The sequence below is a fragment of the Agrobacterium sp. 22-214-1 genome, from assembly GCF_053522465.1.
This window is the reverse complement of record NZ_JBNWCK010000008.1, coordinates 115,343-170,862: the sequence shown is the minus strand read 5'-3', so window position 1 is coordinate 170,862 and position 55,520 is coordinate 115,343. Positions and strand designations below refer to the sequence as shown.

Genomic DNA, 55,520 nt, shown 5'->3' with positions numbered 1-55,520 from the left:
GAAAGGCCGGGTGCACCAGCCGGCGGCAGCGACGGAACGGTGAGCAATTGCACGAAAAGTGCGATGACACCGAGCGCACCCGCAACGACAAAGGCCGAGCGCCAGCCAAGCGTCGCGCCGATCCACGCGCCCACCGGCGCTGCACAGACGGTGGCAACCGAAACCCCTGTCAGGATGATGGCCATGGCGCGCGGCATCTTCTCAAGCGGCACGAGCCTTAGCGCCAGCGCCGCCGACATGGCCCAGAAACCGCCAAGGCCGATGCCGAGCAGGACGCGCGAGGCGAACAGCATGAAAAGACCGTTGGCGAAGGCGGCCAGCGTGCTGGAAATGATCAGCAGCGTGGTCAGCCCAAGCAATGTCCAGCGGCGGTCGATGCTGCGTGTGCCGATGACGACGCCGGGGCCGGCCACCGCCGCGACCAGCGCCGTAACGGTGATGGATTGACCGGCGATGCCGGAGCTGACGGCGAGATCGGCCGAAAGCGGCGTGAGAAGGCTGACCGGCAGGAATTCCGCCGTCACCAGCCCGAAAACGCCGAGCGAAAGCGAAACCACGGCCGCCCATTTCGCATCCGGCTCTGTCTTGCGCGGCACATATTCAAGCTCGTTTATGGTCCGGTTGTTCATGAAAATCTCCTGATGCGCATTCCCGGAATGCGTCCTGAAACGGAAAGGCGAAATGGTGAAACCGGTGGGAGTCCGGTTCGACAACCGCAAATCGATGCACATAAGCTATGCGTGACATCCCGGCGTTTCCATGCTAGAAAATCCATATTCCTTAACCAAACATCCGAATTTGCGAGAGAGCCATGAATGATGCCCTGACCGAAATGTTGCGTGGCCTGCGGCTCGATGGTGTCGAATACGGCCGGTGCCGCATGGCCACACCCTGGGCGACGGCCTTTCCCGAACAGGAAGCCGCGCGGTTTCATTTCATCGGCGTCGGTCAGGCGAAATTGCAGAAACCTTCCGGGGAATGGCTGACGCTGACCTGCGGTGACGCCGTGCTTCTGCCGCGAGGGCACGCCCATGTGCTGGGCAGCGGCGAGGATGTGAAGCCCACCCTTTTCGACCGCTTCGGCAAGAAGGAAGTCTGCCAGGGCATCTTCGACATGGAATGTGCGAGCGCCGGCGGCGATACCGTCGCCTTTACCGCCTCGATGCGTTTCAACATGGACAATCTGCACCCGCTGCTGCAGCTGATGCCGGATGTGATGCTGACCAGCGATCTGGCCAAAAGCGACCCGGCTATCCCCCATCTGCTTGAAGCCATGACGCGCGAGGTGGAACTGAACCGCGTCGGCGCGGGCGGCATTCTGGCACGGCTTGCCGATGTGCTGACCGCGACCTTGATCCGCACATGGGTGGAATATGGCTGCGGCGATTCCAGCGGCTGGCTGGCCGCCGTGCGCAATCCCGAACTCGGGCGGGTGCTGGCCGCCATCCACCTCAACCCCGAAAAGGACTGGAGCGTGGAGGAGCTTGCCTCACTGATGGGCGCATCCCGCTCCAGTTTCGCGGAACGCTTCACCCGCGTGGTGGGCGAAAGCCCGGCCCGTTATGTGGTGCGCGTGCGCATGCATCAGGCGCGGCTGTGGCTGCGCGAAGGCATGCGCGTAACGCTGGCGGCCGAAAAGCTCGGTTACGATTCCGAAGCCTCCTTCAGCCGCGCCTTCAAACGCGTGCTCGGCGCGCCGCCCAGCCAGTTCCGCAGGAAGGACACGGCGGGGCTTGAGGATGCGGCTTAAAAGCTTCAAATAAAACAGATATGAATATCGGGTGAAATCAGATCCGCTCGACGCGAAAGCGTGGGGTTCGGGGAGCATCCACCATGAGCATTGCCGACGACGCCCGTTTCTGGAACCGGTCTGCCCGGAAATATGCCGGGGGCAAGATTTCGGATGAAGCCGGATATGCGCGCACGCTGGAACGGACCCTCGCCCTGCTGAAACCGGATGACAGGGTATTGGAATTGGGCTGCGGCACCGGGACAACGGCAATCCGGCTGGCAGGCGGCGTCAAAAACTATCTTGCGACGGATATTTCCACCGACATGATTGCGATTGCCGAGGAAAGAAAACACGCCGCCGGCTCTCTCACCAACCTCGTTTTCAGCATTGCGACCGTGGAAACGCTTGTGCCCGACCCCGCACAGATTAACGCGGTTCTGGGTTTCAATTACCTTCATCTGGTCCGCGATCTGCCCGGCACATTGCGGCGCATCCATTCCCTGCTCACCACGCAGGGGCTTCTCATTACCAAGACACCCTGCGTCGGCGATATGAACCCACTTATCCGCCTTGTGTTGCCGGCCATGCGCGCAATCGGCAAGGCGCCCTATGCCGGCATCTTCACCGCCACCGAGTTGAGCCGACATATAACAGCCGGAGGCTTCGACATTCTGGCCACGGAATTCCACGCGACAAAGGGCAATGACAAGCGGCCTTATATCGTGGCGCGAAAAAGATAATCTGAACCGCCTTTTCAATGGAAATTGCGGGAAATGACCTTTATCCGCTCCACCTCATCTTCATCATCGACCGTAGCCGGCGGGCGTTTCCTAATAGTGCGATGATCCTCCGGCGGCATGCCGTGGTGGAACTCATCGCCACGCCCATGCGGCAGGGGAAAGGCGCGGTTGCGTTCGCCCACACTTGCCAGCGCTTCCGACAAATCGGTCAGCCGGTGGGCGACCAGATGCACCACCTCGCCTTCCCGCTGGATCTTGCCGTAAATGCCTACCATGCCGGCAGACAGCACCACACGCCGGTATTTTTCGAAGGTCTTGACCCACAGCACCGCATTGGCGATGCCCGTCTCGTCCTCCAGCGTCATGAAAATCACGCCCTTGGCCGAGCCGGGGCGCTGGCGCACCAGCACCAGACCCGCCGTTTCCAGCCATGTGCCATCCCGCACACGCACCGCCTCCGCGCAGGTGACGATGCGGCGGCGGGAAAGATCGCGCCGCAGGAAGGTCATGGGATGTTCGCGCAGGGTGAGCCCCACATGACCGTAATCCTGCACAACCTCGCCGCCATCCGTCATGGGCCTGAGCGCGACGGCAGGTTCCTGAAGTTCGTCCACGACAGTATTTTCCCGGCTGGCGGCGGCGGCAAAAAGCGGCAGCGGCTCATCCCGCAAAGCCTTGATGGCCCAGAGCGCTTCGCGTCTGGCAAGCGAAAGCGACGGCAAAAAGGCATCGGCTTCGGCCAGACAGACGAGGGCAGCGGCAGGAACGCCCGCCCTTCGCCAGAGATCATCCACCGAGGCAAACGCCCGGTCCTGCCGGCCAGCGACGATATCGGCAGCATGATTGTTGGAAAGCCCCTTCACCAGACGCATGCCGAGCCGCACGGCATAACGCTCTTTGCCATTGACATCTCGCTTTCCCGTCGGTTCCAGCGTGCAATCGAAACGGCTGTTATTGACGCAGACCGGGCGCACCTCCACGCCATGATCGCGCGCATCGCGCACGATCTGCGCCGGGGCGTAAAACCCCATGGGCTGCGAATTGAGAAGCGCCGTACAGAAAATATCGGGATAATGGCACTTCAGCCATGAAGAGGCATAGGCAATCAATGCGAAGGAGGCCGCATGGCTTTCGGGAAAACCATAACTGCCGAAACCTTCGAGCTGCTTGAAGATGCGTTCGGCGAAGTCCTGCTCATAACCGCGCTCCACCATGCCATCGATCAGATCCTGCCTGAATTTGGAGATAGTGCCGACATTCTTGAAGGTTGCCATGGCACGGCGCAACTGATCCGCCTTGCCGGGGGAGAAACCCGCGCATTCGATGGCGACGCGCATGGCCTGCTCCTGAAACAGCGGAACGCCCAGCGTCTTGCCCAGCACACCTCTCAGTTCCTCTTTCGGATAGTGCTCCTCCTCTTTTTTGTCACGGCGGCGCAGATAGGGGTGCACCATATCTCCCTGGATGGGGCCGGGGCGGACAATGGCCACTTGAATGACGAGGTCGTAGAATTTTGCGGGCTTCAGGCGTGGCAGCATCGACATCTGCGCCCGGCTTTCGATCTGGAAGGTGCCAAGCGTATCGGCCTTCTGGATCATTTTGAAGGTTGCGGGATCATCATCGGGCATGGAAGTCAGATCGTGCTTCTTGCCTGTCCGCTCCTCCAGAATATCGAAGCCGCGCTTCATGCAAGAGAGCATGCCGAGCGCCAGACAGTCCATCTTCATGAACTTCATGATATCGATATCGTCCTTGTCCCATTCGATGATCTGCCGCTTATCCATGGCAGCGGGTTCGATCGGGACCAGTTCGTCCAGCCGGTCATGGGTCAAAACAAAGCCGCCCGGATGCTGGCTGTGATGGCGTGGCGTGCCGACAAGCTGGTTGGCAAGCTCGAAAGCGAGCTTCAGGCGGCGATCCTCCATATTGAGGTTCAGCTCCTTCACCTGCTTTTCATCCACACCCTCGCTCCAGCGCCAGACCTGCGAGGACAGAAGTTTGGTCAAATCTTCCGGCAGGCCGAGAACCTTGCCAACATCGCGTAGCGCCCCGCGCCCGCGATAACGGGTGACGACAGAACACAGCGCGGCTTTGTCATGGCCATAGGTTTTATAAACCCACTGGATGACCTCCTCGCGCCGCTGATGTTCGAAATCCACGTCGATGTCAGGCGGTTCGCGCCGTTCTTCCGAAACGAAACGCTCGAACAGGAGATCGACCTTGAGAGGATCAATGGCGGTTATACCGAGCACGTAACACACCACCGAATTGGCCGCAGAACCGCGACCCTGACACAAAATATCTTCCCCGCGCGCAAATTGGACGATGGCATTCACCGTCAGGAAATACGGCGCATATTCCAGCCTGCCGATCAGGTCCAATTCGTGATGCAGCGCCTTTTCCACCTTTTCCGGCACGCCATCCGAATAACGCTCCGATACCGCATCCCAGACGAGCTTTTCCAGCGCCTGCTGCGCTGTCAGCCCCGGCAGCGTGCGCTCCTCGGGATATTGATAGACCAGTTCCTTCAGCGAAAAGGTGCAGCGCTTCGCGATTTCGAGACTGCGGGCCAGCGCCTCGGGGTAACGGGCAAACAGCCGGTGCATTTCCTCCGGCGGCTTCATATAGCGGTCGGCATGGCGTTCGCGGCGGAAACCGGCCTCATCGATGGTGCAATTGTGCCGGATACAGGTGACGACATCCTGCAGCATGCGCCGCTCGGGCACATGAAACAGCACGTCATTGGTCACCACCGTCGGTACACCTGCGGCTAGCGCCATGTTCGACAGTTCGAAAAGACGCATCTGGTCATTGGGACGTCTTCTGAGGCTGAGCGCCATATAAGCCCGGTCCGCAAAGGCGGCCCTCAGCCGCCGCAGGCGAAGGGCGCAGAGATCGTCGGCCAGATCGGCGAGCAGCACCACGATCAGGCCTTCGCCATAGGCAACGAGGTCATCCCATGTCAGCCGGCACTTGCCCTTGCCGCCTCTTTTCTTGCCGACGGAAAGCAGCCGGCAGAGCCGGCCGTAAGCCGGGCGATCCATGGGGTAGACAAGCACGGAGATATCATCATCCAGATCGAGCCGGCAGCCGATGACGAGGCGGATGCCATGATTATTGGCGGCTTCATAAGCGCGGGGAATGCCCGCAAGGCTATTGCGATCCACGATGCCAAGCGTCTCGATGCCGAGATTTTTAGCCTGTTCGAACAGCTCCTCACAGGAGCTTGCACCGCGCAGGAAGGAGAAATGCGTGGTCACCTGCAGTTCGGCATAAAGCGGCGTATTCATGCGAAAACCCCGTGGATGAACCAACCCTGCGAGCCGGTCTCGGCATGTTCGCCGTCACCGGAACGGAAAATCCAGAAGCGCTCGCCGCTTTCATTTTCCACCGTGAAATAATCGCGCACGGCGGCCTTTTCCCGGTCGCGTTTCCACCATTCGCCGAACACCCGTTCCGGCCCGTCGGCGCGCCGCACATTGTGGCGCACGCCTTTCCAGAGGAAATAACGCGGCGGATGGTCCGGCAGCAGCGCCAGCGTTTCGATGGGTTCCGGCCTTGAAAAAAGCCTGACCGGACGCGGCCAGTGGCCGGGCCAGCCGAGCGTATCCTCAGGCGCAAGCGCAGCAACTCGGGCAAGGGAGCGTTCCGGCACATCGCTTGCCACCGCCGCATAACGATAGACCCGGTGGCCGCGATTGAGGATGACATCGACCGTATCAGCGATGTCCGCACGGCCTTCCTCCAGAAGCGAGGAACGGGCCTGCGCGGCGACAAGCGGCTCGGCATGGGTGGCGGTCAGCACCATCATCTCGATGCCGAAACCGGGATCGATGGTGTCGATACGGTCGGTCAGAAGCCGGACAAGCTGTTTGACATCGCGCACCGGTCTGGAGGTGCCGGCCCGCACCGCCTGCAGGCCGCTATCCACCCGGTGCAGCACCAGATCGACACGGCGGGCGCCAAGGCCGCGCTTTTCCAGCGCGACACAAAGCTCCGCAACCAGTTTTTGCGTATAACGGGCAATCGTCTCCGCCGCTGCAATGGGTTCGGGAAAGGCGCGCCGCACCTCCACCAGCTCGGCCATCCGCACCGGTTCTATGGGTTCGCCGATCTCTCCGGAAGCCTGGGAAAGACGGCGGACGAGTTCGGGGCCGAAACGCAGGGTCAGCGGCGCGCGCGGGGCATCGGCCAGCTCGCCGATGCTGCGGAAACCGAGCACCTTCAGCCCGGAAATAATACGCTCTTCCAGCCTGAGCGCGGCCAATGGCAAGCCGCTAACCGCCACCCGCTGCCCGCCCGGTGGCACGATGCTGATTTCCTCACGGCCGAAACGGGCCAGCGCATGGGCCGCCCCCCAGCTATCGGCAATGGCGGCGCGGGCGGCGAAGCCTGCGGCATGCAGGCGGTTGACCATGCCGCTCAGCATCAGCGCCTCATTGCCGTGCAGATGGTCCGCCCCCGCCGTGTCCAGCACCAGTCCGTCCGGCGGGTCGGCGGCGACGATCGGGGCATAGATGCGCAGGAAATGAAAAGCCAGTTGCTGCAGGGCGCGGGCATCACCAGCCGTATCCATATCTTCCACGATAAGGCCCGGCACCAGCGCCTGCGCCTTGCTGACCGGCGTGCTGGGCCGGATGCCCGCCGCCTTTGCCGCCTTGTCGAGCGCCAGCACCAGCCGGCGGCTGCCCTGGCGACCGATCATGACCAGCGGCTTTTCAACCGGCGGCGCGTCCTTGCCCGAAAGACGCCGGAAACGATCCGTCGGCCATGTCGGCAGGTAGAGCGAGACGACCCTTTGCATCACAGGCTTCCACTTCAAATTCGGCACTTTCGCCGCCGCGACATCGCAAAAGTTCCAGGAACCAGCGCGGCCTGCCCACCCCCGGCACCGGCAAGGGGGATGAGGGCCGGACAGAGATGCACCAGCGGGTCACCGCCGCCGTCGGCTCTCCGAACAGCGCCGCATCGGCGGCGCGACGGAAGCGACGGATGGCAATGCCGGTAACACCGGAGGTTTCCGCTGCCAGTTGCAGCCGCCGCGAGGCGTTCATCGGCAGTTTCGTCACTTCGCCCATCACCGCGCCGAAGCCGTTGCAGCGAAGGCCTTCCTCGAAACAGTCGAGCACGCCTTTTTCATCACGGCATTCAACGATGATGACCCGGTTCTGCGACAGGCCTGCCTGCGTCAGCCCCGGCATGAACAGATCCCGGCGGGTGACACACCATAAAACCTTGCCGGAAAGCCTTGCTGCCACACCGGCCGCAAAAAGGGCGGCCGCCGCGCCATCGGCAGCGCCATTGCCGCCGCCGCTCACCTCATGCAGGCAACCGAGCTTCAGCCCGCCTCCCGGCAGGTGGTGGTCGATGGCATCCACGCCGAAAGGCAAGGTCTCGTGCAGGCGCGGAGCGCCGTTACCGATCCTTTCCAGCCTTTCACGCAGCTCTTCGACAACGAGCAACTGATCCGCGCGCTTTTGCATGGCATGACAGGTTTCAATTCCGGTTATTCATCTTTATTGTTCTTGTTTTGTTCCTATTTCAGCAAAGAGTCAAGCAATAGGCTGCCGGTCTTCAACAGTTTGCACGGGAAGAGAGGATTCTGGCCTTGCGGCCCTCTGCCCTGCCGTTAAAACGAAATTGTCCGCTCGCTACCTGTTTTACCCTGACAGCCGCCGGCAACGGACATCATGGTTTGGAGGAAACCGCCGATGATCGCCAGCATTCTGATTGCCGTGGTTGCGGCCATCCATATTTACATCGTCATTCTGGAAATGCTGCTGTGGGAAAAACCAGCCGGCCGCAGGGCCTTCGGTCTTTCGGCGGATTTTGCCCGGCAGACAAAGGTGCTTGCCGCCAATCAGGGGCTTTATAACGGTTTTCTCGCAGCGGGGCTGATCTATGGGCTGATGCAGGGCGATGAAGGGCTGAGCTTCAAGGTTTTCTTCCTCGCCTGCGTTCTGGTGGCCGGTATTTTCGGCGCCATCACCGCCAATATGAAGATCCTGTTCATTCAGGCTTTGCCGGCATTGTTGGCGCTCGGCTTCCTCTGGATCGGAGCATGAACCGATGAGCGCATGGAACGATCACAGCGCAAAAGACGCTCTCAACCGGATTTTCATGGCGGCAGTCGCAAGCGCCGATCCGGCAAAGGTGCTGCAACACCACCTTCCCTCCCCGCCCAAAGGCCGCTGCGTGGTGGTGGGCGCCGGCAAGGCTTCCGCCGCCATGGCTGCCGCGCTCGAAGCGGTATGGCCGCATGTCGATCTTTCCGGCGTGGTGGTGACGCGTTACGGCCATGCCGTCCCAACCACACGTATCGAGATCATCGAGGCCTCGCACCCCGTGCCCGACGATAAAAGCGCGGAAGCGGCAAAACGCATTCTCGCCGCCGTTGAAGGCCTGACCGCCGACGACATGGTCATCGCACTGATTTCCGGCGGCGGTTCGGCGCTGATGGTCGCGCCGGCCGAAGGCATGGCACTTGCCGACAAGATGGCCGTCAATCGTGCCCTTTTGGCCAGCGGCGCGACGATTTCCGAAATGAACGCCGTGCGCAAACATCTCTCCCGCATCAAGGGCGGGCGGCTGGCGCTGGCTGCCAAACCGGCCAGGGTCGTTTCGCTGCTGATTTCCGATGTGCCGGGAGACGATCCCTCCGAAATCGCCTCCGGCCCGACGGTTGCAGATCCGAGCGATATTGAAACCGTGCGGGAAATCGTCTCCCGTTATGCGCTCGATCTTCCCGAAAACGTGCGCAAGGTGCTGGAAAAAGGCGAGGAAACCCCGAAGGCGGGCGATATCGAGGAAGATATCCGGCTCATCGCCGCCCCCTCGCTCGCCCTGCAGGCCGCGGCGGATGAGGCGGTGAAACTCGGGCTTACGCCGCTCATCCTCGGAGATTCGCTGGAAGGCGAATCCAGGGATGTCGGCGCTGTCATGGCCGGCATCGCTCTTTCCGCCAGCCGCAAGGGTCTGCCGGTCAAAGGTCCGGCCGTACTGCTTTCCGGCGGCGAAACCACAGTGACGATCGGCAAGGGGCCGGCCGGCAAGGGCGGACGCAATACGGAATTCCTGCTGAGCCTTGCGCTGACGCTCAAAGGTGCGGACGGCATCTGGGCCATTGCCGGCGATAGCGACGGCATAGACGGCGTGGAGGATGCGGCGGGTGCGGTGGTGACACCGGACACGCTTGCCCGCATGCGCGACGCCGGTGTCGATCCGCGTCAATCACTCGTGGGCCACGACAGCTACACCGCTTTCAGGGCAGCAGGAGATCTTGTCGTGACGGGGCCGACGCTGACGAATGTGAATGATATCCGCGCGATTTTGATCGGGTGATAGCGGAGAAGTTTGCAGCGACTACGGGCTTTCCCGCGCGTGGATCGCGGAGGGAAGACGTTTTGACTATGCCCTCGGACAGGAGTAATCTGGCGGGATATCCTTTGGAGCCTCAGCCATGCGTCCTGGAGTGCTCATACTTGGCCTGATCATGGCCCTTATTCCGACTTTGGCGGATGCCCACAATTGCAAATGCCGAAATCGCGGCGTCATGTTCCAGCTCGGCCAGACATCCTGCCTGAAGGTCGACGGCGGCTCTTATCTCGCGCGCTGCGAGATGAAGCTCAACGTTTCGTCCTGGACCAAGCTTCAGGACGGTTGCCCCATAACGGAACGTGTGCAGACGCAGTCAAGCCGCGTCAATTGATCCCATCGGCAGATGACGCCAAGGGCATCTTCTCCCCGGCGGGGAGAAGAAATATGCCGCGCGCAATCTTACAGCTTCACCCAGCCGCCATTCTTCTTGCCGGACTCGATGCATGCCGTGACGAAAGCGACACCTTTAACCCCGTCATCCACGGTCGGGTAAATCACCGCCTTATCGAGCGCCGAGCCGGTGCGGCGGGCTTCGATGGCATGCGCCGCCTCGGTGTAGATGGTGGCGAAGGCTTCGAGATAACCTTCCGGGTGGCCGGAGGGAATGCGGGTGACGCGCGCTGCGGCAGCCCCTGCCCCGGCGCCGCCACGGGTGATCAACTGCTTGGGTTCGCCAAGCCTCGTGAACCAGAGATAGTTCGGGTCCGCCTGTGTCCACTCGATGCCGGCCTTGTCGCCATAAACACGAACCTTCAGCCCGTTTTCGTGGCCGACCGCAACCTGGCTGCACCAGAGCAGCCCCTTGGCCGCCTGCTTGCCGCCCTTTTGCTTGAAGCGCAGCATCACATGCGCATTGTCGTCCAGCCGGCGGCCTTCGACAAAGGTGTGCACATCGGCCGCCAGCTCATCCGCTTCCAGACCGGAAATGAAGCAGCCGAGATTATAGGCATGGGTGCCGATATCGCCGGTGGAGCCGCCGACGCCCGATTGCGCCGGATCGGTACGCCAGACAGCCTGTTTCGCACCGGTCTGTTCCACCGCTTCCGTCAGCCAGTCCTGCGGATATTCCATCTGCACCAGACGGATCGTGCCGAGCGCGCCTGACTCCACCAGTTCCCGCGCATGCCGCACCATCGGATAGCCGGTGTAGTTGTGCGTGAGGATGAACAGTGCATCGGCCTTGTCGGCCACCTGCTTCAGCTTTTTGGCGTCTTCCAGATTGGAGGTCAGCGGCTTGTCGCAGATGACATGGATGCCGCGCTCCAGAAACGCCTTCGCTGCCGGATAATGCACATGGTTGGGGGTAACGATCGCCACCGCCTCGATGCCATCCTCGCGCAGCGCTTCCTTTTCGGCCATTTCCTCGAACGAACCATAGCAACGCTCGGGATCGAGCCCCAGCTCGTGGCCGGAAGCGAGGGATTTTTCCGGCGTCGAGGACAGGGCCCCCGCCACGAGATCGAAACGATTGTCGAGCCGCGCCGCCATGCGGTGAACGCCGCCGATAAATGCGCCCGAACCACCACCGACCATGCCAAGGCGAATCCGCCTGTTCGCCTTGTCCGTTGTCTTTCCTTCAATAGCCATAATATCTCCCCTGAAATGCTCTCAAAGCCCAAGCATACGGCGGTTGGCCGCATCGTCCGTGCCGCTCGATGCGAAATCGTCAAAGGCTTTTTCCGTGACGCGGATGATATGCGCCTTGACGAATTCGGCTCCTTCCCGAGCACCGTCTTCAGGGTGCTTCAGCGCGCATTCCCATTCGACCACGGCCCAGCCATCGAAATCATTTGCCGCCATCTTGGAGAAGACCGCACCGAAATCCACCTGCCCGTCGCCCAGCGAACGGAACCGGCCCGCGCGGTTGACCCAGCCCTGATAACCGCCATAAACGCCCTGCCGCCCGGTCGGATTGAACTCCGCATCCTTGACGTGGAACATCTTGATGCGGTCCTTGTAGATGTCGATATTGTCGAGATAATCGAGGCATTGCAGAATGTAATGCGACGGATCGTAGAGCATGTTGGCGCGCTTGTGGTTCTTCACCCGCTCCAGGAACATCTCGAACGTCACGCCATCATGCAGGTCTTCGCCGGGATGGATTTCGTAGCAAACATCCACACCCTGCTCATCGGCGTAATCGAGGATCGGCGTCCAGCGTTTCGCCAGTTCGTCGAAGGCCGTTTCCACCAAACCGGCCGGGCGCTGCGGCCACGGGTAGACGAAGGGCCAGGCAAGCGCACCGGAGAAGGTCGCATGCGCCTTGATGCCGAGATTTTTCGACGCTTTCAGCGCCAGCTTCACCTGCTCCACCGCCCATTGCTGACGCGCCTTGGGGTTGCCGCGCACTTCAGGTGCTGCAAAACCGTCGAAAGCCTCGTCATAAGCGGGATGAACGGCAACCAGCTGGCCCTGCAAATGGGTGGAAAGCTCGGTCACCTCGACACCGTTCTGGCGCGCGACCCCGGCAAATTCGTCGCAATAATCCTTCGATTCCGCCGCTTTTTTGAGATCGATCAGCTGTCCGGCCCATGTCGGCACCTGCACACCGGCATAGCCCTTTTCCGCCGCCCATTTGGTAATGCCGTCCCAGCTGTTGAAAGGTGCGGCATCGCCGGCAAACTGGCCGAGAAAAAGACCCGGTCCCTTGATCGTTCTCATAAAAATCTCCTCCTGCATCGATACAGTTTCGCGGTAATCCGCTTTTTTCCCAAGCGCCAAGCTAACCGCTCGTGATTTTCAAACAAGCCCCAAAAGCGGAGGGACGAGAGAATTTCCGCATTTCGTTGAAAATGCGGAAGGCGCTTAAAGCGCCAGTCCGCTCGCCCTGTCGAAGACGTGCACACGCTCATGGTGCACGGTGGCGGCAAAGGGAGTGTTGACCTTGACCGGCTGCTCGCCATCCACCACCGCCGTCACCTGATCGCCCGCCAGTTCGAAGATCACATGGGTCTGCGCACCTGTCGGCTCCACCAGCAGTGTCCGGCCGGAGAGCGACACATCACCGCCGATGGCCGAGCCGATATGTTCCGGCCTCAAGCCAATCGTCACCGGCTGGCCGCGCTTGACCTTTCGCGAGGCGGCAATGCGGATCGCGGTTCCGTCCTTCAGCCGGGCCGCCGGCTGGTCTCCCTCACCATCGACCACGCATTCGATGAGGTTCATAGCCGGCGAGCCGATGAAGGCGGCGACGAAGAGATTGGCGGGCGTCTTGTAGAGCTCGAGCGGCGTGCCCTGCTGTTCGATGCGACCGTGATTGAGCACCACGACCCGATCCGCAAGTGTCATCGCCTCGATCTGGTCATGGGTGACATAGATTGAGGTGGTGCCGACCTTCTGGTGCAGAGCCTTGATTTCGCTGCGCATCTGCACGCGAAGCTTGGCGTCCAGGTTGGACAGCGGCTCATCGAACAGGAAGACGGCCGGATTGCGCACCACGGCGCGGCCCATGGCGACACGCTGGCGCTGGCCGCCGGAAAGCTGCGAGGGCTTGCGGTCGAGAAGCTTGCCGAGATCGAGCATGCGGGCGGCTTCCGCAACGCGCTCTTCAATGACGTTTTTCGGCTGGCCGGCGAGCTTCAGATTGAAGCCCATGTTTTCGGCCACCGTCATATGCGGATAAAGCGCATAGGACTGGAACACCATGGCGATATTGCGCTCGCGCGGGGTCATGCCATTGACCACCCTGTCGCCGATGAGAATATCCCCATCGGTGATCTCCTCCAGCCCGGCGATCATGCGCAGAAGGGTGGATTTGCCGCAACCGGAAGGACCGACCAGCGCGATGAATTCGCCATCCGTAATATCAAGCGAGATGCCGTGAATGACATCGAGCGCGGCATAGGACTTGGCGATATCCCTGAGTTCGACGGAAGCCATGTTTTGCTCCTTTCAAGTCACGATTTGACGGCACCGGCCGTCAGGCCCGCGATGATGTGTTTCTGTGCGAGGAAGAAGACGATGACGGTCGGCAGGATCGTCAAAGTGATGAAGGCGAGAACGAGCTGCCATTCCGTGCCGAATTCACCGCGATAAACCATGATGCCGAGTGGCCATGGATATTTCGATTCCGAATTCAGCATGATCAGCGGCAGGATGTAGCTGTTCCAGCTGCCGACGAAGGAAACGATGCCGACGGTCGCCACGATAGGCCGCGAAAGCGGCACGGAAATATGCCAGAAGAAGCGCAGGTATCCACAGCCATCTACAAAGGCCGCCTGAAACAACTCCTCCGGCAGATTGCGGAAATAATTGCGGAACAGGAGAATGCTCATGCCCAGCCCAAAGGCCACCTGCGGCAGCACCACACCCCAATAGGTGTCGAGCAGGCCGAGATCACGGATCCGGATGAACAGTGGCAGGATGGCCGTGGCCGCCGGGAACATCAGCCCCAGCAGGAAATAATTCAGCAGGAAAGACGAGCCGAAGAACTTGACATGCGCGAAGGTGAAGGCGGCCATGGCCGAGACGGTGAGCGTCAGGAACACCGTCAATAGAGCAATCACCAGCGAATTGAAGATTTGCAGCCAGTAGCGCTTGCCGAAGAGGATATCGCCGTAATTGGCCCATTGCCATTCGGCCGGAATGCCGAACGGGTTAACGCGCAGGTCTCCCAGCGTCTTGAAGCCGCCAAGTGCGGTGGTGAGCAACGGGATGAGCACGATGGCCGCAATCAGGCTCAGCGATATATAGAGATAAAGCTTGGTTTGCAGCGGCATGCGGACGGAGGTGGATGTGTCAGTCATGGCGCATGAAAATCCTTTTGTAACCGAAGGCGAGCGTCACGCAGATGACGAAAAGAACGACGCCGACCGCACTGCCAAGCCCCACCTGCATGCGCATGACGCCGTAGGTGTAGAGGAAGGTGACCATGGTTTGTGTGGAGTTGGACGGGCCGCCGCCGGTGAGCGGCATGATCATGTCGAAGAGCTGCAGCGAGCCGATGACCGCAAAGAAGACGGAAAGGCGCACCGTGGAGCCGAGCATCGGCAGCGTGACATAACGGAACTTTTGCCAGCCGGACGCGCCGTCGATTTCGGCGGCTTCCAGCACATTCTTGTCGACGGACTGAAGGCCGGCGATGAACAGCATCATATGGAAACCGAAATATTTCCAGACGATGACACCGAGCACGGCATAGATCGCCACATCCTTGTCGGCCAGCACGTAAGGATTGGCGAAGCCGAAGAAATTGGAGATGGCGGCAAACAGGCCGTAATCGCCGTCATAAACGAAACGCCAGATCAGACCGGCCGCGACATCCGCCAGCACATAGGGCAGGAAGAAAACCAGCCGGAAGGCGACGACGCCGGGAATGCGGTGCGCCAGCATCATCGCAAGCCAGATCGCCAGCGGGATCTGGATCAATACGGAAATCAGGATGATCAGGCCGTTATTGAGCAGGGCCTGCGAGAAGGCGGCATTGCCGAACAGGACCTGAAAATTCCGCAGGCCGACGAAATCGGTCGGCGTGCCGTAACCGTTCCAGCGGTAAAGGCTGTACCACGCCGCCTCGCCCATGGGCAGGATGACAAACAGGGTAAAGAGCAGCAGTGCGGGCGGCAGGAAGACCAGAAGGGTCAGCGCCCGGTCATGCGCGACCGAGCTTTGCTTGCGCTTTGTCTTCGCCGCGCCGCGCGCCGGTATCGACGCAGAAGTCATGGAAATATCCGTCATCTCTATCCGCTTTCATGGAGGCAGATAAGCAGCGCCGCACATTCGCGGCGCCGCCATGGAAACCAGATCAGCGCAGTTCGAATGCGTCCTGAATTTGCTGGGCACCCTCTTCGGAGGTCATCTGGCCGGAAACGATCTCGACTGAAATATCGTTGACGACACGACCGACGGCAGCGCCGAGCGTCTGGTCGAAGAAGTTCTGGTGCCAGGTGGAAGCAGCCAGCTGCTTGGCGGAATCCGCCAGCAGCGGGTTCTTCACCGCACCGGCAGCCCCTGTGGCAACCGGCAGGATCATACCGGCGGTCGCCATTTTCTCTTCGCTTTCCTTGCTGGTAAGGAAGGTGGCGAAATGGATCGCTTCCTTGGACGCGTTTTTCGTGACAGCCCAGCCGTTCAGGCCGCCCAGCGTATCTGTGGCCTTGCCCGCACCGCCCTCGACGACCGGGAAGGCGAAGCGGCCGATATTGTCTGCGGCCAGCCCCTTGCCGTCACCGGCATTCTTGCGCTGGTTGGCTTCCGTATTGTCGAAACCGAGAATAATCGCCGCCTTGCCATCGCCGAAGACACCGAGCGCCTGTGGCCAGGTGGAGCCGAGATAACCGGGCTGGAAGGGTTCGAGCTTGCCGAACTCGGCCAGCTGTTCACCCGCCTTGATGATCGCCGGATCCATGAAACCTTCGCCTTCGCCCTTGCGGGCGGCATCGAACACGGCCTGCCCGCCATTGCGCATGACGAGATAGCTCCAGTAGAAATGGATCGGCCATTTTTCACCGCCGCCACCGGCAATCGGGACGATGCCCGCTTCCTTGATCTTCTTGACCGTGGCGCTGAAATCGTCCCAGGTCTTGATGTCCTCGGCCTTCACGCCGGCCTTGGCAAACAGCTCCTTGTTGTAAAAGAAGCTGACGAGGCTGACACGGTAAGGCACGGCCCAGACCTTACCGTCGAAAGACAGGCCGTCGATTGCGGATGCATTATAGGCCTGCCGCAGCTTGCCACCATTGGCGTCGAAAACCTCGGTCAGATCCTTCAGCGCACCGGTCTTGGACTGTTCCTCAAGGACGCCGCCACCCCAGCTATAGAAGAAATCCGGCACGTCGTTGGATTGCAGCAGCGTCGGCAATTTCGCCTTGAAAGCCTCGTTTTCAAGGAACTGCAGCTGAATATCGACATCGGGGTGCTTGGCCTCGTATTCCTTGGCAATCTCCTCCCAGACAGCCACGGATTTCGGGTCCAATTCCACATGCATCCATTTAACGACGGTCGCCGCCGAGACGCTGGCCGCGCCGAGCATCAGGGCTATGCTTGTCGTTGCGGCAAAGGCGATCCGCCTGCCGCTCAGGCTTACGCCTGCGTGCCAATAGGTCATGTTCGTGATCCTCCCTGGGGTTCCTCACCATTTATTCCCCAATGCGGATTAATTCACCCCACACCCTGCCCAATGTCAAGGCGGGTTGCTGATTTTTTACCCTGATGGCTTGACACACCCCTCCCGGCAGACGTTATTTAATCCGCAATCCGATATAAATTCGTTTTAGATCGAACCCGATCGCAGCAGGACCCCATGAAGACCGCAGACCCCGAATTAATGCGCGCGATCAACAGGCTGAGCGTGCTGGACAGCATCCGCCGCCATGGGCCGATCTCGCGGGTGGAAATCAGCGAAAGAACGCAGCTCTCCACCACCACCGTTTCGGCGATCACCGCCTCGCTGCTCGATGACGGACTTATCCTCACCCGCCATATCGGCGATATCCGCACTGAAGGCGCACGCGGCAGGCCGCGCGTGATGCTGGAACTGAACCCGGATGCCGCCCGCGTGGTGGGCGCCAAGATCGCCGCAAGCCGCATGGTCTTCGTCGTCACCGATTTCTGCGGCAACGTGCTTTCAACGCTTGCCCTGCCGATCCGTGTCGACCGCCAGCCCATCGGCGTCATCGCCGATCTGGTGGAGGACGGGGTGCGGCGCTGCGTCGTCGATGCCGGTCTTTCGCTTGAAGATGTGGATATGGTCTGCCTCGGCCTGCCCGGCGTCATCGAACATCGCACCGGGAAAATTCGCAGCAGCCCCATATTGCGGGAAGTGAACGTCAATTTCGCCGAGGAAATGACCGCACGGCTGAATTCGCCGACCATCATCGAAAGCGACGCCCACGCCATCACGCTCGCCCATCACTGGTTCGGGCATGCCCGCGATCTGGAAGACATGGTGCTGATTTCGCTCGAACAGACGCTCGGTCTTGGCGTGCTGCACCAGAACCAGCTTTTTCGTGGTGCGGGCGGTCTCAGCCACAATCTCGGGGACCTCGTCATCGGCCTTGCCAATGAGGGCACGGTGCGGCTGGCGAGCCAGGCGGGCGAAAACGCCATTCTTGGCTCTCGCCCGGCGGATGGACGTTTTGCCGAGGCGATTCGGCTCGGCCGCGGCATGCAGCATGCCCATGCATTGATTGCGGCGGAAGACCACGATCTCATCGCGGCCGCTTTGCGCGCCGGTGCAGCGCTCGGCCTGACGCTAGCCAATATCGTCACGCTGTTTGCGCCGCCACGTGTCATCATCACCGGCTCCAGCCTCGAACTCGGAGAACCCTTCATCGCCAGCATCCGCGACAGCTACAACGCCGCCGTGCCGCCTTCGCTGGCCGGCGTCGCGGAGCTGGTTTTCGACATTGCGAGCGACGAATTATGGGCGCAGGGGGCGGCGGCCGTCGCGCTTTACGAACTTTACGAATCGCCATGGAACACCACGGGACCGGCGCTTTAACCCACGGGTTGAGCACGGGCTTCGGCATTTCTGATTTACGGGAGGAAATCACATGAACAGGGTCGGTATCGGCATCATCGGCTGCGGCAACATCTCCAGCGCCTATCTCAAGGCTATGGCGTCGTTTCCCATTCTCGACATTCGCGGTCTTGCGGATATGAACGAGGAGGCGGCGAAAGCCCGTGCCGATGAATTCGGCCTTCAGGCAACCAGCATCGACGCGCTTCTCTCCGATCCTTCCGTAGAGATCATCGTCAACCTCACCATTCCCAAGGCGCATGTGGAGGTGGGGCTGCGCGCGCTTGACGCCGGCAAACACGCCTATTCCGAAAAACCGCTCGGCATCAATTTCACTGAAGGCAAACGGCTTGCGGATGCGGCAAAGGCAAAGGGCCTTCGCATCGGTTCGGCCCCGGATACCTTCCTCGGCGGCGGGCACCAGACCGCACGCCGGCTGATCGATGAGGGCGTGCTCGGCCAGCCGGTCGGCGGAACCGCCACCTTCATGTGCCCCGGCCACGAGCGCTGGCACCCAAACCCGGCCTTTTATTACGAGGTCGGCGGCGGGCCGATGCTGGATATGGGCCCCTATTACATTACGGATCTCGTCAACCTGTTCGGCCCGGTCTCCAGGGTTGCGGGTTTCGCCATCGCGCCGCGTAATGAACGCCTCATTACCAGCGAGCCGAAGAACGGCGAAAAAATTCCCGTTCATGTCGCCACACATGTGTCCGGCGTGCTGGCTTTTGAGAATGGTGCCGTAGTGCAGGTGGGCATGAGCTTCGATGTGGCGGGCCACAAACATGTGCCGCTGGAACTCTACGGCACGGAAGGCACGCTGATCGTGCCCGATCCAAACCATTTCGGCGGCGAAGTGCAATTGCTGAAGAAGGGCGGCCAGTTCGAGCCACAGGCGCTTTCATCCCCCTATGCCGATGGTAATTACCGCTCGATAGGCGTAGCGGATATGGCCCACGCGATCCGCGAAAACCGCCCGCATCGCGCCAATGGCGATCTTGCCCTGCATGTGTTGGAAGTCATGGAAGCCTTCCAGACGGCATCCGACAGCGGCACGACCATTTCCATCACCACCAAGGCGGAGCGCCCTGCTCCACTCGAAACATCGCTGGTCGACGGCCAGCTCGGCAAATAATCCGGAGGAGAAAATAAATGCGCGAAGCACTCATCGTCTGGGGCGGCTGGAGCGGCCACGAACCGCAGGAATGCGCCACCATCGTCAAGGACATGCTGGAGGAGGACGGTTTCAAGGTCTATGTGGAACATTCAACCGAGGCCTTCGCCGATCCTTCAGTGCATGATCTTAGCCTCGTCGTACCCATCGTCACCATGTCGAAGATCGAGAAGGAAGAGATCAAGAATCTCACCGCCGCCGTGGAAAACGGCGTCGGCATTGCCGGTTTCCACGGTGGCGCGGGCGATAGTTTCCGCGAATGCGTCGAATATCAGTTCATGATCGGCGGCCAATGGGTTGCCCATCCCGGCAATATCATCGACTACCACGTCAACATCACCCGCCCCGACGACCCGCTGATGGAGGGGATTTCCGATTTCCTCTATACGTCGGAGCAATATTACATGCATGTCGACCCCTCCAACGAGGTTCTCGCGACGACGAAGTTTACAGGCGACCACGCATGGTGGATCGACGGCGTGGTGATGCCGGTTGTCTGGAAACGCAAATACGGCAAGGGCCGGGTCTTCTATTCGGCGCTCGGCCATCAGGCCAAGGAGTTTTTCGTGCCGCAGATGAAAACCATGTTCCGCCGTGGCGCGAATTGGGCGGCGCGTTAAGACGATAGGTCGAGACGGCCCAATACTCTCTCCGTCATGCCGGACTTGACCCGGCATCCAGCCACGGCGCATCTGCGCCGTGAGAACGAGTCTTTTGCGATCAAGGACTTGATCGCACTGGACCCCTGTGACAAGCACAGGGATGAGGGCGTGCGGAGTTCGTGAGCAGGCAAGCCATTCGCCTCACCGAGGGGTGTTGGTCAGGGCTTGCCAACAGGCCTCACCCCTTGACCGGCGTTTCCGGCACCGGCGTCAGCACTTTGCCATCCCTGAACCAGCCGAGAATATTGTCGGCCACCAGATCGGCCATGGCGTTGCGCGTCGGGATCGAGGCGGAGGCGACATGCGGCAGCAGGGAGACATTCGGCAGCGACAGGAAGGCTTCCGGCACCTTCGGCTCGGCATAAAACACATCGAGACCGGCAGCCCCCACAGCACCGCTCTTAAGCGCCTGCAAAAGCGCATCCTCATCGACGCTGGAACCGCGCCCGACATTGATGAACACGCCCTGAGCCCCGAGCGCCGTCAGGATTTCGGCGTTGATCGCCTTGTGCGTTTCTGGCGTGCCGGGCACGATGCAGATCAATATATCGACCGCTTCCGCCATCTCCTTCAGCGAGCCGTAGTAGGTGTAAGAGAGGCCATCCCGCTTGCTGCGGGTGTGGTATCCGATCTCCACCTTGAAAGGCTCCAGCCGCTTGGCGATTTCCTGCCCGATACGGCCCATGCCAAAGAGACCCACCTTGCGGCCGCGCAGCGAAAACGGCGATAGCGCGAACGGCCCTTCACCAACCCATTTTCCGTCACGCAGCCAGGTCTCGGCCTGATAAAGACGGCGCACGGTGTTGATCAAAAGCGCAATCGTCGTATCCGCCACCTCGTCGTTCAGCACGTCAGGCGTATTCGTCACCACGATGTTGCGCGTGGCGGCATGTTTGGCATCGACGCCATCATAACCCACGCCGAAATTGGCGATGATCTCGAGCTTCGGCAGCGCATCGATCCATTTGGCGTTGACGACGCCGGAAACGGCAATGGCGTTAACGCGCTCGGCCGCGCCCGCCGGCAGAACCGGCTCGGCACCGGCAGGCACAGTCACGATCTCGACCTTGCCTTCGAGGCGTTCGAGAACGCGCGGGTTTATCTTGCCGGGAACGAGAACGACGGCCTTTTTGTCAGACATGAGCGGATATTCCTCCTGATAACATTCCGATAGCCGGAGCAGGTTTCAGGCGAACCTTTCGCCATCCCACTCCTCTGGGCGGCGATCTTTTCAAACAAAGACGGCCGTGAAAAGGGCAATAAGGGGATGCTATGGGGGCAGACGGAAGTTTCATGCCGATTTTTTTAAGCGCCCTCACCGTCATGCCGGACTGGATCCGGCATCCAGCCAGCCCAAGTCTTTGGGCTGAGAAGGTCTTTTTCACCGCGTGGACACGCGGTGGCTGGCAACTGTATTGATGCATTTTGTTTCAAGCTGCTTCGAATGTGGTTTTATCCCTGAGCATGGCGTTTGCGATGACGAGCAGTTTGCGGGCGATGGCAATGATCATGACCTTGAACGGGTTTGCCTTTGGCCTGCAAGCGCCGCCATGCCGCCGGGCGAACTGCCGCTCAGTTCCGGCATGTCGGCCATCAGGGTGAACGCCGTGATCTGGCCGATGCCGGGGATCGAGCGAAGTCTGATGCTTTGCTCGTTCAGCGTCACATTTGTCCGCACATGCAACTGGCACTGTTGTTCGATCGCGGCGATTTCCGTATCGAGCCAGCCGAGGTGGCGCGCGAGGCTGTCGCGCTCCGACGGATCGGCTGTATGAAGGCGCAGCCGTTCCTGCTGACGCATGGCAACAAGCTGATCACGCCTTGTATGCAGGCTTTCCAGCTGCTGACGGGCCGGGTCGGGTGGTGTCGTGACGGGTAGTGAAAGTGTTTCGCCCATGCGCGAAAGCAGTCGCGCATCGATGGTATCGGTTTTGGCAAGCTGGCCGGTGGCTCTTGCAAAGTCCCGGGCTCTCGCCGGATTGACCCGGCAATAGGGCCGCCGCCATCTCTCGAGCGCCGAGCACAACAGCCGGTCATAACGTCCGGTCGCCTCCAGCCCGACGACCACCGGTCCAAGCGCCTGAAGACGCTCAATGAGAGCCGCGATCTGTGCGGGTGAACTGCCTGTATTCCACTCCTTGCCTGCGGGATGGGCAAAGACATCGAAACGGGCTTTGGAAATGTCGATGCCGACGAAGGTCTGTTCCTGTATCATGGCCTTGCTCCCAGTCTTGTGGTGCGGGCGAAAGCCCGTTCAACCGTTCGGGGTCAAAGGGAGCAGGCAGGGCCTTGCTTGAGCTCGGCTGTTTCAACCAGTCCGGAAATACGGCCACCTGCCTGCATCGGCCGGGATGCGCATCCCGGCCGATGCTACAAGTAAACCACAAGGCGTCCACACAAGGCCGGAATGACGGGAGAATTAATCGTCTTGAGTTTGTTCAGCGGTCAACACAAGACGATACTCCAACACCCTACTTCGGCGGCGGCGCGATGCTGCCCCTTAACACCAGCCGACAACCGAGTTCCAGCCGGTGCGCCGGGCGGGTGGGATCGGCCGCCACAAGCCGCTGCTCCAGCAGCGCAAGCGCCGCGCCGCCCAGCCTGTCGGCGGGCAACTGGATGGTGCTGAGCGGCGGCGCACTGAAGGCCGCCGGCATGATATCGTCAAACCCCAAGACCGAAACATCGTCCGGCACCCGGATTCCGGCTTCTGTCAGGGCCTTCAGACAACCGAGCGCCAGATTATCGGCGGCGCAGAAAATCGCCGTGGCGTTTCTGAGCGGCCGCTGTTCGGCCAGCAGGCGACGGATGGCGGCCTCGCCCAATTCCGGCTCGTAGCTCTCCACCTCGATGACCATATCGGCGGGAACAGTGAGGCCCGCCGCGAGATACGCGTCGCTATAACCGTCATATCGGCGGCGGATCGTCGTGCGCCCTTTCCAGGTGATATGCAGAATATTGCGATGCCCGAGAGACAGCAGATGTTCGATACCGAGCCGCGCGCCAAAACGGTTCTCGGCCGTCACCGTATCGACGATCATGGCCGGATCCTCGCCATTGATCAGCACCACCGGCCGCGCAAGCGCAGACAGCGCCTCGACCAGTTGCGGCCTGTCATCGTTCAGGATCACGATACCGTCGACATTGTCGGCATCCGCCGCCGCCGCCACCGCAACCGGGTCGAGCCGGCTCGTTGTGCTGACATAGGGAACGATGCGAATGCCGCGCCGCTCGCATTCGCGCCGGAAGCCGTTCAGCATGGTCCAGCTGACCATGTTGAGATCGCTCTGGGGGGCTGCGTCATTGGTCATGGCCAGAAGCACGACACGCAAAGTGGCGATCGTCGCCTTCTGTCGCCGGTTTTCGAGATAACCGAGCGTGCGTGCCGCCTCCAGCACCCGCTCGCGCACCTGCGTGGTCAAGGGTGCGGTGCCGTTGATGGCGTGCGAAGCCGTGCTCAGCGAAACATTCGCCTCCCGCGCCACGTCCTTAAGCGTCGTTTTCCTGTCTATTTTCATAAAGGGGAAATTCAACCACTCTACTTCGGACGGTGCGGGCAGAAAGCCTGCCTCACGCAGTCGATCTGAAGAATACCCGTGCCTGTTTGCTGCTCTCTCGTGGCCGGAAGACTACAGCATCATCCGTAAATGCGGAATTGATTTCTCTGGGTTTTTAATCCCCCGCAAGAAACGCCGCCCGCAGCGAACCGCGGGCGGCGAGGCGGTCAGAGCGCCTGGGAGATATGGTCGATGCTGCTCTTTACGGCAGCGGCCGGATCCTTCAGCTCGTGCACTTCCGTCGCGAAGGGTTCGAAGCTGTAAGGTCCATTGTAACCGGCCGCCTCGAGCGTCCTGATCTGGGCGATATTCTCCAGCCGGTCGCCGCCATCCACCAGAACGCGGTGGGCGTCGAGCATGTCGGCTACGGAGACGGCAGGATCGATCACGCCGGAAATGTGGACCAGCCCTGTTCGCTCCGGGAAGAACTCCGTCTCGCCAGCGAGATGGTGGTGGAAGGTGTCGTGCACCAGCCTGTAGACATCGCCGCCACCGGCCGCATCGATGGCCTTGATCGCTTCGGCCTTGGTGCGCAGCGACGAGACCGGGAAACCGAGCGGCTCGACGAAACCGATCAGGCCGCGTTCCTTGAGGATCGGCTTCATGGCCTTCAGCGCCGTGACGAGATCGTCAAAGGACACCGGCGTACCGTCGTTGAGCGGGCACATGACCAGCGCTTTCGCGCCGCTGGCCGCCGCATAATCGGCCATCGCGACGGCCCGCGCAGGCAGGTCGCCCGACCAGACGTTGAAGGGATAAAGCGCATTGATCGAGATGATCGTCACGCCGGCCTTTTCGGCCGCCGCCTTCACGGCCGCCGGCTCAACCGTGCCGACGATATCAGGCAGGTCGTTGCGGATTTCGACTTCGGTCAGGCCGAGTTCGCGGGCCGTCGCGAAGAACGCCTCAAGGGAAAGCTTCGGGGCGGTGATGTGGTTGATGGCAAAACGCATGAAAGACCTCACTGATAAAGGGCGGGACGGGTGGGAAGCTCAATTGCGACGGCTGCCCCGTCCGTTTCCTGCGCGGCCACGCAGGCGTCGGAGGTGATGGCGGCGACGTAGCCGTCCCACGCGTTGGGTCCCGATGCCGTGCCCTTCGCCGCCGCATGGATGAAGTCCTGCAATTCCACATCGTAGCTGGCGATGAAGCGGTCTTTCCAGTCGGTGAGGATGTCGTTCTGCAGCTTGGCGCCGAGGCGGGTCTGCACCGACATCGGCTCCGGCAGGCTGGCAATGCCATCCTCGCCCACAACCTGGCACTGGATATCGTAGCCATAATGGCAATTGACGAAGATTTCGACGTCGATGATCGTGCCCTTCGCCGTCTCCAGAATGACGATCTGCGGGTCCTTCAGCCGCGCATGGCTTCTGGCCGCCGAACGGGGAAAGAGAACGCGCGCCGAAACATAGTCATCGTCGAGTAGCCAGCGCAGCACGTCGATCTCATGGATCATCGTGTCATGGATCGCCATCGGGGTGACATATTGCTCCGGAACCGCCGGGTTGCGGTGGGCGGCGTGCACCATGATCGGCGCGCCGATCCTGCTATCGACGGCCTGTTTCAGCGCCACGTAACCGGCGTCATATCGGCGCATGAAGCCCACCTGAACCAGCCGCCTGCCATGCGCCACCTCGGCGTCGACGATGCGTCTTGCGCCTTCCGCCGTTGTTGCGAGCGGTTTTTCGCAAAAGCATGGCTTGCCAGCTTCGATTGCTGCCAGCACATATTGCTCATGGGTTGCACCCCATGAGGTGACGAGCACGGCATCCACATCCGGCGATGCGATCAGCTCTTCACCGGTGGCGAAAACGACGGCATCCGGGGCGATGTCGTTTTTGACCGCCTCGGCGGAGGCGCGGTTGACGTCGCTGAGCGCAACGATCTTCGCGCCGCCCAGAACCTTGTTGATACGGCGGGCATGATCACGCCCGATTGCGCCGGTGCCGACGACACCAATTCTGACAGTCATTTGAAAAACCTCATTTCCAGTACTTGGCGACGTATCGCCGGGTTTCGCTGAGCATGAACCGCGCGCTTTCATCGACACGATCTTCCCAGGCAAACACGCAGTTCGAGAGCACGCCGTCGAACTTCATGTCGGCGAGCGTCGCAAAGAAGGTCTCCCAATCGATCTCGCCCTGACCGAAATCGGTGTGTTGGTGCACCCTGACCTTGGAACCGGGGGGATTGACGATGTAGCGCAGCTGCGACGACTTGTTGTGGTCATAGGTATCGGCAAGGCGCACATGCACCAGATGGCCCTCGGTCGCACGCAGGTTAGCCACCATGTCCGGCCCGTAAAAGAACGTGTGCGGCGCGATGAAGGAGGCCTTTACCGCCTTGGAATTGATGGTCTTGATGATGTCGATGGCCGGCGCGATCTCCTCGATCCAGTCTTCGGGATGGGCCTCCAGCGACAGCACCAGACCCTCCCGTTCGAGGATCGGCACCAGAATATCCATGGCGCGGAAGAACTGCGCTTCGCAGGTTTCCGGGCGATGCAGGCCGGAACGGTCGTTAAGGCTGCGATCCGGCGAGCCGCCACGGCCGAATTCCGAAACGAACATCGGGCATTCCATCTCGACGGCAATCTCGATGGCGCGTTTCCAGTTGTCGATCGCCACCTCCCATTCGTCCGGATAGGGGCTTGCCCAGCGATACATGGGCTGCAGCGTCGCAAGGCCGACACCATGGTCCTTCAGCGCCTTTTTGAATTCGGCGACGCGTTCGGGATAGACCTTCGGCCGGGTCCACCAGGACAGGAAATCCGGACGGGGTGAAAGTTCGACGTAATCATAGCCGAGTTCGGCAACCTTGCGGCAGGTCTCGGCCAGCGAAAGGTGCCGGAACATGTGGGGGTCGAGCGTATGTTTCATGGCTGTTTCCAGTGGAGTGATAAACGGACCGGGGCCGAAGCCCCCGCTTATTTGGCGTAGGCGGGCATGTTTTCCGGTGTGACGAGTTCGAAGGGCACCCAAAGCGTCTTCTCAGTGCTTTGCCCGGCGGCGGCCTTCACCGCCGTCTGAACCGAGACCTCGCCCTGCTTCGTCGCATTCTGGTAGACGGTAATGTCGAGATCGCCGGCCTGCATGGCGGCAAGGCCGTCCGGCGTGGCGTCGATGCCGGCAATGACGACATCCTTCATGGAAACGCCCGCCGCCTTCAGCACCTGCGCGGCGCCAATCGCCATTTCATCATTATTGGCGATGACGGCATCGAACTGGATGCCCGCCGTCAGCCAGGATGAAACGAGGTCCTGCGCCTGCGTGCGGCTCCAGTTCGCCGTCTGCTTTTCGAGGATTTCGATCTTGCAGTCCGGCCGGGCAAACACCGTTTCCACATCCTTGGTGCGCACCAGCGCCGCATGGTTTTCCAAAGGTCCCATCAGGATCACGGCCTTGCCCTTGCCGCCCATCAGCTTGCAGGCGGCTTCCGCCTCCATGGTGCCGGAATCGAGTTCGTTGGAACCGACGAAGGCCGTGCCGTCAGGCAGGCCGGTTTCCAGCTCGGTGGGCGGATGATTGACATAGACGAGCGGGATTTTTGCGGCGGATGCGGCCTTGGTGATCGCCGAGGTGGCATCGCCATCCACGGCATTGACGATGATCGCATCGACGCCGTTGGCGATGAAGTTCTGCACCTGATTGAGCTGTTTCGAAGGATCGAGCTGGGCGTCCTCCACCAGAAGCTCGATGTTCTTGTCACGCCCGGCCTCAGCCCTGATACCGTTCAGCAAAATCGTCAGAAACGGATTGTCGAACGATGTCATGGAGACCGCAACACGGGTCTCGGCAAGGGCAGGCGTTGCGAAAATGCAGAGCGCAGTCGCCATCAACAGGTTTTTCAAAGTCTTTCCTCCCGCGGAAAATCTCCGCTGGTTCAATCGCACTGATATCGCTGAAGCCGGAATATCCTCCCCCCGCCTTCAGCGTCTTCGGTCTGTCACGTCGTTGTCAGGCCCGAACGGGTCTCAGTTCTTGGCCTGATAGTCCTTGAGGTTTGCGGGTGTGACCAGTTCGAAGGGTACGAAAACCTTCTTGTCCACCGCATCCCCCTTTGCCAGTTTCAGCGCCGTATCAACCGCGCCCTTGCCCTGACCGGCGGCATTCTGGAAAACGCTCACATCCAGCTCACCCGCCGCCATGGCGGCCAGCGCGTCCTGCGTGGCGTCGATGCCGGCGATGATGACGTCATCCATCGACCGGCCGGCCGCCTTCAGCGACTGTATCGCGCCGATGGCCATTTCGTCATTGTTGGAAATCACCGCATCGAACTGCACTCCGGCCGAAAGCCAGTTGGTCATCAGGTCCGAGCCTTGCGTGCGCGACCAGTTGGCGGATTGTTCCTCGACAAGCTTGATGAAGCTGCAATCGGGCGTCGCCACCACGTCCTTGATATCCTGCGTGCGCATGCGGGCCGCCTGATTGGAAAGCTCGCCCATCATCACCACCGCCTTCGCTTCCGCCTTGCCGGCGGCCTTCAGCAGGCGGCAGACTTCCTGCGTCTGCAGGGTGCCGGACTGCTTTTCATCGGAGGCAACGAAGGCCTGTTTTTCCGGCAGGCTGTCGAGGTTGACCGGCTGGCGGTTGACATAAACGAGCGGAATGCCGGCGGCAGCGGCAGCCTGCGAAAGCGCCACGGTCGCATCCGTATCCACCGGGTTGACGATGATGGCGTCGACACCGGCGGCGACGAAGTTCTGCACCTGGCTCAACTGCTTGCCGACATCGTTCTGCGCATCCTCGATCTGCAGCGAGACGCCGCTCATGCCCTTGGAATAATCGATCATGCCGTTGCGCAGCACGGTCAGGAAATTATCGTCGAACAGGGCCATCGAAACACCGATGGTTTCCGCCGAGGCGGTCGTCGCCAGCATGGTGGCGAGCGCTGCAATCGCGAAATGTCTTTTCATGTCGTTCTCCTCCAAAACCCTTGAAAAGAACCGGTTGCACGGTCCAGCGTCCATCGCGCCGCCACCGTTTGCCGGCAAAAAATATCCATCGCCGCGAAGACAAGTCCGCAGCCTGAAGCAATCCGAAACATCGTTATTATCGTGGATCAGCCTCCTGCCCGCTCCACACGCAGGCAAGATTTCCCAGTCCCGGCCCGGCGTCAACGGGTCAGCGGCAACCGAAACCATCAAGGCTGATAGAAAGAGACGCGGAATTTATGATAGAATCTATCAAACCATCAAAGGCTTTCAGGAACCCACAGATGGGCGGGTACAAACCGCTGTCCCGGCGTTTCCGCCATGCCATGTTCGATGCTGTGAACCATGGTGGCGATGAGGTCCGTGCATAATTCACGGAGCGGCGTCTGGAATATGCCGCTGATACGCTTTTCCAGCAGCGCCTGACGGGATTCGGGCGTCAGTTCATTCACAAGACAGACGATGGCCTCCTGCCGGTTTTCCTGCTGCAGGGCCTCGATGACGCCTTCCATGCCGCCACCGATGCAATAGATGCCGACCAGATCCTTGTGCTTGGCGATGGTGTCCATCACCAGCTCATAGGTCAGCCGCCGGGTTTCCAGCGTGATCAGCGCATCCATCACCTCGAATTCCGGCGCATATTCCCGCATATAGCTGCGAAAGCCGGTTTCGCGCAGCGAATGACCGTGAAAACGGTGGCCGCCGAGCAGCAGAAGCACCTTACCCCTGCTGCGCGCCAGCCGCGAGATCATCCAGGCCGCCGTGCGCCCGACTTTCATGTTGTTGGCGCCGAGATAAGCTTCCCGCACCCCCTGCGCGAAATCCGAAAGCAGCGAAAATGTCGGAATACCCTTCGCCTTCAGGGCCTCGACGGCGGCGGTGACATCGTGATGGTCCGGCCCCGTGGCCGCCACGGCCTGCACGCGTCCCTTCATGCCCGCCAGAAGGGCCGCAAGCTCGCTCGGCTCGCCCGACTGGGCAAACTCGATGCGCAGATTGAGATGACGATCCCGGACGTTGCGCGCCGCAAGCTCCAGCTCGTCGGCAAAGGTCTGGTAGAAGGCGTGCCGTTCCTTGCGCAGGATGATGCCGAGACTATAGGAGGGCAGATCGGCCAGCATGCGCTGGCGAATGATGTTGGTGGCATGGAAACCGATCTTCTCCGCCGCCTCGAACACCCGCCGGGAGGTTTCCTCCCGCACCGGCAGGCGACCGTTCAGCACCCGGTCGACGGTGGCGACGCTGACGCCGGCGGCTGTCGCAACATCTGTGATGGTCGGACGTTTCATGCGGGCACCCCGTGGACGGAAAGATTCCTGTCATATCTCGCAAAACATGTCACGGATCATGATGGAATCCAACGCATGCCGGAGGATTTCGTCAGGGAAGGCCATGGAGGTGAATATCAGGCAGGCGCGCCATTTGCGAGATCAGCATTTAAAATGCCGTTGCCTCCCTCATCTCTGTGCTTGTCACAGAGATCCAGCCAGTCCAAGTCCTTGGGCTGAAAAGACTTCCTGCGCCGCGCAGACGCGCGTCGACTGGATTCCTGCGACAAGCACAGGAATGAGGGAGGTACCAAGGCGAGAGAATCGCCAACCGAGTGCCGGACGAGCAGAAGTCACTCAAGAAGACATCGAGGCAGCGGCATTCGCACCCTTTTGACGATGCCGAATGCCGCCAGACAATCAGACCCGCTCCAGCGCCACGGCAATACCCTGCCCGACGCCGATGCACATGGTGGCGAGCGCAAGACGCTTGCCGGTCAGCGAAAGTTCGAGCGCCGCCGTGCCGGCAATGCGCGCGCCGGACATGCCGAGCGGATGGCCGAGCGCGATGGCGCCGCCATTGGCATTCACCCGCACATCGTCATCTGCAATGCCGAGCTGCCTCAGCGTCGCAAGGCCCTGGCTGGCGAAAGCCTCGTTCAGCTCGATCACATCCAGCTGCTCCTGCTTCAGCCCAAGCCGGGCCAGCAGCTTCGCGGAGGCCGGGGCCGGGCCGATGCCCATAACGCGCGGCGGCACGCCGGCGGCGGCACCGCCGAGAATACGGGCAATCGGCGTCAGCCCGTATTTCTTCGCGGCCTCCGCCGATGCGACGATGAGTGCGGCCGCGCCGTCATTGACGCCGGACGCATTGCCCGCCGTCACCGTCGCGCCATCGCGCCTGTTGACAGGCTTCAGCTTCGCCAGCGCATCGAGGCTGGTCGCACGCGGGTGTTCATCCTTCGAGACCACCAGCGGATCGCCCTTGCGCTGCGGGATGGTCACGGACACGATTTCCCTGTCGAGGCGACCATTGGCCTGCGCGTCAGCCGCCTTCTGCTGGCTGCGAACGGCGAAGGCGTCCTGATCCTCACGGGAAACCTGATAGTCAATGGCGACGTTATCGCCGGTCTCCGGCATGGAATCGACGCCATATTGCGCCTTCATCAGCGGGTTGACGAAACGCCAGCCAATGGTGGTGTCGTAGATTTCGGCATTGCGCGAAAAGGCGCTCTCCGCCTTCGGCAGAACGAAGGGCGCGCGGCTCATGCTTTCCACGCCGCCGGCGATCATCAATTCCGCCTCGCCCGATTTCACGGCGCGGGCAGCTGCGATGAGGGCATCCATGCCCGAACCGCACAGCCGGTTGATCGTCGTTCCGGTCACCGAAACCGGCAGGCCGGCGAGCAGCAGCGACATGCGTGCGACGTTGCGGTTATCCTCACCCGCCTGATTGGCGCAACCGAAGATCACATCTTCGACCGCTTCCCAGTCGACGGACGGGTTGCGCTCGACAAGCGCCTTCAGCGGCACCGCCCCGAGATCGTCGGCCCGCACCGAAGAAAGCGCGCCGCCGAAGCGGCCGATGGGCGTGCGGATATAGTCGCAGATGAATGCGTCGGTCATCGGTTTTTCCTCAAAGTTCCGGGGCGACGAGATCGGCAACCTCGCCATCGACCGCCAAAGGCGCGCCGGTCATGGCCTGCAATTCATCGAAGGTCATCGCCGGCAGTTTTTCACGCAGCACGAAACGGCCATCCACCACGTCGATGACAGCATGGCTGGTATAAATGCGGGTGATGCAACCGACGCCGGTCAGCGGAAAAGCGCATTTTTCAACGAGCTTCGGTTCGCCATTCTTGGTCACATGTTCGGTGATGACGAAGACCTGCTTGGCGCCATGCACCAGATCCATGGCGCCGCCGACGGCCGGCACGCCCTTGGAGCCGACACGCCAATTGGCGAGGTCGCCATTCTGCGCCACCTGATAGGCCCCGAGGATCGCCACATCCAGATGCCCGCCGCGCACCATGGCGAAGCTGTCGGCATGGTGGAAGAAGGCCGCACCCGGCTTCAGCGTCACGGCCTTCTTGCCGGCATTGATGAGGTTCCAGTCCTCTTCGCCTTCCGGCGGCGCTTCGCCGAAATTCAGGATACCGTTTTCGGTGTGGAAGATCGCCTGACGGCCGGGCGGCTGGTAGCGCGCCACCATTTCCGGAAAGCCGATGCCGAGGTTGACGTAAGCGCCATCCTCGATGTCCTGCGCCGCGCGCCATGCGATCTGGGCGTTGGAAAGCTTGATGTCTTCGCGGGTGTCGATGGTCTGGGTCATGCGTAGGCTACTCCCGCACGAATGAGAACTTCTTCCTGTTGCGGATCGGGGATTTCCACGACGCCGTTCACGAAAATGCCAGGCGTGACGACATGCTCCGGATCGATCTTACCGGCTTCGACGATCTTCGAGACCTGCGCAATGGTGGTCTTCGCGGCCATGCACATCAGCGGGTTAAAATTGCGGCCCGCCTTGTTGTAGGTGAGGTTGCCATAGGTATCGCCAAGCTCCGCCTTGACGATCGCGAAATCCGCTTTCAGCCAGCGTTCCTGCACGTAAGAGCGGCCGTCGAATTCCGCGATGACCTTGCCTTCGGCCAGTTCCGTGCCGAAGCCGGTGGGGGTGTAGAAGGCCGGAATGCCGGCACCGCCGGCGCGGATGCGCTCAGCAAGCGTGCCCTGCGGCACCAGTTCAAGCTCGATTTCGCCGGCCAGATACCGGTCGGTGAAAGCGCGCGGATCGGAAGACCGCGGGAAAGAGCAGATCATCTTTTTGACCATGCCGGCGTCGATCATCGCGGCGATGCCAATGCGGCCGTTGCCAGCATTGTTGTTGATGACCGTCAGGTTCTTCGGGCCCTTGTCGATCAGCGCATGGATCAACTCGATGGGCGCGCCGGAACCGCCGAAACCGCCGATCATGATCGTCGCACCGTCACCGATGCCGGAAAGCGCATCTCTAGCGCTCTTGATTGTCTTGTCCATTAAAACCTCCATCCAGCCGGACGGATGGAACCCGCAAGGCTGCCTGACCGTGAGGTAAATCCGAAACCGCCTCGACGGCAAGGATTTTGTGCGCTATATGATTTTTGTTCGTATATCGCACAAATGGAGCCGCGACATGGCCGTCAGCGAAAGAGACATGATGGGCGGTCTCGCCAAGGGATTGCGGGTCATCGAGGCCTTCAGCGCCGAACGGCCGCGCCTGTCGATTTCCGATGCCGCCGAGATTGCCGGGCTGGACCGCGCCACGACGCGGCGCTGCCTGCTGACGCTTTCGGAACTCGGTTATGCCGCTTATGACGGCAAGTTCTTTACCGTGACGCCGAAAGTGCTGCGGCTTGGCACCGGCTGTCTTGCCACCATGCCGCTGCCGCGCATCGTGCAGCCGCTGCTCGACCGCCTTTCCGAAGATATCGGACAGAGCACCTCCGTTTCCATTCTGGATGAGACCGAGATCGTTTATGTCGCCCGCGCCGCGCAGCAGCGGGTGATGTCGATTGCGCTGATGCCGGGTTCGCGCCTGCCCGCCTATTGCACCTCCATGGGCCGCGTTCTTCTTTCGGCGCAGACAGCCGAGCGGCAGCGCGATATTCTCGAAGCCTCCCGGCTGGTCGGCCGTACGAAAAAGACCATTACCAGCATGGACGCCCTGCTCGCCGAAATCGAGGCCACCGGCCAACGCGGTTATGCGCTGATCGATCAGGAGGTCGAGATCGGCCTTCGCTCCATTGCAGTGCCGCTGAAAACCATACGCGGCCAGACGGTGGCCGCCCTCAATGTCGGGCTCGCCGCCTCGGTCGCCTCGATGGAAGACCTCGTGGCGCGATACCTGCCCGCCCTCCTTGCCGTTCAGCGGGAACTGGCAAGAATGCTGGTCTGAAGCGGCGCCTGCCGCGCGCCGGAATCCCCCATTTTCCGCTGCTCCGCCAGCCGCCAGGCGCGCGGGGTCATGCCGGTCTCGCGCTTGAAGAACCGGTTGAAATAGGCCGGATCGGCAAAACCCAGCCCCTCCGCAATCATCTGCACGCTGGAAACGGTAAAGATCAGCTCCTGCTGGGCGATCTCGATCTGACGCTTAGCGATCAGCCGCTGCAGGCTGAGGCCGGAAACGGAACGGACCAGGCGATTGAGATGAGTCTCGGAAAGACTGAGCTTCTTCGCATAAAACTCCGCCTTTTGCGGCTCGCGAATATGGCGTGCAATCAGTGACAGCAAAAGTTCGAAACGCTGCTCCGCCAGACCTTCGCCGGTGCCTTCCAGGAGAGGCCGCGCCGCCCGCGCCAGAAGCGCCGTCACGATGGCCACTTGACCTTCGATGATGGCATCCCGGCCCGTCTCGCGTGTTTCATATTCGGCGGAAATCTGTTCGAACCCGCTGCGCAGACGTTCGCCATCGGTAAAATCCCGCAACGGCAACAGGACAGGCCGCTGGAAATTCCGCAGCAGCAGCGCCTGCACCGAGGCCGGCAGGGCGCCCGGCAGCACGGTAACGATCACCCCGCCAATATCGCGCGAAAACCGGAATCCGTGCTCGAACCCCGGCGGCACGACAATGGCGACCGGCGGGCGGATCGCCTCGATGCGGCCATCCAGCAGCGCATCGCCCTCGCCGCCCCAAATGTACAAGATTTGCTGAAACGCAGCGTGACGGTGCAGGCCGATTTCAAAGCGGTGCAGGCTGCTTCTGGAAAAAAGCGTCTCGCAATGAAAGCGGAAATCAGTGCCTTGCACCGCTTCTTCGCCATACAAACCCTCACTCGCAGCAAGCCGCATGTTCCTTTGCTCCCCCACACAATGGTCGGATTGTGCAATTTGCCGATCAGAAAGTCCATTGAGCTTGCCGCATCCCTTGGTCAATTTCTTGATAGGAGACAAGTTCGGGAGGAAACAATGCGCACCCAGGTCGTCATCATCGGCTCCGGCCCTTCAGGGCTTCTGCTTGGCCAGCTTCTGGCCAGAGAAGGCGTCGAGACCGTCATTCTCGACCGGGTCAGCAAGGATTACATTCTCGGCCGTGTCCGCGCCGGCGTGCTGGAAGAAGGCACGGTGCAGCTCATGGAAAAGGTCGGCGCGGATAAGCGCCTGCACCGGGAAGGCCTGCCGCATGACGGTTTTTCACTGACCTTCGACGGCCGGGACCACCGCATCGATCTCTTCGACCTGACCGGCGGCAGCCATGTGATGGTCTATGGCCAGACCGAGGTGACCCATGACCTGATGGATGTGCGCGAAGCGGCAAACCTTGTGACCATCTACGATGCCGGCAATGTCGAACCGCATGATTTCGATGGCGCAAGCCCCTATGTCACCTATCAGAAAGATGGCGTAAGCCACCGGATCGATTGCGATTTCATCGCCGGCTGCGACGGCTTCCACGGGGTGAGCCGCAAATCGGTGCCTCAGGGCGCGATCAAGGAATTCGAGAAGGTCTATCCTTTCGGCTGGCTCGGCATTCTGGCCGATGTGCCCCCCGTCAACCATGAACTCATCTATGCCAACCACCCGCGCGGTTTTGCGCTCTGTTCCATGCGCTCGCACACCCGCAGCCGTTATTACATTCAATGTTCGCTTGATGACCGGCCGGAGGACTGGAGCGACGAGCGTTTCTGGGACGAAATCCGCCGTCGCCTGCCGGAAAACCATGCGGATGTGATGGTCACCGGCCCGTCCTTTGAAAAATCCATCGCGCCGCTCCGGTCCTTCGTCTGTGAACCGATGCGGTTCGGAAGGCTGTTTCTGGCCGGAGACGCCGCCCATATCGTGCCGCCGACGGGCGCCAAGGGCCTCAACCTTGCCGCCAGCGATGTGCATTATCTGAGCGAGGCGCTGATCGAATTTTATCGCGAGAAGTCCGAGGCCGGCATCGACGGCTATTCGCAGAAGGCGCTTTCCCGCGTCTGGAAGGCCGTGCGTTTCTCGTGGTGGATGACGACGATGATGCATCGTTTTCCCGATACGGGAGATTTCGGCCAGCGCATTCAGGAGGCGGAGCTGGACTACCTCGTGCAATCCCGCGCCGCTTCCACCGCGCTTGCGGAGAATTATGTGGGGCTTCCGTATTAGGGGGCCACGCCACTTGTGTCGACGTCATCCTCGGGCCTGTCCCGAGGATCTGCAACGTCGTGATTTTACTCGACGTGATTAGATCCTCGGCACAAAGCCGAGGATGACGTCGAGAGTGTGTTCACCCTTCAGCCCTACCATCCAGCAGCTCGCCCGCCGCCTCGCGAATAGCCTGCATCAGCAGCGAAAGCGGCAGCGAGGGCTGCGTATCGGCCCTCACCGTCAGCCCCACCGGGCCGCTGGTATCGCCGGTCTCGACGGGCAGGATCGCCAGAATACCATCCGCCACATCCGCTGCCACCACGCCTTCCGAGATGATCCAGATCGCATCGCTGGTGCGCAGGAAGGCGCGGCCGAAGGCGTCGGACACGGTTTCGATGCGGATCGGCAGGGCCGGCACGCCGTTGGCGATCAAAAACTGCTCGACGACGGGGCCGATGACCGATTGGCGTGTCGGCATCAGCACCGGATATTCATGCAGGTGATCGAACACCGAAAGGCCGGGTGAGAGCAGCGGATGGCCGGCGCGCACCACGAAGCGCACCTTTTCCGAATAGAGATGCTCGAAGGAAAAACCCGCCATTTTCTGCGGCGCGGCAAGGCGGCCGACAACAAGATCGAGATCGCCGACGCGCAACTGCTCCAGCAGCACGGCGTTTTCGCCCGTGACGATCTTCACCGGGCTGCCGGTTTTTTCGGCCAGAAAACCGGCCATCGCCTTCGGCATGATTCTCACCGAAACCGTGGGCAGAGCGCCGACCCGCACCGGCGGACCAGCGCGCGCCGCCTCCTGCGATACCGAATCGACCGCCTGCCTGAGCGCCGTCATTGTCGCACCGGCATGGCGCAGGAACACTTCGCCATAACGGCTGATGCGGATGCCGCGCCCCTCACGGTCGAATAGCGAGATACCGAGAATGTCTTCCAGCTCACGGATCGTCTTCGTCACCGCCGGCTGGCTGACATGCAGGATTTCCGCAGCGCGGATGACGCTTTTCTGCCGCGCCACCTCCACGAAAGTCTGCAGGTGGCGGAACTTGATACGCTGATCGACCATCGCTCATATAATCCACAGGTTATGATTTTCATCGATAATGTCATTTTACTTAACCGGAACCCGCTTGCAATATCCTTGGCAGGAGGAGCACATCATGCATTTTCTGCGCTGCGGCGAGACCGTGATCCATTATCGCGTCAAGGGATTGGACACAGGCAAGCCAGTCATCGCCTTCATCAATTCGCTCGGCACCGATTTCCGCATCTGGGATGCGGTGATCGAAGCGCTCGGTGATGATTATGCCTATGTGCTGCATGACAAGCGCGGCCACGGGCTTTCCGATGTCGGGCACGCTCCCTATTCAATCGACGATCATGCCGGTGACCTGATTGCGCTGCTCGATCATCTCGGTGTGAAAAACACCGTCATCTGGGGCCTGTCCGTCGGCGGCCTGATTGCACAGGGGCTTTATGCCCGCCGTCCCGATCTCGTCCACGCGCTTGTACTCAGCAACACCGCTCACAGGATCGGCACGGCCGAGATGTGGAATGCCCGCATCGAGAAGATCGCCGCAGACGGCCTTGCTTCGCTTATCGATCCTGTCATGGAACGCTGGTTCACACCCGCCTTCCGCCAGCCTGAGAATGCCGCCTATGCCGGCGCGCGTAACATGCTTTCGCAACAGCCGGAGGCCGGTTACAGCGGCACCTGCGCCGCCATCCGCGATGCGGATTTTACCGAAGAGGCCGGGCGCATCGCCGTGCCGACGCTCTGTGTGGCGGGCGATCAGGATGGCTCGACACCGCCGGAACTGGTGCAATCGCTGGCGGGCCTCATTCCCGCAAGCCGCTTCGTCACCATCGCCGGCTGCGGCCACATTCCCTGCCTTGAACAGCCGCTCGCCTACGCGCAGGCAGCCTCCATTTTTCTCAAGACCTTGCCGGAGCATTGACCGATGGCGGACCATATCGACAAGAACGCAAGATTCGAACAGGGCATGAAGACCCGCCGCTCCGTGCTCGGCGACGCCCATGTCGACCGCGCACAGACCATGACGTCCGGTTTCGACCAGCCTTTCCAGCAGCTCATCACCGAAGCCGCCTGGGGCACGGTGTGGTCCGGCAACCACTGGACGAAGCGCGAGCGCTCGATGGTCACCATCGCCCTGCTCGCCGCACTCGGGCAGGACGAAGAACTTGCCATGCATGTGCGCGCCACCGCCAATACCGGCGCCACCGAGGCGGATATTCGCGAGGCGCTGCTGCATGTGGCGATCTATGCCGGCGTGCCCGCCGCCAACCACGCTTTCAAGATCGCCAAGCTTGCCCTGGCCAGCATGAAAGCCGATAGTTCCCCTGATAATTCTGGCACTTATAATTCTGGCGATGAGGAGGAGACGAAATGAGCAACCAGCCGCCGGAAACCGGACCGTTCTTCGCACGCAACCGCGATATTCATCCGCTCGCCTATGCGCCCGGCTACAAGACCTCGATCCTGCGCTCGCCGCAGCGCGCGCTGATTTCGCTTGAGGGCACCAAAAGCGAGATCACCGGTCCCGTCTTCGGCCATGGCATGCTGAACCCGCTGGATAACGACCTCATCCTCAACTATGCCCGCCCCGGCGAAATGCCGGTCGGGCCGCGCATTCTCGTGCACGGCCGGGTGCTGGACGAGCGCGGCCGCGGCGTGGATGGCGCGCTGGTGGAATTCTGGCAGGCCAATGCCGGCGGGCGCTACCGCCACAAGAAGGAAAGCTACCTCGCCGCCATTGATCCGAATTTCGGCGGCGTTGGCCGCACGATCACCGATGAGAACGGCTATTACTGGTTCAAGACCATCCAGCCCGGCGCTTATCCCTGGCCGAACGGCGTCAATGACTGGCGGCCGGCCCATATTCATTTTTCCGTCTTCGGCCACGGGTTCGCCCAGCGGCTCATCACCCAGATGTATTTCGAAGGCGACCCGCTGATCTGGAAATGTCCGATCGTCAAGACCATTCCGGATGAGGATGCGATCAGAAGACTGATCGCGCCGCTGGACATGAATGCGACGCTGCCGATGGACATGCTGGCCTACAAGTTCGATATCGTCCTGCGCGGTCGCCGCTCGACCCTTTTCGAAAACCGCATGGAGGGCAACTGACCATGGTTCAGCCGCTCAACTATCTCAAGGAAACCGCCTCGCAGACGGCAGGCCCCTATGTGCACATCGGCTGCACGCCGAATTTCGTCGGCATCAAGGGCGTGTTCGAGAAGGATCTCGGTTCCGGTCCGCTTTATAACGACAAGGCGCGCGGCGAACGCATCAGCGTGCGCGGCACGGTCTATGATGGCGCCGGAATGGCGCTGAAGGACGCGCTGATCGAAATCTGGCAGGCCGATACCGACGGTTATTACAACAGCCCCAGCGAAACGCGGGGCAAGGCCGATCCGAATTTCATCGGCTGGGGCCGTTCGCCGGGCGACATGGATACGGGCGAATTCGTCTTCGAAACCATCAAGCCTGGCAAGGTGCCGTTCCGCGACGGCCGGCCGATGGCGCCGCACATCACCTTCTGGATCGTCGCACGCGGCATCAATATCGGCCTGCAAACCCGCATGTATTTTCCCGAAGAACAGGAGGCCAATGCCGCCGACCCGGTTCTTGCCCGCATCGAGCAGAAAAGCCGCATCGCCACACTTGTCGCCAAAAAAGAGGAAGGCAACGTCTATCGTTTCGATATCCGCCTTCAGGGCGAAGGCGAAACCGTGTTTTTCGATATCTGACGCATATCACGCAAAAGTGTGCAGCGGTTTTGCGACGACGATATGCGCAAAAGAAAGCGAGACGGAAGATGAGCCTTTCCCCCTTCGAGCATCCGTTTTTATCAGGCCTCTTCGGCGACAGCGAGATCGTCGAGCTGTTTTCGGCAAGAGCGGATATCGACGCCATGGTCCGTTTCGAGACGGGGTTGGCGCAGGCGGAAGCACAGGCCGGCATCATCCCCGAGGATGCAGCGGAAACGATCGTTTCGCGGCTTTCGGACTTTGCCGCCGATATGACCGCGCTTCGCCATGGCGTCGCGAAGGACGGCGTCGTGGTTCCCGAACTCATCCGGCAGATGCGCGCGTCGGTCGCCGGTCAGGCGGCGGACAGAGTGCATTTCGGCGCCACCAGCCAGGATGTCATCGATACGAGCCTGATGTTGCGGCTGAAGGCTGCGGCGGAAATCATCTCCGCCCGGCTCGGCGGCCTGATCGATACGCTGGGAGACCTTGCCTCCCGCGACGGCCACAACCTCCTGACGGGCTATACCCGCATGCAGGCCGCCATCGGCATCACCGTCGCCGACCGGGCGGTGAGCTGGACTGCGCCGCTGGAACGCCACCTGCTGCGGCTCGAAAGTTTCACGCAGAGCGGCTTCGCCCTGCAATTTGGCGGCGCGGCCGGCACGCTGGAAAAGCTTGGCGACAATGCCGCAGCGGTGCGGGCCGATCTCGCAAAACGGCTCGGCCTTGCCGACAGGCCGCAATGGCAGAGCCAGCGCGACGGCATCGCCGAATTCGCCAATCTGCTCTCGCTGATCACCGGCGCGCTCGGCAAGTTCGGGCAGGATATTGCGCTGATGGCCGAGCTCGGTGCGGAAATCCGCCTCTCCGGCGGCGGCGGTTCCTCGGCCATGCCGCACAAACAGAACCCGGTCAATGCCGAAGCGCTGGTGACGCTCGCACGCTTCAATGCCGTGCAGATATCCGCCCTGCACCAGTCGCTCGTGCACGAACAGGAAAGGTCCGGCGCGGGCTGGATGCTGGAATGGCTGTCGCTGCCGCAAATGGTGACGGCAACGGGCGCCTCGCTGCTGATCGCCGAGCGATTGGCCGAGCAGATAGACAGGCTGGGCACAGGCGAGAACTAGAGCATTTCCAGGAAAAGTGGACCCCGGTTTTCCGTCCGGAAATGCGTCAAAACAAAGAGGTGGAGTGTTTTCGCGGTTAGAAGAAAAGCGAAAAAACTCTAGCCGCAAGGCCGGTCGATTTCGTGGTCAGACAGGGTTTCCGGGCACTGCCGAACGGCGGGCCGGAGGCAACATGACGACGCGTGGAAAGCGCTTGCGCTTTTCCGCATTAGTCGTTGATAAAAAAGACTTTATTCAGAAATCCAGAAAATGAAAAAACAGCATGAAAGCTGCTTTTTAACCGGACATGACGCTTGACACAAAAATGAACTAACTGGTACAAACATTATGATTAACAACCTGCCGCCGACAGGGGTTTTGAAGCCTGCAGCGACAGTGAACGACAAATGGAGGGCTTTGGCGCCGCAAGGTTTCCAAAGCGATGCGGACAAGGCGAAACGCCTGTCCGGACCCGAACGGGTTGGGAGGAAGAATGTCTTACAGTCTCGATTTTTCGGCGGTCATGGACCGCCTTCCCGAGCTGCTTTTAGCCTGTCTGGCGACGATCGGCCTTGCGATTGCCGGCATGTCGCTCGCCACCGTCATCGGCGTTCTGGGCGTCGTCGCCCGCCGCTCGCGGTTCAAGCTGCTGCGCGGCCTCGTCATCGGTTTTGTGGAAACAATCCGCAACACGCCGTTTCTGGTGCAGATATTCTTCATCTTCTTCGCCCTGCCGCAGATCGGCATCAAGCTCAACCCGACGGTAACGGCCATCATTGCGCTGGCTCTGAACGGCGGCGCCTATGCGATTGAAATCATTCGCGGCGGGGTCGATTCCATTCCCAAGGGCCAGGTCGAGGCTGGGCTTGCGCTCGGCCTTCACCGCGCGCAGATCTTCCGGCACATCATCCTGAAGCCGGCGCTGCGGGCGGTCTATCCCTCGCTCACCAGCCAGTTCATCATGCTGACGCTGACCACCTCGGTCTGCACCTCGATCGCCGCTTACGAGCTGACCTCGGTGGCGCAAAAGATCGAGGCGGATACCTTCCGGTCCTTCGAGGTCTATTTCTCGATCACGCTGCTTTATCTGGTCATTTCCTCGCTGATGATGGGCATTTTCTCGCTCATCTCCCGCGCATCCTTCAGCTATCCGGTCAAGTGAGGAAAAGACAATGGCATCCATCGGTCCCAACGAACTCTTCTTCCTGCTGCAAGGCCTGAAATGGACGCTTGCGCTGACCATCATCGGCTTTATCGGCGGCGGCGTCTTCGGCCTTTGCGTGGCGCTTGCCCGCGTCGCGGATAGCCCGGCAATCCAGCGCGCCAGCACCGGTTATATCGCCGTCTTTCAGGGTACGCCGCTCCTGATGCAGCTTTTCGTGGTCTATTACGGCGTGGCGCTTGCGGGCCTCAATGTCGATGCCTGGATTGCGGTCGCCATCGCTTTTACGCTGCATGCCAGCGCCTTCCTCGGCGAAATCTGGCGCGGCGGCATCCAGGCGGTGCCGAAGGGCCAGACGGAAGCCGCCAATGCGCTCGGCCTGCACTACGTATCGCGCATGAAGGACGTGGTTCTGCCGCAGGCCTTCAAGATTTCGCTGCCGGCCACCATCGGTTTCCTCGTGCAGCTCATCAAGGGCACCTCGCTTGCGGCCATTGTCGGCTTCGTCGAGCTGTCGCGCGCCGGCCAGATCGTCTCCAACCAGACATTCCGCCCACTCACCGTCTTCGCCCTCGTCGGCGTCATCTATTTCCTGATCTGCTGGCCGCTTTCCCTGTGGGGCGCCAGCGTTGAAAAGCGGCTGCAGACCGCAACCCGCTAAGTCCATGAAGACCTCATCAGCTTTGTAAGGAGGAGCAAAAGATGAAAACCACCAGCATGAAATTCTCTCGTCGCGCCCTGCTCGCGCTCTCCGCGGCAACGGTTGCCCTGCCCTTCGTCGCACCGGTCGATGCTTTCGCCGGCACGGTGGAAGAGGCCAAGGCCAAGGGCAAGGTCGTCATCGGCATTCAGGGTGATAACTCGCCGTGGGGCTTCGTCAATTCCAGCGGTGTGCAGGATGGTCTCGACGCCGATATCGGCAAGGCCTTTGCCGATTATCTCGGCGTCAAGGTTGAATTCGTACCGCTCGCCGTGGCCAACCGCATCCCCGCTTTGCTGACCGGCAAGGTCGACCTGCTGTTCGCAACCATGGGCATGACGGCCGAACGCGCCAAGACCATTCAATATTCCAAGCCCTATGCCGGCAACGTGCTTTCCGTCTACGGCCCCAAGGACAAGAAGATCGCCGGCTATGACGATCTGACCGGCATCGCTGTCGGCGTGCCGAAGTCGAGCGCCATGGACACTTCGATCACGGCAGGCGCTGGCTCCAAGGCCAATATCCTGCGATTCGACGACGACGCCGCCAATATTCAGGCGCTGATTTCCGGCCAGGTCGAGGTCGTCGGCGGCAACCAGTTCTACGGCGACCGCCTGAACAAGGCCGCCGAAGGCAAATACGAGCCGAAATTCGACCTGACGACGCTCTACAACGGCGCCGGCACCCGCCCCGGCGAAAAGGACTGGAACGAGACCGTCAACGCCTTCCTCGACAAGATCAAGTCCGACGGCCAGCTCGCAAAGATCTACGACAAGTGGATGAAGCGCGAAGTCCCGGCCTTCCCGGACAGCCTGCCCGACATCCCGTTCACCGTGAAGTAACGGCGGGTTCCGTCTGGATTTGGGAGGAGGAAACAATGAAAATCTTGAAAACCCTGACGGGTTGGCGAGCAACCCTTGCGGCGGGACTGACGGCAGCTTTGCTGCCGGTTCTGACGCCGGTGGCGGCAGATGCCAGAACGCTTGACGAGGCAAAAGCCAGCGGCAAGGTCGTGATCGGTATCCAGGGCGATAATGCGCCCTGGGGTTTCATCAATTCCACCGGCGTTCAGGAGGGTTATGACGCCGATCTCGCAAGGGGATTTGCGGATTATCTGGGGCTGAAGGTGGAATTTGTGCCGCTTGCCGTCGCCAATCGCATCCCTTCGCTTCGCACCGGCAAGGTCGATGCGCTGTTCGCATCGATGGGAATGACACCGGAGCGGGCGAAGAACGTGCAATATGCGCAGCCCTACGCACATAATGTCATGTCGGTCTATGCCACAAAGGACAAGAAGATCGCCGGTTTCGACGATCTGACCGGAATGACCGTCGGCGCACCGAAATCCAGCCCGATGGATACGGCCTTGACCGCAGGGGCTGGTACCAAAGCGAATATCCTTCGCTTCGATGACGACGCCGCCACCATTCAGGCGATCCTGTCGGGCCAGATCGAGGCGATCGGTGGCAACCAGTTCTATGGCGACCGACTCGCGGCTGCCGGCGGCAAGGACTACGAGGTGAAGTTCGACCTCGTGACCCTCTACAACAGCGCCGCCACACGCCCCGGCGAAAAGGACTGGAACGAAGCGCTGAACGCCTATCTGGACAAGATCAAGGCCAATGGCGACCTCGAAAAAGTCTACGCAAAATGGATGAAGCGCCCGGTACCGCAGTTCCCGGCCTCGCTTCCCGACATTCCCTACACCGTCAACTAACACTGCTGCCAAAGCATGAAGGAAAGTTCCATGCCGCAATCCGCCGCTCAGGCTCCGCTGATCGCCCTTGAAGGGGTGGGAAAGTGGTATGGAGCCTTCCACGCGCTTAAAAACGTCAACATGACGGTTCGCAAGGGCGAGAAGATCGTTCTTTGCGGGCCGTCCGGTTCGGGCAAATCCACGCTCATCCGCTGTATCAACCATCTGGAGGAAATCCAGGAGGGCAAGATCACGGTCGAGGGAACGACGCTGTCGGATTCCAGCCGCGCCATCGATGCGGTTCGCCGCGAAGTAGGCATGGTGTTCCAGAGCTTCAATCTCTTTCCGCATAAGACCATCATGGAAAACTGCACGCTCGCACCCATGCGGGTGAAGGGCCTTTCCAAGGCCGATGCGGAGGCGACGGCGCGCAAATATCTGGAGCGCGTGCGCATTCTCAACCAGGCCCACAAGTACCCGGCCCAGCTTTCCGGCGGCCAGCAGCAGCGTGCGGCAATCGCCCGGGCGCTGTGCATGGAACCGAAGGCCATGCTGTTTGACGAACCGACCTCGGCGCTCGACCCGGAAATGGTGAAGGAAGTGCTCGACACCATGATCGGCCTTGCCCGCGACGGCATGACGATGATCTGCGTGACCCATGAAATGGGCTTTGCACGGCAGGTGGCCGACCGGGTGATCTTCATGTCGGAAGGCGAGATCATCGAGGAAGGCCCGCCGGAAGAATTCTTCCGCGATCCCAAGCACCAGCGCACGCGCACGTTCCTCGGCGAAATTCTCGCCCACCACTGAGGTTCGCGCGCTCTTAAGACAGGCGGGGATAATCCCGCCTCTCCCACACCGTCCGATGAGCGACACGTGATCATGACAGAGAAAACATCCTTCAAGGTCGGCCTGATTGGCGCCGATATACAGCTTTCCAAATCGCCCGCGCTGCACATGCGCGAAGGGGCGGCTCACGGCCTCGACTATTCCTACGAGCTGGTGGATGTCACCGCCCGCAAGCTGCCGCCGAGCGCCCTTCCCGACCTGCTGGACGAGCTGGAAGCGCGCGGTTTTTCCGGCACCAACATCACCCATCCCTTCAAGCAGGCCGTTATTCCGCATCTGCACGAACTGTCGGACGATGCCCGCATGCTGGGCGCGGTCAATACGGTCGTCTTCCGGGACGGACGCCGCATCGGCCACAATACCGACTGGTACGGCTTTTACGAAAGCTTCGTGCGCGGGCTGCCGGATGCGCGGCGTGACCGGGCGCTTCTGGTCGGCGCGGGTGGCGCTGGCGTTGCGGTGGCCCATGCCGCATTGAAGCTCGATATCGCCCGTCTCGACATTTTCGACCGGGATTTCCCAAGGGCGGAGCAACTGGCCCTGGAACTCAATGCCCGCTTCGGTGAGGGCCGCGCGCTTGCCGTCAAAGACCCCGCCGCTTCCCTGTCCTTTGCCGATGGCCTGATCCACGCCACGCCGATAGGCATGCCGGCCCATCCCGGCATGCCGGTTCCGGCCGATCTCATCGAACGGCGGCACTGGGTGGCCGATATCGTCTATATGCCGCTTGTCACCGAGCTATTGGCGACGGCGGCGAAAAAGGGCTGTCGCACCCTGCCCGGCGGCGGCATGACGGTGTTTCAGGCTGTTGGCGCATTCCGCCTCTTCTGCGGCCGCGAGCCGGATGCCGGGCGCATGACGGCGCATTTCACCGAGCTTTGCATGGCGGAGGGCGTCGCATGAGCCTTTTCACTGTTCTGAACGGTCCCAACCTCAACCTGCTCGGCCAGCGCCAGCCGGAAATCTATGGTTATGAAACGCTCGCCGATATCGAGGTCAATTGCCGTGGGATCGCCGAAACCGCGGGCCACGATCTGTTTTTTGCCCAGAGCAACCGGGAATATGAGCTGATAGACTGGATTCACGAAGCCCGCGGCAAGTCCGCGGGCATTGTCATCAATCCCGGCGCCTTTACCCACACCTCGGTCGCGATCCTCGATGCGCTCAATGCCTTCGAGGGGCCGGTGATCGAGGTGCATATTTCCAACATCCACAAACGCGAGGTCTTCCGGCACCACTCCTATATCTCGACCCGCGCCGAAGGCGTGATCGCCGGCCTCGGCATCGATGGTTATGAGGTGGCGCTGCGCCACCTCATCAATCGCCTTTCCCGATCCGCGTAATATGCTCGGGCATCAATACATAGCGCAGCAACATCTCCGCCACATGCGCAGACAGCGCTTCCTGGCCGGCCTCGCTAAAAAGCGTGTCGCCAAAATTGAACGAAAATGTCTCGGTGTTCGAGACGTTATAAAAAGACAAAGCACTGATCTGCCAATGCAGTTCAAGAGCGTCCAATCCGGGCCGAAACACGCCGGCATCCTGCCCGCGCTTCAATATTCGGCGCATGATTTCAATGGCCGGTCGGTTGACGTTGCGGATCGCTTCGGAAACCCTGATGTGCCTGCCGTGGTGAATGTTTTCCGTCATCACCATCCGCACGAAAGCGGGGTTGCGGCGGTGGTGCTCGAAGGTAAACCGACAGAGCTTCTCAAGTGCGGCGATCGGCTCGAGATCATCCAGCTCAAGACTGCCTTCGCCGCCGCGCACCTGCGCATAGGCTTCCTCCAGCACGCGTTTGTAAAGGCCTTCCTTGTCGCCGAAATAATAATAGATCATGCGCTTGGACGTGCGCGTGCGCGCCGCAATCTCATCGATGCGGGCGCCCGAAAGGCCATTCTGCGAAAATTCCTCCATCGCGACGGAAAGAATATCCCGGCGCACCCCTTCCGGATCGCGCTTCGCCTGCCGGGTATCGCGGGTGCCTTTGGAGGTCGTGCTTTTGCTCATGCTTCATTCCCTGGACGGGGCTTGCCTCTGGCTGCGTCCCCTTTATTAACCAATCAGTACATAAGGCTGAAAAGGAAGGCAATATGGCGAGCTATGACACAATAAGACACGGCATGCCAATGCGCACATCCATTGCAACCGTATCGATCAGCGGCGAATTCCCCGAAAAGCTGGCGGCCATCGCCAAAGCGGGGTTTTCGGGCGTTGAGATTTTCGAAAACGATTTCCTGACCTACGACGCCTCGCCGCGCGAGGTGAAAGCACTGGCCGCCGATCACGGGCTGGATATCACCCTTTTCCAGCCGTTCCGCGATTTCGAGGGCATGCCGGAGCCGCACCGGAGCCGCGCTTTTGAAAGGGCCGAGCGCAAATTCGACATCATGGGCGAACTCGGTACCGACCTGATGCTGATCTGCTCGAATGTCTCGCCGGTCTCGCTCGGCGGTATCGACCGCGCCGCCGCCGATTTCCATCAGCTCGGCGAGCTTGCGGCAAAACATGGCGTGCGCGTCGGTTACGAGGCGCTGGCCTGGGGTCGCCATATCAGCGATCACCGCGATGCCTGGGAGGTGGTGCGCCGTGCCGATCACGCCAATGTCGGCATCATCCTCGATAGTTTCCATACGCTGTCGCGCAAGATCGATCCCAATTCGATCCGCTCCATTCCCGGCGACAAGATTTTCATCGTGCAGCTTGCCGATGCGCCGCTGATCGACATGGACCTGCTCTACTGGAGCCGCCACTTCCGCAACATGCCGGGCGAAGGCGATCTGCCGGTGGTGGATTTCATGCGCGCCGTGGCCGCAACCGGCTATAGCGGCCCGCTATCGCTCGAAATCTTCAACGACCAGTTCCGTGGCGGCTCCGCCCGGCTGCTGGCCGAAGATGGCCACCGCTCGCTCATCAACCTGATGGATCAGGTGCGCCGTCTCGAACCCGATATCCGCATCGATGTGCCCGCCATGCCGGAACGGGTGGAGACGGAAGGCGTGGAATTAGTCGAATTCACCACAGCACCGGAAGAAAAACCCAATCTGGAAGCCCTTCTCGCCACGCTCGGCTTTGAAAACACCGCCCGGCACCGCAATCGCGATGTCGATCTTTATACGCAGGGCGATATTCGCATCGTCATCAATACCAGCGATGGCGGCGACAGCTTCGCGGGAGCCTCCTATTCCATCCACGGCACGAATGCCTATGCCTTCGGGCTGAAGGTGGATAATGCCGGGGCAGCCCTTGCCCGAGCGGAAGCACTGGGCGCGCCCACCTTCGCCGAGCCGCGCAAATCAGGCGAAGTCGCCGTTCCCGCCATTCAGGGCGTGGGCAACGGCGTCATCTATTTCCTCGATGCTTCACCAGAGCTTTCCTCCATCTGGGACAATGAATTCGTGCCGACGGAAGGCCGAACGCCGGAAGGCGATGCCGGTCTCAGGCGGATCGATCATCTTGCGCAAACAACGCATTACGATGAAATGCTGACCTGGCTTTTATTCTACACCTCGCTGTTTGCGACGCGGCGCACGCCGATGATCGATGTAGTCGATCCGGGCGGGCTGGTGCGCAGCCAGGCGATTGAAAGCGTGCCCTCGCCGCATTTCCGTCTGACCATGAACGGTGCGGACAATCGCAAGACCTTCGCCGGCAAATTTCTGGCAGAGGGCTTCGGCACCAGCATCCAGCACATCGCGTTTGCCACCGACGATATCTTCGCCACAGCAAAAGCCCTGCAGGCGCGCGGTTTCCACGCCCTGCCGATCTCGCGCAATTATTACGACGATCTGGAAGCCCGTTTCGGGCTGGAGCCGGAGTTTTCCGATGCGCTCAGGGCCGCGAGCATTCTTTATGACCGCGACGACAATGGCGAATATTTCCAGATCTACAGCCGCACCTTCGGCGAGGGTTTCTTCTTCGAAATCATCGAAAGGCGCGGAGCCTATGGCGGTTATGGCGCGATGAACGCCCCCTTCCGCATCGCCGCACAAAGACGGCTTGCGCCGCCGGTCGGCATGCCGAAGGAATAACTCCCGGCACCGAAATACGATCAGGCCGCAGCCGGCAGGAATGCCGCTGCAGCCTGTTTTCATTCACGCCAATGTCGTTATCTCATAGTCGCGTGGAATGGCGGAGGTCGCCGTGAACCACTCGGACGCCCGCGTCCGCTGCTGATGGAAATCGAAGGCGGCACGGTCGGCGAAAAGCTCCTCCACCTGCCAGATCAGGGGATCGTCTGTCTCGGACACCTCGAAGGAAAGACAGCCGGGTTCCGCTCTGGTCAGACGCAGATGTTCGGGAAGGTGGCGCCGCACCAGCTCGACATCATCCTTGGACAAGCACCGTAAAAAGCCCCTCAGCCTGACTGCACCTGCCTTGTTGTTCATGCCCGGCATTCCCATTCCTCATCGTTCTTCCCAAAGGTTTTTAGCGACAATAATCGTGGAATACACGCATCATTGCGAAGCATTCTTCAGGAATGCGCGCTCAAAATCGGTGCAGCTGCGCATTTGTAGAGCAGTACACAAAAATTGTTCAACACTCTGGACATGATTGTTCGGTTTTGTTAGCTTTTTCGCAAAACAAGGGTGGGGAATTAGAGTTACATGCGCATCGTCGAATCTGCGGCCGACGCAAATCATCCGGCCGGTACCGATGAGGTTGCCTGCGGCGCTTCGGTGACATCGAATGTGCCGTGTCCGCGGGCGACGGCCAATGCGCATTTTGCCGACAAAGCGGCCTGAAGACATGCAGTTCTTCGCGACATTCCCGTCCCTGCCCATGGCGTCGCCCAGCATGCGCCTGCCCGAGACATTTTCCCCTTCCTCATTTTCACATGGCCGCGCCAGCTTTGCCGCGCAGGCCACGCCGGAGACGCTGACATGACTGCCGCACCCGCAAACGCCCTCCTCTCGGTCGAAGGCCTGAGCGTCGAGTTCGGCAATAGCCGCGTCGTGGACGATATCTCCTTCAGCGTCGAGCCCGGCCGCACGGTCGCGGTCGTCGGCGAGTCCGGATCGGGAAAATCGGTCACCTCGCTTTCCACCATGCGCCTTGCGGACATGATGGGCGCGACCTACCCCACCGGCAAAATCCTGTTTGAAGGCAAAGACTTGCTGAAAGCGTCGCAGAAAGAGATGCGCGCGATCCGCGGCAAGGAGATCGCCATGATCTTCCAGGAGCCGATGACCTCGCTCAACCCCGTCTTCACCATCGGCGACCAGATCTGCGAAGTGCTTGTCCTGCATGAGAAGATGGGTAAACAGGCGGCGATGGCGGAAGCGCAGAAGCTGCTTGAAATGGTGCGCCTGCCCGATGCCGCCGAGCTTCTGAAGCGATACCCGCACCAGCTTTCCGGCGGCATGCGCCAGCGCGTGATGATCGCCATGGCGCTCGCCTGCCGGCCCAAGCTTCTGATCGCCGACGAGCCGACGACAGCGCTTGATGTGACGATTCAGGCGCAGATCCTCAACATCATGCGCGACCTGCAAAAGAAGCTCGGCATGGGCATGGTCTTCATCACCCATGATATGGGCGTGGTTGCGGAAATGGCCGATGACGTCGTCGTCATGTGGAAGGGCAAAAAGGTCGAGGAAGGCCCGGTCAAGGATATCTTCGCCAATCCGCAGCACCCTTACACGCGCGCCCTGCTTTCCGCCGTTCCGCGCCTTGGCAGCATGGAAGGCGAAGCCTTCCCGAAGCGCCTGCCGCTCACCGTGCTACAGGATGGCCAGCCGGTCGTGATCGGTGAAGAGCGCGTGCAAAATACCGCGAAATACGACCAGAAGCCGCTTCTGTCGGTCAAGGACCTCTTCGTGCGCTTCGATATCCGCAAGAACCTGTTCGGCAAGGCAACGCACCGGTGCAGCGCCGTGCAGAAGGTCAGTTTCGATATTCATGCCGGCGAAACGCTTGCGCTGGTCGGCGAATCCGGGTCGGGCAAATCCACCATCGGCCGCACCATTCAGCAGTTGCAGTCGGCCATCTCGGGCGAAATAACCTTCAACGGCCGCAGCTTTGCACAGATGTCGGCGGCGGAACGCTTCCGCATGCGTCAGGAAGTGCAATATATCTTCCAGGACCCCTTCGCGTCGCTCGATCCGCGCAAGACTGTTGGTTTCTCGATTGCCGAGCCGATCAACACCCATGGTTTGATCAATGATCAGAAGGCCGTAAAGCGGCGGGTGGATGAATTGCTGGAGCGTGTGGGCCTCTCCTCCGAGCACGCCGCGCGGTATCCGCACGAGTTTTCCGGCGGTCAGCGCCAGCGCGTCTGCATTGCCCGCGCGCTTGCCTCCGATCCGAAGCTCATCATCGCGGACGAGGCTCTGTCGGCGCTCGACGTCTCCATTCAGGCGCAGATCATCAATCTGTTCATGGATTTGCAGGCCGAGCGTGGCCTCGCCTATCTCTTCATCAGCCACGACATGGCTGTCGTGGAAAAGATGAGCCACCGCGTCGCCGTGCTTTATCTTGGCCAGATCATGGAAATGGGCAGCCGCCGCCAGGTCTTCGAAACGCCGACGCATGATTACACCCGCCGCCTGCTATCAGCCGTGCCGGTGGCCGATCCGACCATAGAGCGCCGCATCGCGATGATCGAAGGCGAAATTCCCAATCCCGTGCGCCGTGTCGGCGATGAGCCGGCCATTCTCGCCCATGAGGAAATCAATCCGGGCCACTTCATCGCGAAGAGCGCCTGAATAACAACCAGAACCACAACCATCTGAAGAGGAACAGGTAGATGACAATGATCAAGAAGGGGATGACGACAACGTTCGTCGCGCTTGCCATGGCCGCAACGGCCTTTACCGCCGCACCGGCTCTTGCCGCCGGCAAGATGACCATTTCCAGCCCGCAGGATCCGGGCAGCTGGGATCCGATCGACACCTTCCTCGTGCAATGGGCGGCTGTCGCCACCAACATTTTCGATGGCCTCACCTATCGCGGCCCGGACCTGAAACTTGTGCCCGGCCTTGCCGAATCCTGGGAAGAGCTGAATGAGGGCAAGCGCATCCGCTTCAAGCTGCGCCAGAACGTCAAGTTCCACAATGGCGAGCCCTTCAACGCCGCCGCCGTCAAGTTCACCTTCGAGCGCCTTCTCGGCGAACAGGGTGCCAAGGGCCCGCAGCGTTCCAACTATGTTTCCATCGAAAGCGTTGATGTCATCGACGATTACACCGTCGACATGAAGCTGAAGGCGCCCGATCCGGTGCTTCTCACCAAGCTTGCCGGTTATGGCGGCATGATCGTGCCGCCGAAATATATCCAGGAAAAGGGTGAGGACAACTTCAACCTCAATCCGGTCGGCACCGGCGCGTTCAAATTCGTATCCTATGCGCCGAAGACCAACATCAAGCTTGAAGCCAACCCGGATTATTGGGGCGGTGCGCCAAAGCTTTCCGAACTGGAATACCGCTTCATCTCCGAGCCGGCGACCGCCGTTGCCGAATTGCAGGCGGGCCGCGTCGATCTCGTCATTCCGCCCACCATTCCGATTGGCATGATCCCGGTCATCGAAGGCGATTCCAAGCTTCAGATCGTCAGCGTTCCCGGCCCGACGGTCGATGCGCTGCGTTTCAACACCCGTGACGGCATCACCGCCGATCCGAAGGTGCGCAAGGCCATCATCATGGCTGTCGACCGCGGCACGATCGTCAAGTCGATCCTCGCCGGTCAGGCATCGGAAATTGCGAGCTTCCAGAGCGCGCTGTCCTTCGGCTACGACGCCGATCTGAAACCGCTGCCTTACGATCCGGCAAGCGCAAAGAAGCTGCTCGCGGAAGCCGGCGTCAAGCCGGGTGCGGCGCTGCAGATCGATATCAGAGGCAACGATGCGACGATGAACGAAGTGGCGCAGGTCATCTCCAGCTACCTGTCCATGGTTGGCATCACCGCCACCATCAAGCCCTATGAAACCAACGTTCTCCTGAATGACATCATCCCGCAGGGCAAAACCGGTGCGATGTTCCAGCAGAAATGGGGCGGCTGGACCTTCGATTACGACAACACTGCCTATTCCATGTACCACTCGGGTGAAAAGTGGAACCCCTATGACAAGGACGAAAAGCTGGACAAGCTTCTGGAATCCCAGCGTCCGCTGACGGACCGTGCCGAGCGCGAAAAGATCCTCAAGGAAATCGGCAGCTACACTGCCGAACGCGCGCTGGAAATCCCGCTTTACAACACCAATGCCATTTACGGCATCAACAAGCGGGTCAAGGGTTTCGTCGCACCGCCGGATAACCGCCTGAAGCTGACCGACGTCACCGTCGAATAATCAGGCTGGTTTCTGATCAACACCTTGCCCGCCGAATGCGGGCAAGGCCGGATCTCTCTTCAAGGTAAAAAACGTGGCCGGTTTCCTCATCAAGCGATTGCTGCAGGCGATTTTTGTCGTCATCGCCATCACCCTTCTCGTTTCCTTCGCCATCCGCCTGACGGGTGACCCCGCCGTCACCATGTTCCAGGGCGGCGGCAGCATGACGGAAGATGATCTGGCGCGCATCCGCGCGGCGCTCGGCACCGACCGGCCGTTCTTCGTGCAATATTTCAGCTTCCTGAAGGGGCTCGTGACGCTGGATTTCGGCCGCAGCTTCACCGGCAGCACGCCGGTCTCGCGCCTCATTGCCGATGCCCTGCCCGCAACGCTCCTCTTGGCCTTCATCTCCATGGCGGTGTCAATTGCGCTTTCCATTCCGCTCGGCATCAAGGCGGCGACCTCGCGCGGCAAGACGGCCGATCAGGTGATCCGCATATTCTCGCTCGTCGGCCTGTCCTTCCCGAATTTCTGGCTAGCCACCATGCTGGTGCTGTTGTTCTCCATCACGCTCGGCTGGCTGCCGCCAAGCGGCATGGGTGGTTTCGCCAGCTACATCATGCCCGCGGTTACCATGGGCGTCATCCTGACGGCCACCAATGTGCGACTGGTGCGCACGGCCATGCTTGATACGCTGCGCTCTCAATACGTCATGGTCGCACGCGCCAAGGGGCTGAGTGAAAGCAAGGTTCTCTACAAACACGCGCTGCGCAACTGCGCCATTCCGCTGATTACCTATTTCGGCCTGCAATTCGGCGGACTGCTGGGCGGCATCGTCGTCATCGAGCGCGTCTTCAACTGGCCGGGCCTCGGCACGCTGGCCTTCGATGCGGTCGGCGCGCGCGATTATCCCGTGCTTCAGGCCGTCATCACCGTGCTGTCGCTGATGATCGTCGGCATCAACCTTCTGGTCGATATCGCCTATGGGCTTGTCGATCCGCGCATCCGCACGGAGTAAGTGACGATGGCTGCCAAAACCTCGCGTCTCGCGCGCTTCACCAATCTCGAATTCGTCCTCGGCGCTTTCCTCACCGTGGTCATCTGCCTTGCCGTCGTCTTTTCCGACGTGCTGTTTCCGGGCGGCGCGGACAAGATCGACCTGATGGCGCGCCTTGCCAAACCCTTCGCCAATGCCGCCCATCCGCTCGGCACCGATCCGCTGGGACGAGACGTTCTCGCCCGCGTCGTCGCCGGCGGCAAGATTTCGCTGCTGGTCGGTTTCACCTCGGTCATCGGTGCTGTCATCTTCGGCGTCGCGGTTGGCCTGGTGGCGGGTTATTATCGCGGCTTCTGGGATATGCTGGTCATGCGCTTTGCCGATATCCAGCTCGCCATGCCCTTCATCCTGCTAGCCATCACCTTCATCGCCATTGTCGGCGGCAGCCTCACCAACACCATCATCCTGCTGATCGTCTCGCAATGGGTGCAATATGCCCGTCTCGTGCGCGGCTCGGTGCTGACGCTGCGGGAGCGGGAATTCATCCTTTCCGCCCGCGCCATCGGCGTAAAAGACTGGCGCATCATCCTTCAGCACCTGCTGCCGAACCTCATCGGCCCGGTCATCGTGCTGATGACGCTCAATGTCGCCAACAATATCCTGCTGGAAAGCAGCCTCACCTTCCTCGGTCTCGGCGTCGATCCGACCATTCCGAGCTGGGGCGGCATGCTGGCGGATGGACGGACCTATCTGCAGACCGCATGGTGGGTCAGCGTCTTCCCGGGTCTTGCTATCCTTCTGACGGTGCTTGGCCTCAACCTTCTCGGCGACTGGCTGCGCGACAGCCTAGACCCCACCGGCAGAACCTCGAGGTAACAGCGATGAGCCAGATTTTCGACCAGACTTTCGAACGCACGCTGGATGCGCTTCTCGCCAATGCCGAGCCCGGCCAGTCCTTCGAGGCATG

The 55,520-nt window shown here is 60.8% G+C and carries 55 protein-coding genes (2 of these 55 running past the window's edge); 29 read left to right on the top strand and 26 right to left on the bottom strand.

The genetic code is table 11. The features are described from left to right. Positions 1 to 629 carry the 5' portion of an MFS transporter gene (locus tag ACQZ5G_RS22590; protein WP_448738570.1) on the bottom strand. It extends 589 nt beyond the left edge of the window, so the window shows 629 of its 1,218 coding nt (coding positions 1-629); it begins with the start codon at positions 627 to 629; the stop codon falls past the left edge of the window. A 182-nt stretch (positions 630 to 811) separates the two neighbouring features. On the opposite strand from ACQZ5G_RS22590, the gene ACQZ5G_RS22585 reads away from it, so the two are divergent. Continuing rightward, positions 812 to 1,750 carry an AraC family transcriptional regulator gene (locus ACQZ5G_RS22585; RefSeq protein WP_080854619.1) on the top strand — a complete coding sequence of 313 codons (939 nt, stop codon included), beginning with the start codon at positions 812 to 814 and terminating at the stop codon, positions 1,748 to 1,750. An 83-nt stretch (positions 1,751 to 1,833) separates the two neighbouring features. After that, positions 1,834 to 2,472 carry a class I SAM-dependent methyltransferase gene (locus ACQZ5G_RS22580; RefSeq protein WP_448738569.1) on the top strand — a complete coding sequence of 213 codons (639 nt, stop codon included), beginning with the start codon at positions 1,834 to 1,836 and terminating at the stop codon, positions 2,470 to 2,472. 14 nt (positions 2,473 to 2,486) lie between these two features. Here ACQZ5G_RS22580 and ACQZ5G_RS22575 read toward each other — a convergent pair whose 3' ends face one another. The 3 genes from ACQZ5G_RS22575 to ACQZ5G_RS22565 are packed head-to-tail and all read right to left on the bottom strand — an operon-like array spanning position 2,487 to position 7,955. Continuing rightward, positions 2,487 to 5,762, bottom strand: a complete 3,276-nt coding sequence (locus ACQZ5G_RS22575; protein ID WP_448738568.1) for an error-prone DNA polymerase — start codon at positions 5,760 to 5,762, stop codon at positions 2,487 to 2,489. Beyond that, entirely contained in the window at positions 5,759 to 7,276 is a 1,518-nt protein-coding gene (locus ACQZ5G_RS22570) for a Y-family DNA polymerase (RefSeq protein WP_448738567.1), read from the bottom strand. Before ACQZ5G_RS22570 ends, ACQZ5G_RS22575 begins: the two co-directional genes overlap by 4 nt. Further along, positions 7,191 to 7,955: an ImuA family protein gene (locus tag ACQZ5G_RS22565; RefSeq protein ID WP_448738566.1), complete on the bottom strand. Its 765-nt coding sequence runs from the start codon at positions 7,953 to 7,955 to the stop codon at positions 7,191 to 7,193. The genes ACQZ5G_RS22570 and ACQZ5G_RS22565 overlap by 86 nt, the downstream gene beginning before the upstream one ends. Positions 7,956 to 8,183: 228 nt before the next feature. Here ACQZ5G_RS22565 and ACQZ5G_RS22560 point away from each other — a divergent pair, with 228 nt between their 5' ends. The 3 genes from ACQZ5G_RS22560 (at position 8,184) to ACQZ5G_RS22550 (ending at position 10,180) form a co-directional block, all read left to right on the top strand. Continuing rightward, positions 8,184 to 8,537 carry a DUF1304 domain-containing protein gene (locus ACQZ5G_RS22560; protein WP_448738565.1) on the top strand — a complete coding sequence of 118 codons (354 nt, stop codon included), beginning with the start codon at positions 8,184 to 8,186 and terminating at the stop codon, positions 8,535 to 8,537. A 4-nt stretch (positions 8,538 to 8,541) separates the two neighbouring features. Beyond that, the gene (locus ACQZ5G_RS22555) at positions 8,542 to 9,813 is read left to right on the top strand and encodes a glycerate kinase type-2 family protein (RefSeq protein ID WP_448738564.1); all 1,272 of its coding nucleotides are present in this window, start codon (positions 8,542 to 8,544) and stop codon (positions 9,811 to 9,813) included. 118 nt (positions 9,814 to 9,931) lie between these two features. Further along, on the top strand, positions 9,932 to 10,180 hold the full coding sequence (locus tag ACQZ5G_RS22550; protein ID WP_425646421.1) for a hypothetical protein: 249 nt from the start codon (positions 9,932 to 9,934) through the stop codon (positions 10,178 to 10,180). 68 nt (positions 10,181 to 10,248) lie between these two features. On the opposite strand, the gene ACQZ5G_RS22545 is transcribed toward ACQZ5G_RS22550, so the two are convergent. The 6 genes from ACQZ5G_RS22545 to ACQZ5G_RS22520 all read right to left on the bottom strand — a co-directional run bounded on the left by ACQZ5G_RS22545 (position 10,249) and on the right by ACQZ5G_RS22520 (position 16,894). Further along, the gene (locus ACQZ5G_RS22545) at positions 10,249 to 11,436 is read right to left on the bottom strand and encodes a Gfo/Idh/MocA family protein (protein ID WP_448738563.1); all 1,188 of its coding nucleotides are present in this window, start codon (positions 11,434 to 11,436) and stop codon (positions 10,249 to 10,251) included. Between the two features lie 21 nt (positions 11,437 to 11,457). Next, on the bottom strand, positions 11,458 to 12,510 hold the full coding sequence (locus ACQZ5G_RS22540) for a sugar phosphate isomerase/epimerase family protein (protein WP_065655529.1): 1,053 nt from the start codon (positions 12,508 to 12,510) through the stop codon (positions 11,458 to 11,460). Between the two features lie 144 nt (positions 12,511 to 12,654). After that, a complete protein-coding gene (locus tag ACQZ5G_RS22535) occupies positions 12,655 to 13,728 on the bottom strand; it encodes an ABC transporter ATP-binding protein (protein ID WP_448738562.1) in 1,074 nt (357 codons plus the stop codon). A 17-nt stretch (positions 13,729 to 13,745) separates the two neighbouring features. Further along, positions 13,746 to 14,594 (bottom strand): carbohydrate ABC transporter permease, encoded by an 849-nt coding sequence (locus tag ACQZ5G_RS22530; RefSeq protein WP_078052712.1) that lies wholly within the window; start codon positions 14,592 to 14,594, stop codon positions 13,746 to 13,748. Beyond that, on the bottom strand, positions 14,587 to 15,525 hold the full coding sequence (locus ACQZ5G_RS22525) for a carbohydrate ABC transporter permease (RefSeq protein ID WP_059757338.1): 939 nt from the start codon (positions 15,523 to 15,525) through the stop codon (positions 14,587 to 14,589). The genes ACQZ5G_RS22530 and ACQZ5G_RS22525 overlap by 8 nt, the downstream gene beginning before the upstream one ends. Before the next feature lie 67 nt (positions 15,526 to 15,592). Continuing rightward, a complete protein-coding gene (locus ACQZ5G_RS22520) occupies positions 15,593 to 16,894 on the bottom strand; it encodes an ABC transporter substrate-binding protein (protein WP_448738561.1) in 1,302 nt (433 codons plus the stop codon). Positions 16,895 to 17,089: 195 nt separating this feature from the next. On the opposite strand from ACQZ5G_RS22520, the gene ACQZ5G_RS22515 reads away from it, so the two are divergent. The 3 genes from ACQZ5G_RS22515 to ACQZ5G_RS22505 are packed head-to-tail and all read left to right on the top strand — an operon-like array spanning position 17,090 to position 20,101. Next, positions 17,090 to 18,289 carry an ROK family transcriptional regulator gene (locus ACQZ5G_RS22515; protein ID WP_020809468.1) on the top strand — a complete coding sequence of 400 codons (1,200 nt, stop codon included), beginning with the start codon at positions 17,090 to 17,092 and terminating at the stop codon, positions 18,287 to 18,289. A 52-nt stretch (positions 18,290 to 18,341) separates the two neighbouring features. Then, positions 18,342 to 19,442 (top strand): Gfo/Idh/MocA family protein, encoded by a 1,101-nt coding sequence (locus ACQZ5G_RS22510; RefSeq protein ID WP_448738560.1) that lies wholly within the window; start codon positions 18,342 to 18,344, stop codon positions 19,440 to 19,442. A 17-nt stretch (positions 19,443 to 19,459) separates the two neighbouring features. Next, positions 19,460 to 20,101: a ThuA domain-containing protein gene (locus ACQZ5G_RS22505; RefSeq protein ID WP_448738559.1), complete on the top strand. Its 642-nt coding sequence runs from the start codon at positions 19,460 to 19,462 to the stop codon at positions 20,099 to 20,101. A 220-nt stretch (positions 20,102 to 20,321) separates the two neighbouring features. Here ACQZ5G_RS22505 and ACQZ5G_RS22500 read toward each other — a convergent pair whose 3' ends face one another. The 12 genes from ACQZ5G_RS22500 to ACQZ5G_RS22445 form a co-directional block, all read right to left on the bottom strand. After that, positions 20,322 to 21,284 carry a 2-hydroxyacid dehydrogenase gene (locus tag ACQZ5G_RS22500; protein WP_448738558.1) on the bottom strand — a complete coding sequence of 321 codons (963 nt, stop codon included), beginning with the start codon at positions 21,282 to 21,284 and terminating at the stop codon, positions 20,322 to 20,324. 366 nt (positions 21,285 to 21,650) lie between these two features. Beyond that, positions 21,651 to 22,358: an IS110 family transposase gene (locus ACQZ5G_RS22495; RefSeq protein WP_448738557.1), complete on the bottom strand. Its 708-nt coding sequence runs from the start codon at positions 22,356 to 22,358 to the stop codon at positions 21,651 to 21,653. A 256-nt stretch (positions 22,359 to 22,614) separates the two neighbouring features. Next, entirely contained in the window at positions 22,615 to 23,661 is a 1,047-nt protein-coding gene (locus tag ACQZ5G_RS22490) for a LacI family DNA-binding transcriptional regulator (RefSeq protein ID WP_448738556.1), read from the bottom strand. A 206-nt stretch (positions 23,662 to 23,867) separates the two neighbouring features. Next, a complete protein-coding gene (locus tag ACQZ5G_RS22485) occupies positions 23,868 to 24,653 on the bottom strand; it encodes a TIM barrel protein (RefSeq protein WP_448738555.1) in 786 nt (261 codons plus the stop codon). Between the two features lie 8 nt (positions 24,654 to 24,661). Next, a complete protein-coding gene (locus ACQZ5G_RS22480; protein WP_448738554.1) occupies positions 24,662 to 25,672 on the bottom strand; it encodes a Gfo/Idh/MocA family protein in 1,011 nt (336 codons plus the stop codon). A 10-nt stretch (positions 25,673 to 25,682) separates the two neighbouring features. Continuing rightward, a complete protein-coding gene (locus tag ACQZ5G_RS22475; RefSeq protein ID WP_003519788.1) occupies positions 25,683 to 26,579 on the bottom strand; it encodes a sugar phosphate isomerase/epimerase family protein in 897 nt (298 codons plus the stop codon). A 47-nt stretch (positions 26,580 to 26,626) separates the two neighbouring features. After that, a complete protein-coding gene (locus ACQZ5G_RS22470) occupies positions 26,627 to 27,535 on the bottom strand; it encodes a sugar ABC transporter substrate-binding protein (protein ID WP_448738604.1) in 909 nt (302 codons plus the stop codon). A gap of 138 nt (positions 27,536 to 27,673) precedes the next feature. Continuing rightward, on the bottom strand, positions 27,674 to 28,615 hold the full coding sequence (locus ACQZ5G_RS22465) for a sugar ABC transporter substrate-binding protein (protein ID WP_080857939.1): 942 nt from the start codon (positions 28,613 to 28,615) through the stop codon (positions 27,674 to 27,676). 278 nt (positions 28,616 to 28,893) lie between these two features. Continuing rightward, positions 28,894 to 29,922: a LacI family DNA-binding transcriptional regulator gene (locus ACQZ5G_RS22460; protein ID WP_065655332.1), complete on the bottom strand. Its 1,029-nt coding sequence runs from the start codon at positions 29,920 to 29,922 to the stop codon at positions 28,894 to 28,896. A 399-nt stretch (positions 29,923 to 30,321) separates the two neighbouring features. After that, positions 30,322 to 31,527: a 3-oxoadipyl-CoA thiolase gene (gene pcaF / locus ACQZ5G_RS22455; protein WP_448738553.1), complete on the bottom strand. Its 1,206-nt coding sequence runs from the start codon at positions 31,525 to 31,527 to the stop codon at positions 30,322 to 30,324. Between the two features lie 10 nt (positions 31,528 to 31,537). Further along, complete coding sequence (locus tag ACQZ5G_RS22450) at positions 31,538 to 32,233, bottom strand: CoA transferase subunit B (RefSeq protein ID WP_059758412.1); 696 nt, start codon at positions 32,231 to 32,233, stop codon at positions 31,538 to 31,540. Further along, positions 32,230 to 32,937, bottom strand: coding sequence for a 3-oxoacid CoA-transferase subunit A (locus tag ACQZ5G_RS22445; protein ID WP_448738552.1), 708 nt, complete (start codon positions 32,935 to 32,937; stop codon positions 32,230 to 32,232). Before ACQZ5G_RS22445 ends, ACQZ5G_RS22450 begins: the two co-directional genes overlap by 4 nt. A 136-nt stretch (positions 32,938 to 33,073) precedes the next feature. Between ACQZ5G_RS22445 and ACQZ5G_RS22440 the strand changes: the two genes are divergently transcribed. Continuing rightward, entirely contained in the window at positions 33,074 to 33,835 is a 762-nt protein-coding gene (locus ACQZ5G_RS22440) for an IclR family transcriptional regulator (RefSeq protein WP_448738551.1), read from the top strand. Here ACQZ5G_RS22440 and ACQZ5G_RS22435 read toward each other — a convergent pair. After that, on the bottom strand, positions 33,805 to 34,728 hold the full coding sequence (locus tag ACQZ5G_RS22435) for a helix-turn-helix domain-containing protein (protein ID WP_448738550.1): 924 nt from the start codon (positions 34,726 to 34,728) through the stop codon (positions 33,805 to 33,807). The two genes, ACQZ5G_RS22440 and ACQZ5G_RS22435, sit on opposite strands and share 31 nt — an antisense overlap. Positions 34,729 to 34,845: 117 nt before the next feature. On the opposite strand from ACQZ5G_RS22435, the gene pobA reads away from it, so the two are divergent. Then, entirely contained in the window at positions 34,846 to 36,018 is a 1,173-nt protein-coding gene (gene pobA / locus ACQZ5G_RS22430; protein ID WP_448738549.1) for a 4-hydroxybenzoate 3-monooxygenase, read from the top strand. 121 nt (positions 36,019 to 36,139) lie between these two features. Here pobA and pcaQ read toward each other — a convergent pair whose 3' ends face one another. Continuing rightward, the gene (gene pcaQ / locus ACQZ5G_RS22425; protein WP_448738548.1) at positions 36,140 to 37,075 is read right to left on the bottom strand and encodes a pca operon transcription factor PcaQ; all 936 of its coding nucleotides are present in this window, start codon (positions 37,073 to 37,075) and stop codon (positions 36,140 to 36,142) included. 94 nt (positions 37,076 to 37,169) lie between these two features. On the opposite strand from pcaQ, the gene pcaD reads away from it, so the two are divergent. From pcaD to aroQ, 12 genes are all read left to right on the top strand, one after another. Then, complete coding sequence (pcaD, locus tag ACQZ5G_RS22420; RefSeq protein ID WP_448738547.1) at positions 37,170 to 37,967, top strand: 3-oxoadipate enol-lactonase; 798 nt, start codon at positions 37,170 to 37,172, stop codon at positions 37,965 to 37,967. Between the two features lie 3 nt (positions 37,968 to 37,970). After that, positions 37,971 to 38,420: a 4-carboxymuconolactone decarboxylase gene (pcaC, locus tag ACQZ5G_RS22415; RefSeq protein WP_020811506.1), complete on the top strand. Its 450-nt coding sequence runs from the start codon at positions 37,971 to 37,973 to the stop codon at positions 38,418 to 38,420. Continuing rightward, a complete protein-coding gene (gene pcaH, locus ACQZ5G_RS22410) occupies positions 38,417 to 39,157 on the top strand; it encodes a protocatechuate 3,4-dioxygenase subunit beta (RefSeq protein WP_003505508.1) in 741 nt (246 codons plus the stop codon). Before pcaC ends, pcaH begins: the two co-directional genes overlap by 4 nt. 2 nt (positions 39,158 to 39,159) lie before the next feature. Continuing rightward, complete coding sequence (gene pcaG / locus ACQZ5G_RS22405; protein WP_448738546.1) at positions 39,160 to 39,780, top strand: protocatechuate 3,4-dioxygenase subunit alpha; 621 nt, start codon at positions 39,160 to 39,162, stop codon at positions 39,778 to 39,780. Positions 39,781 to 39,848: 68 nt separating this feature from the next. After that, positions 39,849 to 40,910 carry a 3-carboxy-cis,cis-muconate cycloisomerase gene (locus tag ACQZ5G_RS22400; RefSeq protein ID WP_003519807.1) on the top strand — a complete coding sequence of 354 codons (1,062 nt, stop codon included), beginning with the start codon at positions 39,849 to 39,851 and terminating at the stop codon, positions 40,908 to 40,910. A 472-nt stretch (positions 40,911 to 41,382) separates the two neighbouring features. Next, entirely contained in the window at positions 41,383 to 42,051 is a 669-nt protein-coding gene (locus ACQZ5G_RS22395) for an amino acid ABC transporter permease (protein WP_003519808.1), read from the top strand. Between the two features lie 10 nt (positions 42,052 to 42,061). After that, entirely contained in the window at positions 42,062 to 42,712 is a 651-nt protein-coding gene (locus tag ACQZ5G_RS22390) for an amino acid ABC transporter permease (protein WP_080853538.1), read from the top strand. A gap of 41 nt (positions 42,713 to 42,753) precedes the next feature. Beyond that, entirely contained in the window at positions 42,754 to 43,593 is an 840-nt protein-coding gene (locus ACQZ5G_RS22385) for a transporter substrate-binding domain-containing protein (protein WP_448738545.1), read from the top strand. Positions 43,594 to 43,628: 35 nt separating this feature from the next. Further along, positions 43,629 to 44,468 (top strand): transporter substrate-binding domain-containing protein, encoded by an 840-nt coding sequence (locus tag ACQZ5G_RS22380; protein ID WP_448738544.1) that lies wholly within the window; start codon positions 43,629 to 43,631, stop codon positions 44,466 to 44,468. Between the two features lie 30 nt (positions 44,469 to 44,498). Further along, positions 44,499 to 45,257: an amino acid ABC transporter ATP-binding protein gene (locus ACQZ5G_RS22375; protein ID WP_448738543.1), complete on the top strand. Its 759-nt coding sequence runs from the start codon at positions 44,499 to 44,501 to the stop codon at positions 45,255 to 45,257. Between the two features lie 72 nt (positions 45,258 to 45,329). Beyond that, on the top strand, positions 45,330 to 46,199 hold the full coding sequence (locus tag ACQZ5G_RS22370) for a shikimate dehydrogenase (RefSeq protein ID WP_448738542.1): 870 nt from the start codon (positions 45,330 to 45,332) through the stop codon (positions 46,197 to 46,199). Then, complete coding sequence (gene aroQ / locus ACQZ5G_RS22365) at positions 46,196 to 46,639, top strand: type II 3-dehydroquinate dehydratase (RefSeq protein WP_448738541.1); 444 nt, start codon at positions 46,196 to 46,198, stop codon at positions 46,637 to 46,639. The genes ACQZ5G_RS22370 and aroQ overlap by 4 nt, the downstream gene beginning before the upstream one ends. Here the strand turns inward: aroQ and ACQZ5G_RS22360 are convergent. After that, positions 46,614 to 47,306 carry a TetR/AcrR family transcriptional regulator gene (locus tag ACQZ5G_RS22360; protein ID WP_448738540.1) on the bottom strand — a complete coding sequence of 231 codons (693 nt, stop codon included), beginning with the start codon at positions 47,304 to 47,306 and terminating at the stop codon, positions 46,614 to 46,616. The genes aroQ and ACQZ5G_RS22360 overlap by 26 nt on opposite strands. A gap of 119 nt (positions 47,307 to 47,425) precedes the next feature. Here ACQZ5G_RS22360 and ACQZ5G_RS22355 point away from each other — a divergent pair, with 119 nt between their 5' ends. Continuing rightward, positions 47,426 to 49,327, top strand: a complete 1,902-nt coding sequence (locus tag ACQZ5G_RS22355; RefSeq protein ID WP_448738603.1) for a bifunctional sugar phosphate isomerase/epimerase/4-hydroxyphenylpyruvate dioxygenase family protein — start codon at positions 47,426 to 47,428, stop codon at positions 49,325 to 49,327. A gap of 63 nt (positions 49,328 to 49,390) precedes the next feature. Here the strand turns inward: ACQZ5G_RS22355 and ACQZ5G_RS22350 are convergent, their stop codons facing one another. Further along, entirely contained in the window at positions 49,391 to 49,693 is a 303-nt protein-coding gene (locus ACQZ5G_RS22350; RefSeq protein WP_142781375.1) for a putative quinol monooxygenase, read from the bottom strand. A gap of 319 nt (positions 49,694 to 50,012) precedes the next feature. Between ACQZ5G_RS22350 and ACQZ5G_RS22345 the strand changes: the two genes are divergently transcribed. The 6 genes from ACQZ5G_RS22345 to ACQZ5G_RS22320 all read left to right on the top strand — a co-directional run. After that, positions 50,013 to 50,183, top strand: a complete 171-nt coding sequence (locus tag ACQZ5G_RS22345; RefSeq protein WP_448738539.1) for a hypothetical protein — start codon at positions 50,013 to 50,015, stop codon at positions 50,181 to 50,183. Next, the gene (locus ACQZ5G_RS22340) at positions 50,180 to 52,000 is read left to right on the top strand and encodes an ABC transporter ATP-binding protein (RefSeq protein ID WP_448738538.1); all 1,821 of its coding nucleotides are present in this window, start codon (positions 50,180 to 50,182) and stop codon (positions 51,998 to 52,000) included. The genes ACQZ5G_RS22345 and ACQZ5G_RS22340 overlap by 4 nt, the downstream gene beginning before the upstream one ends. Positions 52,001 to 52,041: 41 nt before the next feature. After that, positions 52,042 to 53,577: an ABC transporter substrate-binding protein gene (locus tag ACQZ5G_RS22335; protein ID WP_448738537.1), complete on the top strand. Its 1,536-nt coding sequence runs from the start codon at positions 52,042 to 52,044 to the stop codon at positions 53,575 to 53,577. 73 nt (positions 53,578 to 53,650) lie between these two features. Further along, positions 53,651 to 54,574, top strand: coding sequence for an ABC transporter permease (locus tag ACQZ5G_RS22330; protein WP_172965715.1), 924 nt, complete (start codon positions 53,651 to 53,653; stop codon positions 54,572 to 54,574). A 6-nt stretch (positions 54,575 to 54,580) separates the two neighbouring features. Next, complete coding sequence (locus ACQZ5G_RS22325) at positions 54,581 to 55,429, top strand: ABC transporter permease (protein ID WP_059758452.1); 849 nt, start codon at positions 54,581 to 54,583, stop codon at positions 55,427 to 55,429. 5 nt (positions 55,430 to 55,434) lie between these two features. Further along, positions 55,435 to 55,520 carry the 5' end (the start) of a M14 family metallopeptidase gene (locus tag ACQZ5G_RS22320; protein WP_448742681.1) on the top strand. Its footprint extends 1,648 nt past the window's final position, so only the first 86 of its 1,734 coding nucleotides appear in the window; its start codon is at positions 55,435 to 55,437; its stop codon lies beyond the right edge, outside the window.

What these genes read in the sequence shown, in the direction of transcription:
- pcaF (WP_448738553.1), bottom strand. Translation starts at nt 31,527, where the DNA reads ATGACCGACGCATTCATCTGCGACTATATCCGCACGCCCATCGGCCGC.
- ACQZ5G_RS22360 (WP_448738540.1), bottom strand. Translation starts at nt 47,306, where the DNA reads ATGAGCAAAAGCACGACCTCCAAAGGCACCCGCGATACCCGGCAGGCG.
- aroQ (WP_448738541.1), top strand. Translation starts at nt 46,196, where the DNA reads ATGAGCCTTTTCACTGTTCTGAACGGTCCCAACCTCAACCTGCTCGGC.
- ACQZ5G_RS22395 (WP_003519808.1), top strand. Translation starts at nt 41,383, where the DNA reads ATGTCTTACAGTCTCGATTTTTCGGCGGTCATGGACCGCCTTCCCGAG.
- ACQZ5G_RS22490 (WP_448738556.1), bottom strand. Translation starts at nt 23,661, where the DNA reads ATGAAAATAGACAGGAAAACGACGCTTAAGGACGTGGCGCGGGAGGCG.
- ACQZ5G_RS22565 (WP_448738566.1), bottom strand. Translation starts at nt 7,955, where the DNA reads ATGCAAAAGCGCGCGGATCAGTTGCTCGTTGTCGAAGAGCTGCGTGAA.
- ACQZ5G_RS22445 (WP_448738552.1), bottom strand. Translation starts at nt 32,937, where the DNA reads ATGGACAAGACAATCAAGAGCGCTAGAGATGCGCTTTCCGGCATCGGT.
- ACQZ5G_RS22580 (WP_448738569.1), top strand. Translation starts at nt 1,834, where the DNA reads ATGAGCATTGCCGACGACGCCCGTTTCTGGAACCGGTCTGCCCGGAAA.
- ACQZ5G_RS22550 (WP_425646421.1), top strand. Translation starts at nt 9,932, where the DNA reads ATGCGTCCTGGAGTGCTCATACTTGGCCTGATCATGGCCCTTATTCCG.
- ACQZ5G_RS22585 (WP_080854619.1), top strand. Translation starts at nt 812, where the DNA reads ATGAATGATGCCCTGACCGAAATGTTGCGTGGCCTGCGGCTCGATGGT.
- ACQZ5G_RS22545 (WP_448738563.1), bottom strand. Translation starts at nt 11,436, where the DNA reads ATGGCTATTGAAGGAAAGACAACGGACAAGGCGAACAGGCGGATTCGC.
- pcaD (WP_448738547.1), top strand. Translation starts at nt 37,170, where the DNA reads ATGCATTTTCTGCGCTGCGGCGAGACCGTGATCCATTATCGCGTCAAG.
- ACQZ5G_RS22495 (WP_448738557.1), bottom strand. Translation starts at nt 22,358, where the DNA reads ATGATACAGGAACAGACCTTCGTCGGCATCGACATTTCCAAAGCCCGT.
- ACQZ5G_RS22335 (WP_448738537.1), top strand. Translation starts at nt 52,042, where the DNA reads ATGACAATGATCAAGAAGGGGATGACGACAACGTTCGTCGCGCTTGCC.
- ACQZ5G_RS22450 (WP_059758412.1), bottom strand. Translation starts at nt 32,233, where the DNA reads ATGACCCAGACCATCGACACCCGCGAAGACATCAAGCTTTCCAACGCC.
- ACQZ5G_RS22440 (WP_448738551.1), top strand. Translation starts at nt 33,074, where the DNA reads ATGGCCGTCAGCGAAAGAGACATGATGGGCGGTCTCGCCAAGGGATTG.
- ACQZ5G_RS22555 (WP_448738564.1), top strand. Translation starts at nt 8,542, where the DNA reads ATGAGCGCATGGAACGATCACAGCGCAAAAGACGCTCTCAACCGGATT.
- ACQZ5G_RS22325 (WP_059758452.1), top strand. Translation starts at nt 54,581, where the DNA reads ATGGCTGCCAAAACCTCGCGTCTCGCGCGCTTCACCAATCTCGAATTC.
- ACQZ5G_RS22530 (WP_078052712.1), bottom strand. Translation starts at nt 14,594, where the DNA reads ATGACTGACACATCCACCTCCGTCCGCATGCCGCTGCAAACCAAGCTT.
- ACQZ5G_RS22570 (WP_448738567.1), bottom strand. Translation starts at nt 7,276, where the DNA reads ATGCAAAGGGTCGTCTCGCTCTACCTGCCGACATGGCCGACGGATCGT.
- ACQZ5G_RS22560 (WP_448738565.1), top strand. Translation starts at nt 8,184, where the DNA reads ATGATCGCCAGCATTCTGATTGCCGTGGTTGCGGCCATCCATATTTAC.
- ACQZ5G_RS22345 (WP_448738539.1), top strand. Translation starts at nt 50,013, where the DNA reads ATGCGCATTTTGCCGACAAAGCGGCCTGAAGACATGCAGTTCTTCGCG.
- ACQZ5G_RS22390 (WP_080853538.1), top strand. Translation starts at nt 42,062, where the DNA reads ATGGCATCCATCGGTCCCAACGAACTCTTCTTCCTGCTGCAAGGCCTG.
- ACQZ5G_RS22470 (WP_448738604.1), bottom strand. Translation starts at nt 27,535, where the DNA reads ATGGCGACTGCGCTCTGCATTTTCGCAACGCCTGCCCTTGCCGAGACC.
- ACQZ5G_RS22475 (WP_003519788.1), bottom strand. Translation starts at nt 26,579, where the DNA reads ATGAAACATACGCTCGACCCCCACATGTTCCGGCACCTTTCGCTGGCC.
- ACQZ5G_RS22500 (WP_448738558.1), bottom strand. Translation starts at nt 21,284, where the DNA reads ATGTCTGACAAAAAGGCCGTCGTTCTCGTTCCCGGCAAGATAAACCCG.
- ACQZ5G_RS22400 (WP_003519807.1), top strand. Translation starts at nt 39,849, where the DNA reads ATGAGCCTTTCCCCCTTCGAGCATCCGTTTTTATCAGGCCTCTTCGGC.
- ACQZ5G_RS22540 (WP_065655529.1), bottom strand. Translation starts at nt 12,510, where the DNA reads ATGAGAACGATCAAGGGACCGGGTCTTTTTCTCGGCCAGTTTGCCGGC.
- ACQZ5G_RS22575 (WP_448738568.1), bottom strand. Translation starts at nt 5,762, where the DNA reads ATGAATACGCCGCTTTATGCCGAACTGCAGGTGACCACGCATTTCTCC.
- ACQZ5G_RS22505 (WP_448738559.1), top strand. Translation starts at nt 19,460, where the DNA reads ATGCGCGAAGCACTCATCGTCTGGGGCGGCTGGAGCGGCCACGAACCG.
- ACQZ5G_RS22480 (WP_448738554.1), bottom strand. Translation starts at nt 25,672, where the DNA reads ATGACTGTCAGAATTGGTGTCGTCGGCACCGGCGCAATCGGGCGTGAT.
- ACQZ5G_RS22525 (WP_059757338.1), bottom strand. Translation starts at nt 15,525, where the DNA reads ATGACGGATATTTCCATGACTTCTGCGTCGATACCGGCGCGCGGCGCG.
- ACQZ5G_RS22375 (WP_448738543.1), top strand. Translation starts at nt 44,499, where the DNA reads ATGCCGCAATCCGCCGCTCAGGCTCCGCTGATCGCCCTTGAAGGGGTG.
- ACQZ5G_RS22535 (WP_448738562.1), bottom strand. Translation starts at nt 13,728, where the DNA reads ATGGCTTCCGTCGAACTCAGGGATATCGCCAAGTCCTATGCCGCGCTC.
- ACQZ5G_RS22465 (WP_080857939.1), bottom strand. Translation starts at nt 28,615, where the DNA reads ATGAAAAGACATTTCGCGATTGCAGCGCTCGCCACCATGCTGGCGACG.
- pobA (WP_448738549.1), top strand. Translation starts at nt 34,846, where the DNA reads ATGCGCACCCAGGTCGTCATCATCGGCTCCGGCCCTTCAGGGCTTCTG.
- pcaQ (WP_448738548.1), bottom strand. Translation starts at nt 37,075, where the DNA reads ATGGTCGATCAGCGTATCAAGTTCCGCCACCTGCAGACTTTCGTGGAG.
- ACQZ5G_RS22380 (WP_448738544.1), top strand. Translation starts at nt 43,629, where the DNA reads ATGAAAATCTTGAAAACCCTGACGGGTTGGCGAGCAACCCTTGCGGCG.
- ACQZ5G_RS22460 (WP_065655332.1), bottom strand. Translation starts at nt 29,922, where the DNA reads ATGAAACGTCCGACCATCACAGATGTTGCGACAGCCGCCGGCGTCAGC.
- ACQZ5G_RS22355 (WP_448738603.1), top strand. Translation starts at nt 47,426, where the DNA reads ATGCGCACATCCATTGCAACCGTATCGATCAGCGGCGAATTCCCCGAA.
- ACQZ5G_RS22435 (WP_448738550.1), bottom strand. Translation starts at nt 34,728, where the DNA reads ATGCGGCTTGCTGCGAGTGAGGGTTTGTATGGCGAAGAAGCGGTGCAA.
- ACQZ5G_RS22350 (WP_142781375.1), bottom strand. Translation starts at nt 49,693, where the DNA reads ATGCCGGGCATGAACAACAAGGCAGGTGCAGTCAGGCTGAGGGGCTTT.
- pcaH (WP_003505508.1), top strand. Translation starts at nt 38,417, where the DNA reads ATGAGCAACCAGCCGCCGGAAACCGGACCGTTCTTCGCACGCAACCGC.
- ACQZ5G_RS22510 (WP_448738560.1), top strand. Translation starts at nt 18,342, where the DNA reads ATGAACAGGGTCGGTATCGGCATCATCGGCTGCGGCAACATCTCCAGC.
- pcaG (WP_448738546.1), top strand. Translation starts at nt 39,160, where the DNA reads ATGGTTCAGCCGCTCAACTATCTCAAGGAAACCGCCTCGCAGACGGCA.
- pcaC (WP_020811506.1), top strand. Translation starts at nt 37,971, where the DNA reads ATGGCGGACCATATCGACAAGAACGCAAGATTCGAACAGGGCATGAAG.
- ACQZ5G_RS22370 (WP_448738542.1), top strand. Translation starts at nt 45,330, where the DNA reads ATGACAGAGAAAACATCCTTCAAGGTCGGCCTGATTGGCGCCGATATA.
- ACQZ5G_RS22385 (WP_448738545.1), top strand. Translation starts at nt 42,754, where the DNA reads ATGAAAACCACCAGCATGAAATTCTCTCGTCGCGCCCTGCTCGCGCTC.
- ACQZ5G_RS22485 (WP_448738555.1), bottom strand. Translation starts at nt 24,653, where the DNA reads ATGCGTTTTGCCATCAACCACATCACCGCCCCGAAGCTTTCCCTTGAG.
- ACQZ5G_RS22515 (WP_020809468.1), top strand. Translation starts at nt 17,090, where the DNA reads ATGAAGACCGCAGACCCCGAATTAATGCGCGCGATCAACAGGCTGAGC.
- ACQZ5G_RS22340 (WP_448738538.1), top strand. Translation starts at nt 50,180, where the DNA reads ATGACTGCCGCACCCGCAAACGCCCTCCTCTCGGTCGAAGGCCTGAGC.
- ACQZ5G_RS22520 (WP_448738561.1), bottom strand. Translation starts at nt 16,894, where the DNA reads ATGACCTATTGGCACGCAGGCGTAAGCCTGAGCGGCAGGCGGATCGCC.